Origin of the sequence: Pseudogulbenkiania subflava DSM 22618, assembly GCF_900177275.1 — a bacterium.
Classification (GTDB): Bacteria; Pseudomonadota; Gammaproteobacteria; order Burkholderiales; family Chromobacteriaceae; genus Pseudogulbenkiania; species Pseudogulbenkiania subflava.
This window is the reverse complement of record NZ_FXAG01000019.1, coordinates 1-56,073: the sequence shown is the minus strand read 5'-3', so window position 1 is coordinate 56,073 and position 56,073 is coordinate 1. Positions and strand designations below refer to the sequence as shown.

At 62.8% G+C, this 56,073-nt stretch carries 50 protein-coding genes, 2 tRNA genes and 1 riboswitch; of the genes, 24 read left to right on the top strand and 28 right to left on the bottom strand.

Features of this window, described 5'->3' with window-relative positions:
* The first annotated feature begins 43 nt into the window (after nucleotides 1-43).
* The gene (locus B9N72_RS15675) at nucleotides 44-1,849 is read left to right on the top strand and encodes a methyl-accepting chemotaxis protein (RefSeq protein ID WP_085277239.1); all 1,806 of its coding nucleotides are present in this window, start codon (nucleotides 44-46) and stop codon (nucleotides 1,847-1,849) included.
* A gap of 47 nt (nucleotides 1,850-1,896) precedes the next feature.
* On the opposite strand, the gene B9N72_RS15670 is transcribed toward B9N72_RS15675, so the two are convergent.
* The 3 genes from B9N72_RS15670 to B9N72_RS15660 form a co-directional block, all read right to left on the bottom strand.
* A complete protein-coding gene (locus B9N72_RS15670; protein WP_085277238.1) occupies nucleotides 1,897-2,460 on the bottom strand; it encodes a TMEM165/GDT1 family protein in 564 nt (187 codons plus the stop codon).
* Between the two features lie 12 nt (nucleotides 2,461-2,472).
* Nucleotides 2,473-2,645: riboswitch (yybP-ykoY riboswitch) on the bottom strand.
* A gap of 83 nt (nucleotides 2,646-2,728) precedes the next feature.
* Complete coding sequence (mscL, locus tag B9N72_RS15665; protein WP_085277237.1) at nucleotides 2,729-3,193, bottom strand: large-conductance mechanosensitive channel protein MscL; 465 nt, start codon at nucleotides 3,191-3,193, stop codon at nucleotides 2,729-2,731.
* 291 nt (nucleotides 3,194-3,484) lie between these two features.
* Nucleotides 3,485-3,560 (bottom strand) — tRNA-Asn (locus B9N72_RS15660).
* 195 nt (nucleotides 3,561-3,755) lie between these two features.
* Between B9N72_RS15660 and ygfZ the strand changes: the two genes are divergently transcribed.
* The 3 genes from ygfZ to B9N72_RS15645 all read left to right on the top strand — a co-directional run bounded on the left by ygfZ (nucleotide 3,756) and on the right by B9N72_RS15645 (nucleotide 7,027).
* The gene (gene ygfZ / locus B9N72_RS15655) at nucleotides 3,756-4,733 is read left to right on the top strand and encodes a CAF17-like 4Fe-4S cluster assembly/insertion protein YgfZ (protein WP_085277236.1); all 978 of its coding nucleotides are present in this window, start codon (nucleotides 3,756-3,758) and stop codon (nucleotides 4,731-4,733) included.
* Nucleotides 4,734-4,831: 98 nt separating this feature from the next.
* Nucleotides 4,832-5,137 (top strand): H-NS histone family protein, encoded by a 306-nt coding sequence (locus B9N72_RS15650; protein WP_085277235.1) that lies wholly within the window; start codon nucleotides 4,832-4,834, stop codon nucleotides 5,135-5,137.
* A gap of 183 nt (nucleotides 5,138-5,320) precedes the next feature.
* Nucleotides 5,321-7,027: a hypothetical protein gene (locus tag B9N72_RS15645; RefSeq protein WP_085277234.1), complete on the top strand. Its 1,707-nt coding sequence runs from the start codon at nucleotides 5,321-5,323 to the stop codon at nucleotides 7,025-7,027.
* 63 nt (nucleotides 7,028-7,090) lie between these two features.
* On the opposite strand, the gene B9N72_RS15640 is transcribed toward B9N72_RS15645, so the two are convergent.
* Together B9N72_RS15640 and B9N72_RS15635 are read right to left on the bottom strand one after the other, a co-directional pair.
* A complete protein-coding gene (locus B9N72_RS15640; protein WP_085277233.1) occupies nucleotides 7,091-8,221 on the bottom strand; it encodes a M14 family metallopeptidase in 1,131 nt (376 codons plus the stop codon).
* Between the two features lie 166 nt (nucleotides 8,222-8,387).
* Nucleotides 8,388-8,951, bottom strand: coding sequence for a phasin family protein (locus B9N72_RS15635; RefSeq protein ID WP_085277232.1), 564 nt, complete (start codon nucleotides 8,949-8,951; stop codon nucleotides 8,388-8,390).
* Nucleotides 8,952-9,128: 177 nt separating this feature from the next.
* Here B9N72_RS15635 and phaR point away from each other — a divergent pair, with 177 nt between their 5' ends.
* From phaR to B9N72_RS15615, 5 genes are all read left to right on the top strand, one after another.
* Nucleotides 9,129-9,695, top strand: coding sequence for a polyhydroxyalkanoate synthesis repressor PhaR (gene phaR / locus B9N72_RS15630; RefSeq protein WP_008955118.1), 567 nt, complete (start codon nucleotides 9,129-9,131; stop codon nucleotides 9,693-9,695).
* Between the two features lie 64 nt (nucleotides 9,696-9,759).
* Nucleotides 9,760-10,218 (top strand): hypothetical protein, encoded by a 459-nt coding sequence (locus B9N72_RS21785; protein ID WP_234986007.1) that lies wholly within the window; start codon nucleotides 9,760-9,762, stop codon nucleotides 10,216-10,218.
* Entirely contained in the window at nucleotides 10,158-10,394 is a 237-nt protein-coding gene (locus B9N72_RS21780; protein ID WP_234986006.1) for a TRAM domain-containing protein, read from the top strand. Before B9N72_RS21785 ends, B9N72_RS21780 begins: the two co-directional genes overlap by 61 nt.
* A 177-nt stretch (nucleotides 10,395-10,571) precedes the next feature.
* Nucleotides 10,572-13,082 carry an EAL domain-containing protein gene (locus B9N72_RS15620; RefSeq protein ID WP_085277231.1) on the top strand — a complete coding sequence of 837 codons (2,511 nt, stop codon included), beginning with the start codon at nucleotides 10,572-10,574 and terminating at the stop codon, nucleotides 13,080-13,082.
* A 232-nt stretch (nucleotides 13,083-13,314) separates the two neighbouring features.
* Nucleotides 13,315-14,139 (top strand): AraC family transcriptional regulator, encoded by an 825-nt coding sequence (locus tag B9N72_RS15615; protein WP_085277230.1) that lies wholly within the window; start codon nucleotides 13,315-13,317, stop codon nucleotides 14,137-14,139.
* 209 nt (nucleotides 14,140-14,348) lie between these two features.
* On the opposite strand, the gene B9N72_RS15610 is transcribed toward B9N72_RS15615, so the two are convergent.
* From B9N72_RS15610 to B9N72_RS15585, 6 genes are all read right to left on the bottom strand, one after another.
* A complete protein-coding gene (locus B9N72_RS15610) occupies nucleotides 14,349-14,924 on the bottom strand; it encodes a LysE family translocator (protein ID WP_085277229.1) in 576 nt (191 codons plus the stop codon).
* A 151-nt stretch (nucleotides 14,925-15,075) separates the two neighbouring features.
* On the bottom strand, nucleotides 15,076-16,362 hold the full coding sequence (gene serS / locus B9N72_RS15605) for a serine--tRNA ligase (protein ID WP_085277228.1): 1,287 nt from the start codon (nucleotides 16,360-16,362) through the stop codon (nucleotides 15,076-15,078).
* 9 nt (nucleotides 16,363-16,371) lie between these two features.
* Nucleotides 16,372-16,893: a hypothetical protein gene (locus B9N72_RS15600; protein WP_085277227.1), complete on the bottom strand. Its 522-nt coding sequence runs from the start codon at nucleotides 16,891-16,893 to the stop codon at nucleotides 16,372-16,374.
* A complete protein-coding gene (locus B9N72_RS15595) occupies nucleotides 16,862-18,181 on the bottom strand; it encodes a replication-associated recombination protein A (protein WP_085277226.1) in 1,320 nt (439 codons plus the stop codon). The genes B9N72_RS15600 and B9N72_RS15595 overlap by 32 nt, the downstream gene beginning before the upstream one ends.
* 4 nt (nucleotides 18,182-18,185) lie before the next feature.
* The gene (lolA, locus tag B9N72_RS15590; protein WP_085277225.1) at nucleotides 18,186-18,791 is read right to left on the bottom strand and encodes an outer membrane lipoprotein periplasmic chaperone LolA; all 606 of its coding nucleotides are present in this window, start codon (nucleotides 18,789-18,791) and stop codon (nucleotides 18,186-18,188) included.
* A 175-nt stretch (nucleotides 18,792-18,966) separates the two neighbouring features.
* A complete protein-coding gene (locus B9N72_RS15585) occupies nucleotides 18,967-20,559 on the bottom strand; it encodes an NAD+ synthase (protein ID WP_085277224.1) in 1,593 nt (530 codons plus the stop codon).
* Between the two features lie 78 nt (nucleotides 20,560-20,637).
* On the opposite strand from B9N72_RS15585, the gene B9N72_RS15580 reads away from it, so the two are divergent.
* Nucleotides 20,638-21,765 (top strand): GNAT family N-acetyltransferase, encoded by a 1,128-nt coding sequence (locus tag B9N72_RS15580; protein WP_085277223.1) that lies wholly within the window; start codon nucleotides 20,638-20,640, stop codon nucleotides 21,763-21,765.
* Between the two features lie 67 nt (nucleotides 21,766-21,832).
* Nucleotides 21,833-21,923, top strand: a tRNA-Ser gene (locus B9N72_RS15575).
* A 331-nt stretch (nucleotides 21,924-22,254) separates the two neighbouring features.
* Here B9N72_RS15575 and B9N72_RS21110 read toward each other — a convergent pair.
* Complete coding sequence (locus B9N72_RS21110) at nucleotides 22,255-22,452, bottom strand: hypothetical protein (RefSeq protein WP_085277222.1); 198 nt, start codon at nucleotides 22,450-22,452, stop codon at nucleotides 22,255-22,257.
* Nucleotides 22,453-22,617: 165 nt separating this feature from the next.
* On the opposite strand from B9N72_RS21110, the gene B9N72_RS15565 reads away from it, so the two are divergent.
* The 5 genes from B9N72_RS15565 to B9N72_RS15545 all read left to right on the top strand — a co-directional run bounded on the left by B9N72_RS15565 (nucleotide 22,618) and on the right by B9N72_RS15545 (nucleotide 28,276).
* The gene (locus tag B9N72_RS15565; RefSeq protein ID WP_085277221.1) at nucleotides 22,618-23,541 is read left to right on the top strand and encodes a LysR family transcriptional regulator; all 924 of its coding nucleotides are present in this window, start codon (nucleotides 22,618-22,620) and stop codon (nucleotides 23,539-23,541) included.
* Nucleotides 23,542-23,651: 110 nt separating this feature from the next.
* Nucleotides 23,652-24,845: a CaiB/BaiF CoA transferase family protein gene (locus B9N72_RS15560; RefSeq protein WP_085277220.1), complete on the top strand. Its 1,194-nt coding sequence runs from the start codon at nucleotides 23,652-23,654 to the stop codon at nucleotides 24,843-24,845.
* Nucleotides 24,842-25,786, top strand: a complete 945-nt coding sequence (locus B9N72_RS15555) for a hydroxymethylglutaryl-CoA lyase (protein ID WP_085277219.1) — start codon at nucleotides 24,842-24,844, stop codon at nucleotides 25,784-25,786. The genes B9N72_RS15560 and B9N72_RS15555 overlap by 4 nt, the downstream gene beginning before the upstream one ends.
* A 98-nt stretch (nucleotides 25,787-25,884) precedes the next feature.
* Nucleotides 25,885-27,210 carry an MFS transporter gene (locus B9N72_RS15550; protein ID WP_085277218.1) on the top strand — a complete coding sequence of 442 codons (1,326 nt, stop codon included), beginning with the start codon at nucleotides 25,885-25,887 and terminating at the stop codon, nucleotides 27,208-27,210.
* A gap of 343 nt (nucleotides 27,211-27,553) precedes the next feature.
* Nucleotides 27,554-28,276: a FadR/GntR family transcriptional regulator gene (locus tag B9N72_RS15545; RefSeq protein ID WP_234986005.1), complete on the top strand. Its 723-nt coding sequence runs from the start codon at nucleotides 27,554-27,556 to the stop codon at nucleotides 28,274-28,276.
* A gap of 85 nt (nucleotides 28,277-28,361) precedes the next feature.
* Here the strand turns inward: B9N72_RS15545 and B9N72_RS15540 are convergent, their stop codons facing one another.
* From B9N72_RS15540 to B9N72_RS15505, 8 genes are all read right to left on the bottom strand, one after another.
* Nucleotides 28,362-28,616 (bottom strand): triose-phosphate isomerase, encoded by a 255-nt coding sequence (locus tag B9N72_RS15540; RefSeq protein ID WP_200811019.1) that lies wholly within the window; start codon nucleotides 28,614-28,616, stop codon nucleotides 28,362-28,364.
* Between the two features lie 179 nt (nucleotides 28,617-28,795).
* Nucleotides 28,796-29,779, bottom strand: a complete 984-nt coding sequence (gene denD / locus B9N72_RS15535; protein WP_085277215.1) for a D-erythronate dehydrogenase — start codon at nucleotides 29,777-29,779, stop codon at nucleotides 28,796-28,798.
* Nucleotides 29,776-30,564 carry a 2-oxo-tetronate isomerase gene (otnI, locus tag B9N72_RS15530; protein WP_085277214.1) on the bottom strand — a complete coding sequence of 263 codons (789 nt, stop codon included), beginning with the start codon at nucleotides 30,562-30,564 and terminating at the stop codon, nucleotides 29,776-29,778. The genes denD and otnI overlap by 4 nt, the downstream gene beginning before the upstream one ends.
* Nucleotides 30,565-30,710: 146 nt before the next feature.
* On the bottom strand, nucleotides 30,711-32,021 hold the full coding sequence (locus B9N72_RS15525) for an MFS transporter (protein ID WP_085277213.1): 1,311 nt from the start codon (nucleotides 32,019-32,021) through the stop codon (nucleotides 30,711-30,713).
* A 114-nt stretch (nucleotides 32,022-32,135) separates the two neighbouring features.
* Nucleotides 32,136-32,810, bottom strand: coding sequence for a class II aldolase/adducin family protein (locus B9N72_RS15520; protein WP_085277212.1), 675 nt, complete (start codon nucleotides 32,808-32,810; stop codon nucleotides 32,136-32,138).
* 2 nt (nucleotides 32,811-32,812) lie between these two features.
* Entirely contained in the window at nucleotides 32,813-34,063 is a 1,251-nt protein-coding gene (gene otnK, locus B9N72_RS15515; protein WP_085277211.1) for a 3-oxo-tetronate kinase, read from the bottom strand.
* The gene (ltnD, locus tag B9N72_RS15510; RefSeq protein WP_268808250.1) at nucleotides 34,060-35,001 is read right to left on the bottom strand and encodes an L-threonate dehydrogenase; all 942 of its coding nucleotides are present in this window, start codon (nucleotides 34,999-35,001) and stop codon (nucleotides 34,060-34,062) included. Before ltnD ends, otnK begins: the two co-directional genes overlap by 4 nt.
* A 532-nt stretch (nucleotides 35,002-35,533) precedes the next feature.
* Nucleotides 35,534-36,169: an NADPH-dependent FMN reductase gene (locus B9N72_RS15505; protein WP_085277209.1), complete on the bottom strand. Its 636-nt coding sequence runs from the start codon at nucleotides 36,167-36,169 to the stop codon at nucleotides 35,534-35,536.
* A 388-nt stretch (nucleotides 36,170-36,557) separates the two neighbouring features.
* Between B9N72_RS15505 and B9N72_RS15500 the strand changes: the two genes are divergently transcribed.
* From B9N72_RS15500 to B9N72_RS15490, 3 genes are all read left to right on the top strand, one after another.
* Nucleotides 36,558-37,220 (top strand): dienelactone hydrolase family protein, encoded by a 663-nt coding sequence (locus B9N72_RS15500; protein ID WP_085277208.1) that lies wholly within the window; start codon nucleotides 36,558-36,560, stop codon nucleotides 37,218-37,220.
* Between the two features lie 160 nt (nucleotides 37,221-37,380).
* Complete coding sequence (locus B9N72_RS15495) at nucleotides 37,381-37,974, top strand: isochorismatase family protein (RefSeq protein ID WP_085277274.1); 594 nt, start codon at nucleotides 37,381-37,383, stop codon at nucleotides 37,972-37,974.
* Nucleotides 37,971-39,293: a nicotinate phosphoribosyltransferase gene (locus tag B9N72_RS15490; RefSeq protein ID WP_085277207.1), complete on the top strand. Its 1,323-nt coding sequence runs from the start codon at nucleotides 37,971-37,973 to the stop codon at nucleotides 39,291-39,293. Before B9N72_RS15495 ends, B9N72_RS15490 begins: the two co-directional genes overlap by 4 nt.
* Nucleotides 39,294-39,321: 28 nt before the next feature.
* Here B9N72_RS15490 and B9N72_RS15485 read toward each other — a convergent pair whose 3' ends face one another.
* Nucleotides 39,322-40,317: a CapA family protein gene (locus tag B9N72_RS15485; RefSeq protein ID WP_085277206.1), complete on the bottom strand. Its 996-nt coding sequence runs from the start codon at nucleotides 40,315-40,317 to the stop codon at nucleotides 39,322-39,324.
* Nucleotides 40,318-40,505: 188 nt separating this feature from the next.
* On the opposite strand from B9N72_RS15485, the gene B9N72_RS15480 reads away from it, so the two are divergent.
* Nucleotides 40,506-40,946, top strand: a complete 441-nt coding sequence (locus tag B9N72_RS15480; RefSeq protein WP_085277205.1) for an archease — start codon at nucleotides 40,506-40,508, stop codon at nucleotides 40,944-40,946.
* Nucleotides 40,947-41,133: 187 nt separating this feature from the next.
* A complete protein-coding gene (locus tag B9N72_RS15475; RefSeq protein WP_234986004.1) occupies nucleotides 41,134-42,570 on the top strand; it encodes an RtcB family protein in 1,437 nt (478 codons plus the stop codon).
* A gap of 563 nt (nucleotides 42,571-43,133) precedes the next feature.
* On the opposite strand, the gene B9N72_RS15470 is transcribed toward B9N72_RS15475, so the two are convergent.
* From B9N72_RS15470 to B9N72_RS15460, 3 genes are all read right to left on the bottom strand, one after another.
* The gene (locus tag B9N72_RS15470) at nucleotides 43,134-44,732 is read right to left on the bottom strand and encodes a DUF3369 domain-containing protein (protein WP_085277204.1); all 1,599 of its coding nucleotides are present in this window, start codon (nucleotides 44,730-44,732) and stop codon (nucleotides 43,134-43,136) included.
* On the bottom strand, nucleotides 44,729-46,228 hold the full coding sequence (locus B9N72_RS15465) for a sensor histidine kinase (RefSeq protein WP_085277203.1): 1,500 nt from the start codon (nucleotides 46,226-46,228) through the stop codon (nucleotides 44,729-44,731). Before B9N72_RS15465 ends, B9N72_RS15470 begins: the two co-directional genes overlap by 4 nt.
* 190 nt (nucleotides 46,229-46,418) lie before the next feature.
* Nucleotides 46,419-47,306 carry a LysR substrate-binding domain-containing protein gene (locus B9N72_RS15460; RefSeq protein ID WP_085277202.1) on the bottom strand — a complete coding sequence of 296 codons (888 nt, stop codon included), beginning with the start codon at nucleotides 47,304-47,306 and terminating at the stop codon, nucleotides 46,419-46,421.
* 123 nt (nucleotides 47,307-47,429) lie between these two features.
* Between B9N72_RS15460 and B9N72_RS15455 the strand changes: the two genes are divergently transcribed.
* Nucleotides 47,430-48,548 (top strand): S-(hydroxymethyl)glutathione dehydrogenase/class III alcohol dehydrogenase, encoded by a 1,119-nt coding sequence (locus B9N72_RS15455; RefSeq protein WP_085277201.1) that lies wholly within the window; start codon nucleotides 47,430-47,432, stop codon nucleotides 48,546-48,548.
* 216 nt (nucleotides 48,549-48,764) lie between these two features.
* A complete protein-coding gene (fghA, locus tag B9N72_RS15450; protein WP_200811021.1) occupies nucleotides 48,765-49,604 on the top strand; it encodes an S-formylglutathione hydrolase in 840 nt (279 codons plus the stop codon).
* Between the two features lie 415 nt (nucleotides 49,605-50,019).
* Here fghA and betA read toward each other — a convergent pair whose 3' ends face one another.
* The 3 genes from betA to B9N72_RS20895 all read right to left on the bottom strand — a co-directional run bounded on the left by betA (nucleotide 50,020) and on the right by B9N72_RS20895 (nucleotide 54,778).
* Entirely contained in the window at nucleotides 50,020-51,765 is a 1,746-nt protein-coding gene (betA, locus tag B9N72_RS15445) for a choline dehydrogenase (RefSeq protein WP_085277200.1), read from the bottom strand.
* Between the two features lie 135 nt (nucleotides 51,766-51,900).
* A complete protein-coding gene (gene betB, locus B9N72_RS15440; RefSeq protein WP_085277199.1) occupies nucleotides 51,901-53,364 on the bottom strand; it encodes a betaine-aldehyde dehydrogenase in 1,464 nt (487 codons plus the stop codon).
* Between the two features lie 595 nt (nucleotides 53,365-53,959).
* The gene (locus B9N72_RS20895) at nucleotides 53,960-54,778 is read right to left on the bottom strand and encodes a hypothetical protein (protein WP_143477845.1); all 819 of its coding nucleotides are present in this window, start codon (nucleotides 54,776-54,778) and stop codon (nucleotides 53,960-53,962) included.
* Nucleotides 54,779-55,242: 464 nt separating this feature from the next.
* Here B9N72_RS20895 and B9N72_RS15435 point away from each other — a divergent pair, with 464 nt between their 5' ends.
* Entirely contained in the window at nucleotides 55,243-55,422 is a 180-nt protein-coding gene (locus B9N72_RS15435) for a hypothetical protein (RefSeq protein WP_200811018.1), read from the top strand.
* Nucleotides 55,423-55,485: 63 nt separating this feature from the next.
* On the opposite strand, the gene B9N72_RS15430 is transcribed toward B9N72_RS15435, so the two are convergent.
* Nucleotides 55,486-55,944, bottom strand: a complete 459-nt coding sequence (locus B9N72_RS15430; protein ID WP_085277198.1) for an Lrp/AsnC family transcriptional regulator — start codon at nucleotides 55,942-55,944, stop codon at nucleotides 55,486-55,488.
* Between the last annotated feature and the right edge of the window lie 129 nt (nucleotides 55,945-56,073).

Here is a 56,073-nt window from a genome sequence, read left to right as displayed (position 1 = left end):
AGAAAAAATAAAGGTCAGTGGCAAATTACTTGGGAGACAGCAGATGGAGTGGTTCTGGAGTATGTACTCTTGGACGGAAAAAACGTTCTGGAACAGCCTGACCAAGAAGCTGTGCAGCTTCTTCTTTATCAGTGCCTTTCAGTTGGGGATGGTGGTCTATATCTACTCTGCTCTGGAGGATATCAGGGCCATTCACAAGAACCATACGGTTTCCGCCGAGATTCTGACTCTGGTGGAGGCGCGTATCGACAGTGCCATTTTGTGGACCCTCATCCTGTGGGGCATCTGCCTGGTCTTTATTGCTTTCATGGTCTGGTACCTGCGCTACTTGATCGTCCGGCCACTGAAAATGACCATTTCCATTTTCAACGAGATCGGCGCCGGAGAGGGGGATTTGTCGCGTGAGATTCCGACTATCACCCACGATGAAATCCGCGAGCTTTCCGTGTCCTACAATCGATTTCTGACCAAGATGAGAGAAATCATCAGCAATGTCAGGCTGATGACGGTCAGGATCGCCATGGATTCTGCCCGCACCCGCAAGAATATCCACGAATCGCTGGAAAGCGCCCGCCAGCAAGACGATTTTGCCACCAAGGTCTGCGACGCCAGTAATCAGACAACCTCCGGCATCAATCAAGTCACCGAGCAGACCCAGGCCATTTCCTCTACGACACTAAGCAATCTTGACGTTGCCCGGGTTTCCTTTGATGAACTGAAATCGGTGGCTGATCGTATCTACGACATCAGCACCAAGGTTGGACATTTCAACCAGACCGTTGACTATCTAAGCCAGCGCTCGGCCAGCATCAAGACCATCGTTGAGCTTATCAAGGAAATCTCCGACCAGACCAATCTGCTGGCGCTCAATGCTGCGATCGAGGCTGCCCGTGCAGGTGAATCCGGGCGTGGATTCGCCGTGGTGGCCGATGAAGTGCGTAAGTTGGCCGAAAGAGTCAAAACGGCAACCGACGAGATTTCCGGCAATATCGACGGCATGCTCAGCTTGGTGGCGGAAACGCAGGCTGAAACCAACGAAATCAGCAGCGATACCCAATTGGCCAGGGAAGTGGTGTCCAAAGCCTCTCAGCAGTTCGGCAGGATGATGGGTGATTTCGAGCAGACTGCAGGTAGCCTGCGCGGTATTGCCGACACCATGGAAACATTTGCTGAAACCAATCGCGAAGTGAATCTGCACGTGGCCCAGATTCACGAGCTAAGTCAGAACGTATCAGAGCGCCTGCTGCACACCGAGGAGGTCGCTGACGTACTCTCAGGTGCCGCCGAGCAGGTGCAGGATCTGGTTTCGCGCTTCATCATCGGGGAGGGAGTATTTGATAAAGCCCTGAACAGTGCGAGACAGACTCGGGATGAATTGCAGACGGTGTTGGGTCGTCTTGCTGGGGAGGGGGTTAATCTGTTCGATCAGCAGTACCGCCCCATTCCTGGGGTGACGCCGCCGAAATACCATACGAGTTACGACAGCAAGGTGGAGTCTGTGCTGCAGCCTATCTATGACCGGGCGGTGCAGGATGCCAAGGGGGGGAGGTACTGTGTGATGGTCGATAGCAATGGTTATGCCCCGACGCACAATAGTTTTTATTCGCGCCCTGTGACGGGTGACCTGCAAAAGGATTTGGCCTCCAGTCGCGACAAGCGCATTTATAACGATAAAGCCGGTTTGCGTTCAGCCAGGAATACCCAGCCGATGCTGTTGCAAACGTATGTGCGTGATACTGGTGAGGTGCTGTCTGAAATGGCCCTGCCGGTGATGGTGCAGGGGCGTCATTGGGGGGCGCTGCGCTTGGGCTTCGACCCGAACGACATGCTGTCGGCAGCGAATAGCTGAAAATAATCAAAACTATAAACAAAGGGAGGTTAAGCCTCCCTTTGCTGTTATTGCAGTGGTATCAGCAGTGTTATGACGCCAAGGCCGGCAAACAGCATGGCCGCCGCCCCGTGTACTGCACGCGTTGGGATTTTGCGCGAAACCATGTCCCCGAATAAGACAGCTGGTACGTTGGCAAGCAACATCCCTATCGTGGTCCCGGCTACCACGCTGGCTAGCGAGTCGAAACGGGCGGCCAGCGCGACGGTGGCAATTTGGGTCTTGTCCCCCATTTCGGCGAGGAAGAAGGCAATGAGGGTGGCGCCAAAGATCCCGACCCGTTCAAAAAAGCGGGTGTCTCCATCGATTTTATCCGGGATCATGATCCAGACTGCCATGCCGATGAAGCAAGCGCTCAGTATCCAGCGCATTACATCCGCGCCGACATGGTTGGTGACCCACTGGCCGACCATGGCAGCTGCGGCATGGTTAAAAAGCGTTGCAATCAAGATGCCCAGGATGATGGGTATGGGTTTGCGGTAACGGGCCGCAAGAAGCAGGGCGAGAAGTTGGGTTTTATCGCCAATTTCGGCAAGGGCGACGACACCCGTAGAGAGAAGCAGGGCTTCCATAAAGGCTCCAAGGGGCTGCGAAGAACGCCATGACGGATCTGCACTGCAGCCCCAGCTGAAAGTGCAAGCCTGTCATGGGTCTTGCCAAGCCTTCACGGCCGCGCGTGCCATGGTGTTAAAACCAAGTATGTTGACACGTGCCAATGCATTAGCGCATTGAGGCTACTCCCCCAGAACGGTACCGATTTTACGTGAACCGCACCTGACCAGCAAATGAAGGAAGTTTGGTGCTGTGCCCCGCACACTTGGCGGGGCGAGTTGGGTATCCCTAGGAGCTTAGTTCGGACGTGCAGTGCGGGCAGCGCGAGGCTTTGCTGGGAATGCTGGAGAGGCAATAAGGGCAGTCTTTGACGGGGGCTGGCTCGGCTGCGGCGGGAACTTCCTCCTTTTTCAGGCGGTTGATCGATTTGACTAGCATGAAAATGGCGAAGGCGACGATGCCGAAGCTGACCAGTGCATTGATAAACAAGCCGATGTTGAGAGTAATGGCCCCTGCCGACTTGGCTGCAGCAACCGAAACGTAGGGTCCGGCTTGTTTGCTGCCTTCTTTGAGGACGAAAAAGAAATTGGAGAAATCGACGTTACCGAGAATCAGCCCGATGGGAGGCATGATCACATCGTCAACAAGGGATTTTACGATGGCTCCGAATGCGCCGCCGATCACCACGCCAATGGCAAGGTCAATGACGTTGCCTCTCATTGCAAATTCTTTAAATTCTTGGATAAGACGCATAGTTGGCTCCAGGTGGTGGGTTTATGGTTCGGTATTAAGTGCCAAGCGGTGGCTGTAATCAACTATAGTGGATATCCCCTGCGGGTGGGCAGGAAGGTGGCCGGGGGGGTATTGGCATGCCATTCAGGTGCGTTGGCGTGGGAGAATATAGCGCTACTGCAACAACATTGGTAGGGGCTGCGGCGTATAACTTATATCGCTTGCTTGGCAAGGGAAACGCAGGTGGCGTGCCTTGGTGTTGACTGCACGGGAAGCAAAAAGCCGCACAGGTAGTGTGCGGCTTTTTTGAATTGGCTCCCCGAGCAGGGCTCGAACCTGCGACCTGCGGATTAACAGTCCGTCGCTCTACCAACTGAGCTATCAGGGAATTGATGGAGGCGTATAATATATGCTTCATCGCCACTTGTCAAGGCCGAATTGCTTTGTGGGCAATGGCGATGTCGATGCTTGATTAAGTGGCGCTAGGGCCCAATCTATCATGCTACAGAATTCAAGGATTTGAGACGTCGACGTTTGATGAGTCGCTCTGTCTCTGCGGCAATCAGAAACGGAAGGGAATGTGATGAATGGATTAAGTGCAGATGTGGCCGATGATTTCAAGCAGCAGCTTGACGCCGTGTGTAATGGCAACGCCCTGTGTTCTATGGCACATTTTTCCGTTATTCGAGCTAGTGGCAGTGATGCACAAGGCTTTCTTCAGGGGCAGTTGTCGAGCGACCTGCGCGAGGTCTCGGAGTCGCGTAGCCAGTACAGCAGTTATTCCAATGCCAAAGGTAGGGTTTTAGGGAGCTTCCTGATTTGGCAATTCCGTGGTGATTATTTCTTGCTGGTCCCGGCCGATATTGCCGCTGCGTTGTGTCGCCGCCTGAGCATGTTTGTGCTGCGCTCCCAAGTGAAGCTTGAAGTGCTGACCGAACCTTGGCAGCTGGCAGGGGTAAAGGGGACGGGGGCTGAGGCGGTTTTGAGGGATGTTTTTACTGATGTGCCAGCGCAGGCGCACGATGTGATGGCCAACGAATCTGGTGTAATGATCCGATTGCCGGCGGGTAATTTGCTGTTGTCTTATGATGCATCTGCTTCTGGGGTAGTTAAAAGCCGGCTTGAGCAAGTATGCCGACAAGTGGGGGGTGAGGCGTGGTCGCTTCTGGATATTGCGGCAGGAGTTCCATGGGTCACCGGACCTACTCAGGAACAGTTTGTTCCCCAAATGATCAATATGGATGTGCTGGGTGGGATAAGCTTTAAGAAAGGCTGCTACCCCGGCCAGGAAATTGTCGCCAGAACCCAGTATCTGGGAAAGGTGAAAAGGCGTCTGTTCCGCGTCGAATTGCCGGTGGCAGCAAACCCAGGCGATTCCTTGTATAGCCCTGCAACGGGTGATCAAGCTATAGGCATGATCGTAAACACTGGTTGTGACCAGAGTGGTTCGCGGGTTGCTCTTGCTGTGGCGCAGCTTGCAGGTTGGGAAACCGGCCTCTTTCTTGAAAAGGAATATAAAAATGCCCTTATGGATCTCGGCCTGCCTTATGTCATCGACTAAGCCGGAATCGCCGAGTTGGCAATTTTCAAAATAGACTTGACCGCATCCTTGGGTTGTGACTAAATTGAAATATATTTTCAAACTAGTGAGATGACTAAATGGAACTTTCCAATCTGAGCTTTGCTGATCTACTTTCCCTCAAAAGCGATCTGGAAAACGAGATTAAACGGCGTGAGCACGAGGAAAAAGCTAAAGCTAAAAAACAGATTGTGGAACTTGCTCGTGCGTACGGGCTGAGCGTGGAAGAGGTGCTGGGCAAAGTAGGTCCGGCCCGCAAGCCGGTAGAAGCCAAGTATTGCCACCCGCAAAATCCCGAGCTGACTTGGACTGGCCGTGGCCGCAAGCCACTGTGGGTTCAGGAGCTACTCGCCACCGGCAAAACTCTTGAGGATCTGGCGATTTGACGATCGCAGTTCTTTGGTCAAGATCAAAAAAGCATCCCTATGAGGATGCTTTTTTTGTTTTACTTGTCAGTGCATCTTGCATGTTGGGAGCGATCCTGCGGATACTGTGAAGATACTGGGGTGGCGTGATTTATGTGTAAATTGTTGTGTTATCTATAAAAAGCTATTAAGACAGGCGGCATCATGTTGGATTTTTTCTTGCGCGGCTCAAAGAAGAAGATCGATCCGCTCAGCAACGCGGCCTCTGCCAAGGAATGGGTCGAGTCGCTGAAGCAGGAGTACGGTTCTGCATCCCACGACAAGGTGTCGGAAGCTGTCGCCGAGCTTAATCGTAATGGCGCGGTGTTGTCTGCGGATACGCTAGAGGCCGTTTTGACACTTAACCGGGAAACGGCCCAGTTTCATTACCAACTGGGTATCCAGTACCTGATGAATATCAGAATGCCCAAGGTTCTGGAAGCACAGTTACGGAGACAGATTTTGGGATATGGCAGCGAATTTCTCGATGCCTACCGACAGGCCCTAAGTCAGTCCTTTTCCGGCGAGGATGAACGCCGTGTCTATGCCATGCTGCCTTTGGTGCTGGCACGCATGATGCATTATTTCTGTGAGGCAGCCCGATGGTCGTTCTTTCAAGGCGTCTCGCCTGGGGAGGTGTTCTGGCTGAACGTCAATCACGTCTACCGATTTGCTGAAGAACGAGGCCTGGAGTCGGCGCCGGTATTCCTTTTCGGCGAGCACGATGAAGGTACGACCGTACAGGATCAGTTTCTCATCCTGCAGATGCTGGCCTTGCTTTCCAGTGGTAACTTGACCCCTAGGCAGCTAAATTTTTCCTACGAGTTACTGCGCCTGGTCTCGAACCGGATGGCCCTAGTTCGCGAGTTTTCTCCCGACCTTAGTTTTGCCGTGGTGCTGGATGAAGGGCATCCTGCCTCGCGTTGCATGGGAACGTTCGGCTCTGGGTTTTACCGTTATTGGAGCACGGCCGAGGTTAACGAAATACTGCATGGTTGGCTGGCGGTTCTTGAAACAGGGCATATGCCGACAGAACTGGCTCGTCTTGCCGAGCCAGGTGTGGATGCGGTTCTCTTCCGTGTATTGTGCCGAGAGTGGGCCGCCAAGCCTGTTCGCATTCAACGTGCAGAGCGGGTTGCGGTCAGCAACCGTAAAATCGAAGTGGTGCATCGACTTGGGACCTTGCATCGCCTGATTCGCCAGCCCGATGAACAGAAACTGAAGACGGCGGCTGCGCTGCCTAAAGACAATTTCAGTTCGGCTTCCGACCTGCGGGTCTATGGTTTTGTCACCAGTCGGCGTAAAGATAAGGCACTCCCGACGGTTCCTGTGCGACCTGAGGAAACCCCGTTGGCCAAGGAAGTTTTCAACCAGTGGGAAATTGAAAATATCAGTCAGACCGGGCTGGGGGTCTCACTGGATGCGGTCGGGAACGAATGGGTCAGTCTGGGGGAGTTGCTGGGGTACAAGGAAGGCGAGGGGGCCACGTGGAGTGTGGGTATTGTGCGGCGCATCCGACGTCTGCACCGGGAGAAAATTTTTCTCGGGATCGAAACCCTGACCGATCGGCCGGTAGCAGCTGCGCTGAGGGCGATGGATGTCAAGGCGGTGGACCCGCGGACCATGCCGGAGCATGTTTGGCAGGGAGGGGTAATCGCCCTGTTTGTGCCCTTGACCAGGAACGAGCGGAGCATCAATACACTCATTGTACCGGTTGCCTCGTACATGCTGGGTAAACAGTACTATATGAGCGCCAGAGGCAAATTCTTCCAGGTTGCCTTAGGAAAGGTGCTCGAAAAGGGGCGCGACTGGTATTTGGTCGAAATCGAGCTGGTAAAGGCGTTAGAGGGGATGCCGTCGGCTGCGCCGTGAATGATGTCCTGCACCCAAGCAAAACGGCCGCTGAGCGGCCGTTTTGCTTGGGTGCCAAATCGTTCAGGCACGCAGTTTGTTGATGACTGCATATATGGGCGTGAGCATGGCCTCGCCCAGCCGTTGGCTGCGTTGTCCATTCCAGCCGTAATCGTCGTCCGGTAGGTTGGCATTGTCCTTGAACGGCATCTCAAGCGTGTAGGCGAGGCACTGGAACTGGTTGCCGACCCAGGTGGTGGCCCAGGAAAGATCGGCGCTGCCAGGGGCGCTTTTTTCGTAGCCGTGTTCGTCCTGGAAGTCGGGAGAGGCAAGTTTCAGGTGATGCTTGAAGGCTTCTTCCAAGGCGCGGATGCGGTCGTTGTAGCTGGGCACGCCTTCGGTTCCGGCGACGAAGACGAAGGGAATGTTCTCGTCGCCATGGATGTCGAGGAATAGATCGACGCCGGTCTCGAGCATTTTCTGACGTACGACGAAGACTTCCGGGCTGGCTTCCAGCGAGGGATTCAGCCATTCGCGGTTCAGGTTGGCTCCTGCTGCGTTGGTGCGCAGATTTCCCAGGACGGAGCCATCAGGGTTCATGTTCGGTACCACGTAGAAGGTAGCATGGTCGAGCAGCATGCGGGATGTCGGGTCGATCGGGTCGAGCAGGCGGTTGAGGAAACCTTCGACGAACCATTCCGCCATGGTCTCGCCGGGGTGCTGGCGTGCCGTGATCCAAATCTTGAGATCGGATTCGACTTCATGACCGATGGTCAGCAGATTGATGTCCCGCCCCTGCAGGGTCGAGCCCAAGTCGGAGACTTGGCAGAGGCCGGAACCCTGTGCTTGTCCGATGAGGTTCAGATGCTGGTCGTAAGAGTAAGGTTCGAAGTAGGCGTAGTACACGCTATTGGCCAGCGGCACGTGTTCGATGGTCACTACGCTGCCATCATAGCTGGTTGGCACCCGAAACCAGTTGATGCGATCGTACGATGCCATGGCGTGATAGTCGGCCCAGCCTTCGGGGTAGGCGCACTCGGACGCATTCAGGAAGCGCAGGTTGCAGGTTTGGTACGCGGCTCCTTGCAGGCGGAAGTAGAACCACTGGGCAAAGTGCGAGGCATTATCGTTCGGAATGCGAAGCTGAATGTCTTCAAAGCCGTTCATCGAGACAACTTCGATACTGCCGGCGTCAAAATTGCTACTGATCTTCATGCGCTACCCTGTTTCTATGTGGGCTCGTAAAACCCGAATTGTAAACCCGCGTGGGAAATTGGGCACCTGATGTGTGGTGGGGAACGTGAGCAGGGTGTCTGAAAGTGGAAGAATGAAAAAGGCCATACCCGTGCAGGGTATGGCCTTTTGTCGCAAGGGGCAGCGATCAGGACGCGCTGGTGTTGCTGGCACGTTTGGTCGTGGCTTTGACGGCGTCAGCGGTGGCGCTGCTGGCAGCCTTCACGCTGGTTTCGGCAAATTCGTTTACTTGCTGTGCTGCCTTGGTGAAGCTGTTGATGGCAGCGGCGGCGGCGGCAACCGAGGTTTTGACGGCGTTGACCGTGACTTCGGAACCGGCCGGAGCGTTCTTGGCGATGTCTTCGATGACGTTGATCAGCGACTTGTTCAGGGTGCCCAGGTTTTCTTCAGCCAGCTTGGCCAGTTCGCCTTGAGCCTGGGTGACGATTTCGTAGACATTGCGGGAGTTGGTGACCGCTTGCTCTACCGACTCGGTAGCCAGCTTGTTGATGCGGGCGACGGCTTCTTGCGGGTCTTTGGCGCCAGCGAGGTCCTGGGCGACCTTGATGTTGTCTTCGAGAGACTGTTTGGAAACTTCGAGGTTGAATTTCACCAGCTTTTCGGTGCTATCCAGCGAAATCTGGGCGAAGCGCAGCGCGGTTTCGACGCCGCCCAGCGAAAACTTACTGAACTGCTCGTTGGTAGTGAACATGGTTTATGACCCTCTCCGTGGTGTGTTGTACGGTGTGAATTGCATTGTGCAATGCACAATATACTCGCAAAATTTAGCATGCTGCTCAATGCAGTGGCTAGAAGATTTGCTCTATGTTGTTGCATTTATGATAAATTGTTCGCACACAACACCACGACAATGAACTGGGAGTGTTACATGAGTGTTGAGAAGCGGGTCATTAAAAAGTATCCGAATCGCCGGCTATACGACACGGCGACGAGTTCTTACATTACCTTGGGGGACGTTAAGCAGCTGGTTCATGACAATATCGACATCCAGGTGGTTGACGCCAAGACCCAGGATGACATTACCCGCAGCGTACTGCTTCAGATCATTTTTGAAGAGGAAAACGGTGGTGCGCCGATGTTCAGCTATGAGGTGCTGACGCAGTTCATCCGTTTCTACGGGCAGGCCATGCAGGGCATGATGGGGCCGTTCCTGGAGAAAAACCTCCAGCTCTTTACACAGCTGCAGCAAAAGATGCAGGAACAGACTCGGGCGATGTACGGCGATAACGCCATGTTCAACGCCAACCTGTGGGGCGAGTTCATGAAGATGCAGGGCCCGGCCATGCAGAACATGATGTCGAGCTACCTGGAGCAGAGCACCGGTATGTATCTGGAAATGCAGAACCGCATGCAGGAACAGACCAAGCAACTGTTCACCGGCTTTGGCTTCCCCGCCTATCCGCCTGCCGACAAGGACAAAGAAGGCAAGTCCTGATCGGTCCGCCGATATCACCATTTTTCTTATATAATCAGCACGTTGTCAGCCGGGTGTCGTTCACGTGACCCCGGCTTTCTCTATTCTTTCAATAAGATTCGGGACTTTACTAACGTATGGCCCATTCCGCCCCCAAAGTCGGCTTCGTATCGCTCGGCGTCTCAAGGCCTTGGTTGATCCCGAGCAGATTCTTACCCGCCTTCGCGCCGAAGGTTACGATATTTCCCCCTCCTACGATGGAGCCGACCTGGTCGTGGTCAATGCCTGTGACTTCATCGATTCGGCTGTTGCCGAATCGATGGATGCGATTGGTGAGGCCTTGACGGAAAACGGCAAGGTCATCGTGACGGGTTGTCTGGGAGCGAAAGGGGTGGTGGTACGCGATGTGCATCCTTCTGTGCTGGCGGTGACCGGCCCGCATGCTACCCGGAGGAGGTCAAGGCGGTACGCAAGGAGCGCTTCATGGAGGTGCCGGCCGAGATCAGCGCCGTCCGTCTGGCGCGCCGGGTGGGCAAGCGCATGACGGTGCTGGTCGACGAGATTGACGAGCAAGGTGCGGTTTGTCGCAGCTATGCCGATGCCCCGGAGATCGACGGCATGGTGTTCGTGGCCGATGCCGAGGGCCTGCAGGTGGGCGATTTCGTCGAGGTGGAGATCACGGCGTCCGATGAGCACGACCTGTGGGGGGAGCGGGTGTAATACTCGCCACCGGCAAGGAACGAAGGCGCCATCGCATCAGCGGTGGCGCTTTTTTCGTGTTGGGACTGATTTATATCAGGGAATGCGAAGAAAGCATTTGGCATCAAGTCGCGCTGTCATTGAATGCCTGTATATTCGACGGGGTATTCGTCAACGATTGTTTAGGATCAGCCAGACATGTCGCCGTTGCTGCAACCCGTTGATCACATTCTGCTCCCCGAGATATTGAGTTGCCCACCCTCCACCTCGGTGCACGAGGCGGCCCGCCTGATGATGGTATCTCACTGTGGTTCCATTATCGTGATGGACGAGGCGGGAACAGCCCTCGGGATCTGGACCGAGACCGACGCGCTGAATCTGGATTTTTCGGCGACGGCCGGGGAGGATGACACGCTGGTGGAGCAGGTGATGAGTTCCCCGGTGCGTACGCTCCAGAGTGGTACGTCGGTTCATGATGCGACCGGATTTTTCCGCCGCCATGGCATCCGCCACGCCTTGGTGGAACGGGACGGTGTCTATCTTGGCCTGGTGTCCCTGACCGATATTGTGCTCAACCAAGGGACCGAGTCGTTTCTCGGACTGAAGCGGCTGGAGGATCTGGGGTGCAGGCCGGCCTGTGTGCTGGGGGCCGAGCTGGGGTTGAAGGATGCTGTCAAGGTGATGCGGCAGGGGGCGGTGGATGCCGTCGGGGTGTGCTTCAGCGACGGTGAACTGGGCATCCTGACCCGGCGCGACGTGGTGCGCCTGCTGGCGCAAGGCGAGTGCGATCAGGCGTTGGGGGCGGTGTGCTCGCGGCCGATGTTGACCATGGCCGAGAACGCCAGCCTGCTGCATGCCAGGCGTCTGATGTTGCAGCATAAGATCCGCCACTTGGGTGTGTGCGGAGCGGACGGTGGGCTCAAGTTCATCCTGGGCTTCGGCGATATTCTCCACAACATCGAGCACGAGTGCCTGCTGGAGTTGCAGGGGGCGCTCAACGAGCGCGACCAGGCTTTGCTGCTGTCGCGTCAGAGTCTGCTCCTGGCGGACAAGGTGTTCGAGTCCACGCTCGAGGGGATTGCCATCACCGATGGTTACGGCATCATTCAGTCGGTCAACCCGGCATTCGAGCGCATCACCGGTTACTCGGCCCGAGAGAGCATCGGCAAGACACCTGCCTTGCTGAAGTCGGGCAAGCAGCCGCCGGAGTTTTACGAGCATTTGTGGCACAGCCTGAAGCGTGACGGTGTATGGCAGGGTGAAGTGATCAACCGGCGCAAGAATGGCCTGCTCTATACCGAGCATCTGAGCATTACTGGTATTCGCGGCGACAACGGCGAGTACGCCCATTACGTTGCGGTGTTTTCCGACATTACCCAGCGCAAGCAGGCCGAGGAGCGTCTGCATTTTCTCGCCAACCATGATGCGCTGACCGGGTTGCCCAACCGCACCCTGTTCCTGGAGCGGCTGGAGGCGGGGGTGGAGCAGGCGCGCGAGTTCGGACAGCGCATGGCGTTGTTGTTCATCGACCTGGATCGTTTCAAGCTGGTCAACGATACCTTGGGGCACCATGCCGGTGACGAGCTGCTGGTGTGGATCGCCGAGGAAATGAAGAAGGTGGCGCCGCCGCTGGCGATGGTGGCGCGTCTCTCCGGCGACGAGTTCACCTTGCTGATGCCGGCCGTGGACAGCGTGCAGCAGGTGGCGAGCCGTGCTCAGAGCGTGCTGGACGCGATTGCCGGCGAAACCGTGGTGGCCGGGCAGGAGGTATTCGTGTCAGCCAGCATCGGCATCAGCATGTTCCCCGAGGATGGGGCCAGCGCGGATGTCTTGCTGGTCAACGCCGATACGGCGATGTACCGTGCCAAGGAGCGCGGCAAGAGCAATTTCCAGTTCTATACCCCGGACATGAATGCCAGTGCGCTGGAGCGCTTGCGGCTGGAGTACAGTCTGCACAAGGCGCTGGCCCAGGATGAGCTGGAGGTCTGGTACCAGCCCAAGGTCGAATTGGCGACCGGTCGGCTCGTCGGTGCCGAGGCCCTGATCCGCTGGCGCCACCCCGAACTGGGGCTGGTGTCGCCGGCACGTTTCATTCCGATTGCCGAGGACAGTTCGCTGATCGTGCCGATCGGTGAATGGGTGATGAAGACGGCCTGCAGGCAGGTGCGGGAGTGGCGTGAGCGCCAGCTGTTTGGCGGGCGCGTGGCGGTCAACGTTTCCGGACGCCAGCTTAAGTTCGCCGGTGTAGTCGAACTGGTGGAGCGCACGCTGGAAGAGTGTGGCCTGCCCAGCGCCGCGCTGGAGCTGGAGATTACCGAGAGTGTGGCGATGGATGAGGATAGCGGCATGGTCGAGGTGCTGCACCGGCTGCATGAGCTGGGCGTGTACCTGTCCATCGACGATTTCGGTACAGGGTATTCCTCGCTGTCCTACCTCAAGCGTCTGCCTGTGCAGGGGCTGAAGATTGACCAGTCGTTCGTTGCCGACCTGCATCAGAACCGGGATGATGCGGCGATCACCCAGGCGATCATTTCCATCGCGCGCAGTCTCGGGCTGGGGCTGGTGGCGGAGGGGGTGGAACTGGACGAGCAGCGGCGTTACTTGGTTGAGCAGGGCTGCGATACCGGACAGGGTTATCTATTCAGCCGGCCGTTGCCGGCAGCGGAGTTCGAGGCATTGCTGGAGCGGCAGTATCTGGCGTGGGACTAAGAGCCGTTAACAAAACCCTCTTGGCGTTGTTGCGCTCGCGTGCGAATCTTTGATTCGCCCAGCAAGCACTTGCCGTACTGCTTGTATGTAGCTTCGCAGAAACTTCGGCTTCGCCTCGTCTTCTGCGGCCGCGCGCCTAGCCAAGACCGCTGCGCTGGGTTCTGTTTGTGGCTCTAAAGCCTGACGCTGTCTGCTTGGTTTTGGGTGGGAAGCGGCGTGTTATCATATTGGCATGAGTTCCGATGCCAAGCCCTTGTTCTGGCGTGACCCTGCGCTGCCTTTTCTGGAGCTGCGCACCATCCAGGATGGCCGCCAGGTGTGCTATGCCCGCCATTCGCACGAGCATTTTTCCATTGGCGCCATCACCGGCGGATGCAGCACGTACCTGAATGAACGGACAAGTCATGCCGTGGGCCGTGGAGACGTGGTGTTGATGAACCCGGGCGAGGTGCATGCCTGCAATCCCATTGCTGACCAGCCATGGTCCTATCACATGCTGTATGTGGATACCGCTTGGCTGGCGGGCTTGCAAAGGGAATTCGGGCTGAGTGCCAATCAGGATTTTCATCCCTTCCAGTCGCGGCTAAGCCAAGATGCCCGACTGTATCGGCAGCTGGACCGGCTGGTGGCGCTCTGTCGTGATGGCGAGTCCTCGGTGTTGCAGAAGCAGGGTGAGGCGGTGGGTTTCTTCAGTGCGGTGCAGTCCATCCTGCAGCCGGCGGGCCGGAATGAGAACGAGCCCCATGACAGGCTGCTGCAGGCTGCTGACTATATCAATGACCATTATGCGGCGGAACTGAGTTTGCAGGACATCTGTTCCGCGGCCGCCTTGTCTTCTTCCTACCTGATCCGTGCTTTTCGCCAGCGTTATCACATGACGCCACACGAGTATCTGCTGAACTGCCGCATTCAGCGTGGCAAGGTGCTGCTGCGACGAGGCCGCAGGATTGCCGACGTGGCTCTGGCCTTGGGTTTTGCCGATCAGGCGCATTTCCAGCGAGTTTTCAAGCGGCTGGTGGCCGCCACGCCCGGACAGTATTGCCAGACGCGGCGCTAGGTGTGCCTTGGAACCTGTTCAGGATCTGTCGCGAGCTGGCCTCAGCGGGGTGAAGTACAGCGCAGGAACCCTCATGTACTGGAGTACATGAGGGTTCCTGATCGCTGAGCGAGTCCCTGCGTGCCAATCTTCGATTGGCTCAGCGACAGATTCGCACGCAGTGCACATGAGCCCCGACAGGGCGACGCAGCAAGATCGTGAACAGGTTCTTACAGCAGATACAGGGTGCTGCCAGCCAGCAGCAAGGCCAGCATGCGATTGAACAGGCGCATGCGGGCGGGGTGGCGCAGCAGGTGTTGCAGCCGGGCTCCGGCATAGGCCCAGCAGGCGATCGACAGATAGCAGATGACGAAATAGATGGCAGCAAACTGCCAGATCAGTGAGCTGTCGCCGTCACTGGCGTAGGCCCCCATCCCCGCCAGGGCCGCCAGCCAGGCTTTGGGGTTGAGCCACTGCATGATGGCGCCGTGATGGAAGGAGGGGCGTTGCTGGCTATGGCTCAGTTCTCCGTTGTCGCTGGCCAGCTTCCATGCCAGGTACAGCAGGAAGCCGATCCCGCCCCATTGCAGGAGGCGGCTTGCGGCGGGCCAGCCGGCCAGCAATTCGTTCAGTCCCAGTCCGGTTAGCAACAGGAGGAGGGTAAAACCGATGGTCGCGCCGCTGACATGGCTCAGGCTGGCGGCAAAGCCGTGATTGGCGCCGCTGCTGAGGGCCACGATATTGACCGGTCCGGGCGAGATGGAGGCGGCCAGTGCGAAGGCGGACATGGAGAGTAGAACTTGCATGATGACCTCGTAGGTGGGGAACACCCGGTCGAGGATAGGGGAGCCCGCATCGGGCGGTATTGAAGAAAATTACCCTGCTTGCCGTCGCCTATGGCGCAGAAAAAAACCGGGATCGCATCCCGGTTTTGCGTTCTTCCTGCTGTGGCGGGGATCAGCTGCCGATCTTTTCCTTGCCGCCGAGATAGGGGCGCAGCACGGTCGGAATGGTCACGGAGCCATCGGCGTTCTGGTAGTTTTCCAGCACTGCCACCAGCGTGCGGCCGACGGCGAGGCCAGAGCCGTTCAGAGTGTGCACCAGCTGGTTCTTGCCGTTTTCGTCCTTGAAGCGGGCCTGCATGCGGCGCGCCTGGAAGGCTTCGCAGTTGGAGCAGCTGGAGATTTCGCGGTAGGTGTTCTGTGCCGGCAGCCAGACTTCCAGGTCGTAGGTCTTGGCGGCGCCAAAGCCCATGTCGCCGGTGCACAGCGTGATCACGCGGTAGGGCAGTTCCAGCGCCTTGAGGATGGCTTCGGCGTGGCCGACCATTTCTTCCAGCGCGTCGTACGATTTTTCCGGATGCACCACCTGCACCATTTCGACCTTGTCGAACTGGTGCTGACGGATCATGCCGCGCGTGTCGCGGCCGTAGGAGCCGGCTTCGGAGCGGAAGCAGGGCGAGTGCGCGGTCATCTTGATCGGCAGCTCGTCGAGCTTGAGGATGCTTTCGCGCACGGTGTTGGTCAGGGTGATTTCCGAGGTGGAGATCAGGTACTGGTCGACCGCGCCTTCCTCGCCGCCACGCGTCACCTTGAACATGTCCTCGGCGAACTTGGGCAGCTGGCCGGTGCCGAACAGCACGCTGTCGTTGACGATGTACGGGGTGTACATCTCGGTGTAGCCGTGCTGGTTGGTGTGGGTGTTGAGCATGAACTGCGCCAGGGCGCGGTGCAGCTGGGCGATCTCGCCGCGCAGCACGGTGAAGCGGGCGCCGGAGAGCTTGGCGCCGGTTTCGAAGTCGAGCCCAAGCGGGCTGCCGACGTCGACGTGGTCCTTGACCTCGAAGTCGAACGAGCGCGGCACGCCGACGCGGCGCACTTCGACGTTGGCGTTTTCGTCCTTGCCCTGCGGCACCGATTCGTGCGGCAGGTTGGGGATGGTCATCAGCCAGTGCTCCAGCTTCTGCTGTACGGCTTCGAAGGCGGCTTCAGCGGCTTTCAGCTCGTCTCCCAGGGTAGCCACTTCGGCCATGATGGCGGAGACGTCTTCCCCTTTGCGCTTGGCTTCGCCGATCTGCTTGGAGGTGGCGTTGCGGCGTGCCTGCAGTTCCTGCATGCGGGTCTGCAGTGCCTTGCGCTCGTTCTCGAGTTGGCCGAAGGCGTCGGTGTCCAGCTGGTAGCCGCGGGCGGCCAGGCGCTCGGCAACGGTTTCCGGCTGACTGCGAAGGAGTTGAATGTCTAGCATGGTGTTGGTCTATTTGATGTTGATGATCTGAAGCTGGCGGTCGGTGATGAGCCAGATCTTTTCAAAAGGACTGTCCTGAAAGTCCTTGTTGTGTAAATAGTTTTGCCAGTCGCGGTGCATGACGCGCGCGTTGGCGTTACGGATCAAGAGCCAGCAGGGTTTGATGGTGTAGGCCGCGAACTTGTCGTTCTTGTCCTCGATGGCCCGGTCCAGTTGCAGGAAGATGTCTTTCATCAGTGCCGGCTGCTGCGTGGCGAGCAACTTGTCGGTCTTGTCCTTGTGCCAGCCGTTGATTATGGCAGCATCGTGGGTGCTGCCATAGATGTGTGTCACTTCCAGGCCGATTTTTTGCGAGGGCTCGCCGTTCTGGCGGCGCAGGATGGAGAAGTCGGGCGATTCGCGATGCGGGCCCAGCAGGTAATGGCCGGGCCGGGACAGGCGGTTGAGCACGGCGATGAGCCGCTTGGCCGCGAACTGTTCCAGCCTGACCTTGTGCCAGTCATGATCGTGGTGGTGCTTTCGTCTCTTCATCCAGTTGCCTGAGAAACCGCAGTTTTTCTTGAATTTTGCCTTCCAGCCCGCGCTCCACCGGTTCGTACCAGCGATGGTCTTCGATGCCCTCCGGCAAATAGGTTTCGCCGGCGGCGTAGGCGTGCGGTTCGTCGTGGGCGTAGCGGTAGGCGTGGCCGTATCCCAGCTCCTTCATCAGCTTGGTCGGCGCGTTGCGCAGGTGCACCGGCACCGGGCGCGAGACGTCCTGGCGGATGAAGGCGCGCGCCTCATTATACGCCTTGTAGCCGGCGTTGCTCTTGGGGGCCACGGCAAGGTAGATCGCAGCCTGGGCCAGCGCCAATTCGCCTTCCGGGCTGCCGAGGCGCTCGTAGGTGTCGGCGGCGTCGAGCGCGATGCGCGCGGCGCGCGGGTCGGCCAGCCCGATGTCCTCCCAGGCCATGCGCACCAGGCGGCGTGCCAGGTAGCGCGGGTCGGCGCCGCCGTCGAGCATGCGCGTCAGCCAGTACAGCGCGCCGTCCGGATTGGAGCCGCGCACCGATTTGTGCAGCGCCGAGATCTGGTCGTAGAAGGCGTCGCCGCCCTTGTCGAAGCGGCGTGCGTTGACGGTGAGCACTTCAGACAGGAAGTCGGTGTCGATGCGTTCGACGTGGCGGGCGCCGGCGGCGGTGCGGGTCTGCTCCAGCAGGTTGAGGAAACGGCGGGCGTCGCCGTCGGCGTAGCCGCTCAGCGTCGCCAGGGCGCTGTCGTCGAAGGTCAGGCCGGGCAGGACGCCGCTGGCGACGGCGCGCGCGAACAGCGCCTTGAAGTCGTCGTCGGTCAGCGCGTTGAGCACGTACACCTGGGCGCGCGACAACAGCGCCGAGTTGACCTCGAACGATGGGTTCTCGGTGGTGGCGCCGATGAAGGTCAGGAGGCCGGATTCGACGTAGGGCAGGAAGGCGTCCTGCTGGCTCTTGTTGAAGCGGTGCACTTCGTCGACGAACAGGATGGTGTGGCGACCGTCGCGCTGCAGCACCGCCTGCGCCCGGTCGACTGCCTCGCGGATGTCTTTGACGCCGGAGAACACCGCCGACAGCGGGATGAATTCGGCGTCGAAGCTGTGGGCGAGGATGCGTGCCAACGTGGTCTTGCCGACGCCGGGCGGACCCCACAGGATCATCGAGTGCGGGGTTTTCGATTCCACCGCCAGGCGCAGCGGCTTGCCCGGGCCGATCAGGTGCGGCTGGCCGATGACCTCGTCGAGCGAGGTGGGGCGCAGCGCTTCGGCCAACGGTTTTTTCGGTTCGCGGGCAAACAGGTCGGTCACGGTATCAGTCCGAAATCACGTCCACGCCCTTGGGCGGGGTGAAGGTGAAGCGCGACGGCGCCAGCACCGGGTTCTTTTTCATGTCGGCGAAGCGGATCAGCGTGGTGTTGCCGAAGCTGTCGTGCAGTTCCATGGTGACCAGCGTGTTGGCGCGAAAGCCCATGCGGATCGACTGGAAGGTGTTCTCGCTCTTCTTCGGCGCGGCGCTGAGCCATTCGATGCCGTCCTGTGTGCCGGCTTCCTTCAGGCGATAGTCGCGCTCGATGGCGTTGCTGCCGGCCAGGAGCGCGGCCGGGCTGGAGCCCAGCGCGGCGTCCAGCGACTTGCTGGTGACCTGGGCCAGCTCCTTGTCGTAGATCCACAGCCGCTTGCTGTCGCCGACGATGAGCTGTTCGTAGGGTTTGGCGTATTCCCAGCGGAACTTGCCGGGACGGGAGATTTCCAGCTGGCCGCTGGCCTCTTCGCGCTTGCCCTTGGCGCTGACCACCTGCGAGAAGCTGGCGGACAGGGTCTTGCTGCCGGCGACGAAGGCCTTGAGCTGGGCGAGGGCGGCGGCATGGGCGGGCAGGGCGAACGTGGCGGCGAGGATGATCGGTAAGAGCTTCTTCATGGAGTCCTTTCCAGCAATCCAGCTACTTGGAGCTTGTGAAAGAAATCGTCCCACAGGGATTCCCTGCGGTCATCGCCGCGTCCACAGGCTGGTTCGAGAAGCACAGCCGTACAAGTGGTACGGCGAGCATCGCAGGGCCGGGATGGGGAGGCGTAACAGATTTATTCACAAGCTATCAGCTGAAGCGGTTGGTGATCGGGTAGCGCCAGTCCTTGCCGAAACCGCGGTGGGTGACGCGCGGACCGACCGGGGCCTGGCGGCGCTTGTACTCGTTGATCTTGAGAAGGCGAACCACGCGCCGCACATCGGCCTCGGCAAAGCCCTCGGCGATGATTTCGGCAGCGGACAGATTCTCTTCCACGTAGCGCGCCATGATGGCGTCGAGCACATCGTAGGGCGGCAGACTGTCTTGGTCTTTTTGGTCCGGGCGCAGTTCCGCGGAAGGCGGCCGGGTAATAATTCTTAACGGAATGATCTCTTTCTGGGCGTTACGCCAGTGGCAGAGCTGGAAGACCAGGGTCTTGGCGACGTCCTTGAGCACGGCGAAGCCGCCGGCCATGTCGCCGTACAACGTGCAGTAGCCGGTGGTCATCTCGGACTTGTTGCCGGTGGTCAGTACCAGCTTGCCGGTCTTGTTGGACAGCGCCATCAGCAACGTGCCGCGGATGCGCGCCTGCAGGTTCTCTTCGGTGGTGTCTTCGGCCAACCCTTCGAACGACGGCGCCAGTGCCGAGACGAAGCTTTCATACATCGGCCAGATGGCGATTTCTTCGTACTTCACGCCGAGCCGTTCGATCATGTCGCGCGAGTCAGTCACGGAAATGTCGGCGGTGTAGCGGCTCGGCATCATTACCGCGTGTACCTTGTCGGCGCCCAGCGCGTCGTAGGCGATGGCCAGCGTCAGCGCCGAGTCGATGCCGCCGGAGAGACCGAGCAGCACGCCGGGGAAGCCGTTCTTGCCGATGTAGTCGCGCACGCCGACCACCAGCGTCTTGTACACGCTCTCCAGCGGACAGGGCAGGGCGGCTTTGCTGGCTGGTTGCAGGTCGCCATCGGCCATCTCGACGATCAAGAGTTCGTCGTCGTAGGCGGCGGCCTGTGCCACGACTTCGCCGGCCTTGTTGAGCGCGAACGAGGCGCCGTCGAATACCAGTTCGTCCTGGCCACCGGTGAGGTTGACGTAGGCGAACGGCAGGCCGGTTTCCTCGACGCGGTAGCGCACCGTCTCGTGGCGGGTCTCGATCTTGTTGCGGTGGAACGGAGAGGCGTTCAGTACCAGCACCATGTCGGCGCCGGCATCGGCGGTTTCGGCGGCGGGGTCGAGCGACCAGACGTCCTCGCAGATCAGCACGCCGACGTTGACCCCGTCCTGCTGGAATACCAGCGGCGCACCGCCGGGAGTAAAGTAGCGGCACTCGTCGAACACTTCATCGTTGGGCAGCAGCATCTTGTGGTACTGGCCCAGGCGATTGCCGTCACGCATTACCGTGGCGGCGTTGAAGCGTTCGTGGCCGAGCTTGACCGGATGGCCGACCACCAGCGTGATACCGTCCAGTTCGAGCAACTCGTCCAGCGCCTTGTTGCATTCGCGGTAGAAGTGGTCGCGCAGCAGCAGGTCTTCCGGGCTGTAGCCGGTCAGCGCCAGCTCCGGCGTGACCAGCACATCGGCGCCCTGGGCCATGGCCTGGTGGGCGAGGTCGAGAATCTTGCGGGTATTGCCGGCAATGTCGCCGACAACGGGATTGAACTGGGCGAGCGCGATACGCATCTTGGTGGCTAGGTCGGTTAATCAACAATAAGGCCGATTCTACCTGAAGAGCGGCATGATTTCCTGAAAGGAGCGGGAGTGACGATAGCGTCGCTGAATGGTTTGAGCGGGCTACCGGCCAGCCAATGGGATGCGCTGTGCGCCGACGACCAGCCCTTTCTCGCCCATGGCTGGCTTGCCGCCCTGGAGCAGAGCGGGGCGGTGAGTCGGGAGACCGGCTGGCAGCCCCACCATCTGGTGTACCGTGACGGCGAGCAGCTGATGGCCGCCGCACCCGCCTATCTTAAAACCCATTCTTATGGCGAATACGTATTCGACTGGGCCTGGGCCGAAGCCTATCAGCGCGCCGGGCTGGCCTACTATCCCAAGCTGCTGCTGGCGATACCGTTCACCCCGGTCGGCGGGCAGCGCTTTCTCGGCGTGCCGGAGGCCCGTGCCTCCCTGGTTGCCGAGCTGCCGCACCAGGTGCGCGAGCTCGGGCTCTCGTCCGCGCACGTGTTGTACCCGGCGCCCGACGACATGGCTTTGTTGGCCGAGGCCGGCTGGCTGGAGCGTCATGGCGTGCAGTTTCACTGGCGCAATCGTGGCTATCGCGACTTCGACGATTTTCTCGACGCGCTGAGCCGCGACAAGCGCAAGAAGATCCGGCAGGAGAGGCGGCGTGTTGCCGAGCAGGGCGTCGAGATCGCGGTCAAGGAAGGGGGCGAGATTTCGGATGACGATTGGGCGTTTTTTCACGCTTGCTACTGTCAGACCTACCGCGAACACCGTTCCACGCCCTACCTCAACCTGGCGTTTTTCCGCGTGATCGGCGAGCGGTTGGCCGAACATCTGGTGCTGTTCCTGGCGTGTCTGGATGGGGAGCCAGTGGCCGCCAGCCTGTGCCTGAAGGACGGGCGCCAGCTGTACGGCCGCTATTGGGGTGCGTTGGAGGAGGTTTCCTGCCTGCATTTCGAGCTGTGCTACTACCAAGGCATCGCTTATTGCATCCGTCACGGGCTCGCCATGTTTGAAGGTGGGGCGCAGGGTGAACACAAGCTCGCCCGTGGTTTCGAGCCCGTGCGGACGTGTTCGGCGCACTGGCTGGCCGATTCTCCTTTTCGATCAGCTATTTGGCGCTGGCTCGAGCAGGAAAAGCGGGCCATCTCGGCATATCTTGGCGAACTGGAGCTGCATATTGCGTATAAAAAAGCTTGCCAGTCGTAAAAAGGGCTTATATACTGCGCAGCCTCTGACGACGAAACGCAAACGACGACGGCATCAGATCAGTTCTGGAGAGGTGGATGAGTGGTTTAAGTCGCACGCCTGGAAAGCGTGTTTAGGGTAATACCCTAACGGGGGTTCGAATCCCCCCCTCTCCGCCAGAATACATTGAAAAAGCCCTGACACATTCAGGGCTTTTTTTATTGTTCAAAGCGCTCGGGTGAGCCATTTGTTATGCCATTTGATGTTGCTCGAGTTTTGGTACAGTTCAACGCCACTCCTTAAGTTCTGGTTCTGCAAACATCTCCGCTAGCCAAAGCCGGCCCTCTTCATTGTGGTAATCCGTTCTCGCTATCTCGGATTCGCTCCTTCTCCATCATCGGCATCATCCATCCATGCGCACGATGGCTATTGGTGTGTGAAGAGCGGGTAGAGCGTGTCTTGCAAAATGCTCAGGCCAGTTGCTTCAGATTGGCGGCTTGGCAGCCTATCTTAGACGCGGTAATGCGAAACGGTAGCCAGGATGCGCTTGGATTGCCGCTGCAAATCCAGGACAACCGACGCGGAGCTGCTGGCGGCAGCTGAGTTTCCTTCGGCCATCTGGGCTATTTGCTTCACTTTTTGGGCGATGGTTTGACTTGCAGAGCTTTGCTCGACGATGCTGTCCGAAATATTTTGCACCAGCGACATGGCTTGCCGGGTATTGTCACGAATGCGATTGATGGCATCGCTTGCGCCGCGTGCACTTGCTGTCGACTCGCTCCACCACCTCTCTTGCCGGTTTTTAAAATTATGTATTCCCCCTTGTTACAGAACGAATAGCATAGCTTTCTTGCCTACCCTTGCTAGCCTGCCATGACATTGAAACATCTCTTGAGGCGTTTGGACCTGACCACGCTGCAACTCTTCATGGCCGTCTACGAGGAGGGCACGCTCACGCGTGCAGCTCGGCGCGAAGCTTTAGCCATTTCTGCCGCCAGCAAGCGTTTGCTGGATTTGGAGGAAGCCGTTGGGGCGACATTGTTCGTACGCCAAGCCAAGGGGATGAGTTTGACGCCGGCCGGCGAGACCATGCTGCACCACGTGCGCCGCGTGCTGAACGATATCGAGAAAATCGGCATCGAGTTGGCTGAGCATGCGAAGGGGGTGCGCGGCTTTGTGCGCATGGCGGCCAATATGTCGGCCATCGTCGAATTCCTGCCGGAAGATCTGCGTGCCTTTCAGGCCTTGCACCCGCAAATCAAGCTGGAGCTGGAAGAAAGACCCAGCGGTGGTGTGGTGAAGATGGTGGCGGATGGATTGGCCGATATCGGCATCTGCTCCGGCGATAGCGACACGCGCGAGCTGGAAACGGCGCATTACCGCTACGACAAGCTGGTGATGGTGATGTGCCCGGACAACCCCTTGGCCGGACGCGAGCGGGTAGCGTTCACCGACACGCTGGACTTCGATCATGTCGGGCTGCATTCGGCCAGCTCCATTAATATGCGCACTCATTTGGCCGCACGCCAGGCCGGCAAGTCATTGCGCCTGCGTATCCATGTGCCGGGGTTTGACGCAGTGTGCCGGATGGTGCAAGCCGGCATGGGCGTGGGGGTGGTGCCACTCAAGGTGTATACCGCTTTGGGCAAGCCGCTCGGGCTGGTGGCCGTGCCACTGGAGGATGACTGGAGCGATCGCGAGTTGACGGTCGTGGTGCGTGACAGCAAGACCTTACCCCCCGTCAGTCAGCTGTTGCTGGAGCATCTGCGTACCGTGGAACGGAACGATCCCGCTTGATGCCAGCTTTCGCGGTTTGCGAACGATCCTTGGCGGAATACGGTTGGACCTGCGTGGATTGGAAAGGCTAATTTTCTCCTACACACCGCACCACGTAGGAGAAACGAACAATGAGTGGACCGTTAAACGGTATTCGTGTCATCGAGATCGGCACGTTGATCGCCGCGCCGTTTGCCGCCCGGCTGCTGGCGGAATTCGGCGCCGAAGTGATCAAGATCGAGGCGCCCGACGACGGCGATCCGATTCGCAAATGGCGCAAGCTGCATCAGGGTACCTCGCTCTGGTGGTATCTGCAGTCACGCAACAAGAAATCCGTCTGCGTCAATCTGAAGTCCCCTGACGGCATCGCCGTCATCAAGCGGCTGGTCGCCGAGGCCGATGTCCTGATCGAGAACCTGCGTCCCGGCGCGCTGGAAAAGCTTGGCCTGGGTTGGGACGTACTGCATGAACTCAATCCCAAGCTGACCATGGTGCGCATCTCCGGCTACGGTCAGACTGGCCCCTACCGTGACCGTCCCGGCTTTGGCGCCATCGGCGAGGCGATGGGCGGCATTCGTTATACCACCGGAGAGATGAACGGGGTGCCGGCACGCACCGGCATCAGTCTGGGGGACTCGCTTGCCTCGCTGCATGCGGTGATCGGCACGCTGATGTCGCTACTGCGCGTCAAGACCGGGCAGGGTGAAGGGCAGGTGGTGGACGTTTCGCTGGTCGAGAGCGTGTTTAACCTGATGGAAAGCCTGGTGCCCGAGTACGACCTGCTGGGCCATGTGCGTGAGCGCAGCGGCGGCGCGCTGCCTGGTATCGCCCCCTCCAATACCTATCCCACCGAAGATGGTGGCTTTGTGGTGATCGCCGGCAACAGCAACCCGATCTTCAAGCGCCTGATGCAGGTGATCGGCCGGCCCGATCTGGCCGAGCATCCGGATTTTCAGCACAACGACGGCCGTGCCGCTCAGTGCGAGCTATTGGATGCCGCCATTGCCGCGTGGTCGTCCCGCCACAGCATGGAGGAGGTATTGGTTGCGCTGGAAGCGGCCGAGGTACCGGCCGGGCGCATCTACTCGGTAGCTGACATTGTGGCAGACCCGCACTACCAGGCGCGCGGCATGATCGTTCCCGCCGAGCTGCCTGACGGCACGGCAGTGAAGATGCCCGGCATCGTGCCCAAGCTGTCGGATACGCCGGGGGAGGTACGCTGGCAGGGGCCAACGCTGGGCGAACACACTCAGGCCGTACTGGCCGGGCTCGGCCTGAGCGAGGCGGAGATCGCGCGACTGCGTGCGGAAGGAGCGGTGCAATGATCATCGACTATTCCGAGCAATTGATTGTGCAGGAAGTGGCGCCGCGCGACGGCCTGCAGATCGAGCCGACCTGGGTGGAGACGGCAGACAAGATCGCGCTGATTGATCAGTTGTCGCATGCCGGCTTCAGCCGTATCGAGGCGGGTTCATTCGTGTCGCCCAAGGCCATTCCGGCGCTGCGCGATGGTGAGCAGGTGTTTGCCGGCATCCGGCGCAGAACAGGCGTGATCTATGTCGCGCTGGTGCCCAACCGCAAGGGGGCTGAGCGCGCGCTGGCGGCCAAGGCGGATGAACTCAACCTGGTGATGTCGGCCAGCCAGACACACAACCGCGCCAATATGCGCATGAGTTGCGAGGCCTCGCTGGCGGCGTTCGGGGATATCGTGGCGCTGGCACGTGATGTGGGTGGCGTCACGCTGAACGGTACGGTGGCGACTGCCTTCGGCTGTCCGTTCGAGGGCCGTATCGAGGAGGATCGCGTCATGCGGCTGATCGACCAGTATCTGGACTTGGGCCTGGATGGCATCACGCTGGCGGATACCACCGGCATGGCCAATCCGAGGCAGGTGGATCGCATGATCATGCGTGCGCTACATCGGCTGACGCCTGCCAGCCTGACTCTGCACTTCCACAACACGCGCGGTCTTGGCCTCGCCAACGTGCTGGCTGCCTATGAGGCAGGAGCGCGCCGCTTCGATGCGGCGCTGGGCGGGCTGGGCGGCTGCCCGTTCGCACCCGGTGCCTCCGGCAATATTTGCACCGAGGACCTGGTCAACCTGTGCGACGAGATGGGCATTCCCACCGGCATCGATCTGCCTCTGCTCATCGAACTGTCGCGCACCTTGCCTGCACTGCTCGGCCACGATGTGCCTGGGCAGGTGATGAAGGCCGGGCGTAACTGCGATGTCCACCCGGTACCTGAATACGTGCGAGGTCTGTAGGGCTCCGCACCTTGGTCTGGCTTCACCGAGCTGGGCCGAAATCACGCATCATCCACAACACAGAACCGGGCCACACGATGGCCTGGCGAGGAGAAACCATGTCTCAACTCAATGCTCTGAGCGCGGCCAGCGTGCCGAGCGAACAACAGGCTTCGGCCATCATCCACAAAGTGACTTGGCGCATCATGCCACTGATCATGGTGTGTTACCTGTTCGCCTTTTTCGACCGCATCAACATCAGCTTTGCCAAGTTCCAGCTGCAGAGCGATCTCGGATTGAGTAACACCGCCTACGGCCTGGGAGCCAGCCTGTTCGTTGTCGGCTATGTGCTGTTTGAAGTACCGAGCAACATGATGCTGTACAAGGTGGGAGCGCGGCGCTGGATTGCGCGCATCATGATCTCGTGGGGGATCGCCACCGCCTTGATGGTATTCGTGCGCACCGATTGGCAGTTCTATACGCTGCGCTTCATCATTGGCGCCATGGAGGCCGGCTTTGCCCCTGGCGTGCTGTATTACCTGACGCTGTGGTTCCCGGCCGGGCACCGTGGTCGCGTGACTTCGCTGCTATTCCTTGCCTCGGCCTTCTCCGGCCTGGTGGGGGCGCCGGCGGCCGGGCTGGTGCTCGGGCACATGAACGGTGTGTTGGGTATTGCCGGCTGGCACTGGCTGTTCCTGCTTGGCGGGCTGCCCTGTGTGTTGCTCGGCCTGGCGGTGCTCGTGGCGCTGAAGGACCGCATCGCCGATGCCGGCTGGTTGAACGAGGACGAGAAAACCTATCTGGCCGATCAGATCGCCGAGCAGCACAAGCGTATCGGCGGTGGTGGCCATTCCTTGCTCGGCGCCATCAAGACCCCTGGATTCCTGCTGCTCGGGCTGATTTACTTCCTGATCCAGATCGCCTCATACGGGCTCAACTTCTGGGCGCCGCAATTGATCAAGAGCGCTGGTCTGCAAGACCCGACCACCATCGGCCTGCTCACTGCCGTGCCTTATTTGTGTGGCGCCGTGGCCATGGTCGTGGTGGGCCGCTTGTCGGATGCCAGCGGCGAGCGCCGCAAGTTCGTTGCGATCCTGTTGGCTCTGGCGGCCGCCGGCTTCTTTGCCGCCGGCGTGTTCGACAAGCAGGCCGGACTGCTGATGCTTGCTCTCGGCGTACTGGGGGCCGGCGTAATCGCCTCGATTCCGGCGTTCTGGGCCCTCCCGCCCAAGCTGGTAGTGGGGGCCGGAGCCGCCGCCGGCATCGCGCTGATCAACACACTCGGCCAACTCGGCGGGATCGTCAGCCCGGTGATGGTCGGCTACATCAAGGACATGACCGGCAGCACTACCCCGGCGCTCTATGTGATCGGCGTGCTGTGCACGGTGTGCGCCTTGATCTTGCTGTTCGCTCTGCCGGAAGCACTGCGTCGCAAAGATTTTTAAGTCATCTCTAGCGATCACCCCGTCAGGCCACCAGGGCCTGACGGCTTTCGTGCGGAACAGGCGCTATTGCTCCATGACGCTCTCTTCCGACTCTTCCTGATTGTTTTAACAAGCGTGCTTGGCCTGGCCTCAATGGCGACGCTTGCTCTGCCGTATCTTCCTGCCCGCGATGTTGGATGGGCGCATGCCACCCATGGCCGAGGCAAGCCCGGGCACGCCTCGGAGAACAGCCAAATTAGCGCCACGCACCACCGCGGACAGTGCTATCTTCTTATCATCTCTTCATACAACTGAAAGGCATGTTGTGGCCCTTGAGTTTCAACCCGTCCACGCCGGCGCGCGTTTGTCCGAGCAAGTGGCTGAGGCACTGGCCGAGCGCATCCATTCGGGCGCTTTGCAGCCGGGCGACAAGCTGCCGTCCGAAGCCCAGCTGGTCGATCAATTCAAGGTGAGTCGCACCGTGATTCGCGAAGCGGTGTCCCAGTTGAAGTCGCTGGGCCTGGTCATTTCGCGCCAAGGCTATGGGGTGCTGGTACAGGAACCCGGGATTCGTCCGCTCTCGTTCGATGCGGCGTATACCGCTTCGCTGGAGGCCGTGGTGCAGATGGCCGAGGTGCGGCGCGTGCTGGAGGCCGAGGCGGCCGGCCTGGCGGCGGGGCGTCGCAGCGAGCAGGATCTGGCGGCGATCCGCGCGGCCGTGGCGGCGCTGGCCGAGGCGGCGCAAAGCGGCCGCGACGGGGTTGAAGAGGATGTGAACTTTCACCGCAGCATCGCTGCGGCCGCCGGCAACCCGTTCCTGATTTCGACGTTGGATTACCTGTCGCAGTACCTGCGCGGCGCCACCCAGGTGACGCGGGCCAACGAAGCGCGCCGCGAGGATTTCTTCAAGGAAGTGCAGGACGAGCACAACGCCATCGTCACCGCCATCGAACGCGGCGACCCGGCGCGCGCGCGCAAGGCCGCCGCCTCCCATATGGACAACGCGATCCGCCGCATCCGTGCGGCCGACCCGGCGTTCTGGGACCAGGAAGGCGAGAAGCTGGCGCAAACGCTGCGCCTGCCCTGAGGCCCAGATAGATGCGGCGGGCCGCCTCACCCTACCGCATCGTCCCTCCTTTCGTGTACCGCCAAGACAGCCGTAGCGAGCCTGCTCAAGGCACGGCGTGGTAAATCGACAGCAACGACCCCGCCTCGAGCGCGGCGCTCCCGATCAATCCCCCATCGATATCCAGCATGGCGAACAGCGCCGCGGCATTGTCCGGTTTGACGCTGCCGCCGTGCAGCAGCGGCACGGCTTCGGCCAACGTTGAGTCGGCTCGGGCCAGGGTTTGGCGCAGGAACGCGTGCACCGGCTGGCCGTAGTCCGAGCTGATCACGTAGCCCTGCGCGTCCTCGAACGGTGCCACCGGGATCACCGGGCCGAACTGCGCCTAGCGGTACAGCTTCATACCTTCCTTTGGGGCCGCCGGCGCGTTCTTCGATCTGGCGGATGGGAGAGGGCTTGCCTGTCAAACCGGCAGGCAAGCCTTTCCCCTGCCGGGCCAGGCCCGGCATGCGGAAAAGAAAGTGGATGATCGGGAGAGGGTCAGGCGGGCTGGACGGCAGCGGGGAAATCGCTGCGGTACTGCTCGACGATGCTGAGGAAGTCGGTGTCGGCCCGCAGACCCAGGCGTTCCCCGCGTGGCGATTCGAAGCGCGCCGGCCAGCTGCCGACGATGCGGGCGATCGCCGCGTCGGGTTCGAAGCGCACCCGAGCCCGCGCCGCGCTGCCGCCGACGCTTTCCAGCGCATCGAGCATGTCCTGCACGCGCACCGTCAGCGCCGGCAGGTTGAGCGCGGTGCGGCCGCCGAAGGCGTCGCGGCTGGCTTCGAATACTGCGATCAGTCCGGCGATGGTGTTGGCCGGGGAGGCCAGCGCTACCTCGGTGTCGGGCGACACCGGGCAGATCGTTTCCTGGCCGGCCAGGGGCTCGCGGATGATACCGGAGAGGAAGCTCGACGCCGCGCCGTTGGGGCGGCCCGGTCGTACCGAGACCGTCATCAGCCGCGCCACGCGGCCGTCGATGAAGCCCTTGCGCGTGTAGTCAGCCACCAGTTGTTCGCAGATGAACTTCTGCACACCGTAGGACGATTGCGGCGTGGGCAGCGTGTCGTCGCGCACCACCGCCGGCAGCGGTAGCGCCGGGTCGCTGCCGAACACCGCCACCGAGCTGGAAAACACCAGGCGCGGGGCGTTGCCGGCGGCGCGCAAGGCGTCGAGCAGGGAGCGCGTGCTGTCGAGGTTGGAGCGCAGGCCGAGCTCGAAATCCGCCTCGCATTCGGACGACACCGCCGAGGCGAGGTGGAACACGCCGTCGAAACGCTCCGTGTTAAGCGATGCGGCCAGATCGAGCACGGTACCGACGTGTACTTCCACGCGCGGGTCGGCGCGCAGGTCGTCGGGGGCGGGTACCAGGTCGGCCAGCACCAGCCGTTCGATGGTACGCCCTGTGAGTTCGCCACGGGCGAGCAGGGTGCGCGCCAGGCGTGCGCCGAGGAAACCGGCGCCGCCAGTGATCAAGAGCTTCATCGTTGTGCCTCCTTGTAGGGCTGGAACCAGCCCAGTCCGGCCGAGGTGCCGGCGCGCGGCCGGTATTCGCAGCCGATGTAACCGTCGTAACCCAGTTCGTCGAGCAGCGCGAACAGGTAGGGGTAGTTCAGCTCCCCGCTGTCCGGCTCGTGACGCTCCGGCACGCCGGCGATCTGCACGTGGCCGACGCCGGCCAGGTGGCGGCGCAGGCGCATGGCGATGTCGCCCTCCATGATCTGGCAGTGGTACCAGTCCATCTGCACTTTCAGGTTGGGCTCGTCCACCTCGGCCACGATGTCGTGCGCCTGCTGCTGATAGCTGAGGAAGTAGCCCGGCATGTCGCGCTGGTTGATCGGCTCGATCAAGAGCGTGATGCCGTGTTCCGCGCAGCGGCGTGCGGCCAGACGCAGGTTGGTGACGAAGGTGGTGCGCATGGCGGCGAGGTCGGCGCCTTGCGGCACCAGCCCGGCCATGGCGTGCAGGCGGCGGCAGCCGGTGGCGTGTGCATAGTCCAGCGCACGCTCCAGCGAGGCGGCAAACTCGGCCTCGCGTCCCGGCAGGGCGGCAATGCCGCGCTCGCCCGCGGCCCAGTCGCCCGGCGGCAGGTTGAACAGCGCCTGGGTCAGGCCGTGGGCGTCGAGGCGGGTGGCGATGTCGGCCGCCGGGTAGTCGTAGGGAAACAGGTACTCGATGGCGCGGAACCCGTCTCGAGCGGCCGCGGCGAAGCGGTCGAGAAAGTCGTGTTCCGTGTACATCATGGTCAGGTTGGCGGCAAATTGCGGCATGGTGATCTCTTTGCTTCAGCTAATAATGGTCAAGCAGTGGGTAACCCGGGTGTCAACATCGGCACAGAGACCAAAGACGCGGTGCCAGGAGCACAGAGTAGCGTGCAACGCTGGATTTGGTCTCTGTCGCCATGCTGCAAACAGGTTTAACGGTTAACCAGCTTGGCCGGGGTGCGCAATACGGCGATGGCGCCCACCACCAGGCTGCCGGCGAGCACGTACATGCCGGCGGAGGTGCTGCCCGTCATGTCCTTGAGCGTGCCGATCAGGTAGGGGCTGACGAAACCGGCGAGGTTGCCGACCGAGTTGATCACCGCGATACCGGCGGCGGCGGCCGTGCCACCGAGGAAGGCGGTCGGCAAGGACCAGAACAGCGGGGCGCAGGTCAGCACCCCGGCCGCGGCCAGCGACAGGAACACCAGGGACACGGCGGTGCTCTGGGTAAACGATGCCGCGACGATGAAGCCGACGCTGCCCATCAGGGCGGGGATCACCAGATGCCAGCGGCGCTCGCGGCGGGCATCCGCGCTGCGGCCGAAGCCGTTCATGGCAATGATGGCGGAGAGGAAGGGGATGGCGCTCAGCACGCCGATGTACAGGTTGCTGGTGACCCCGGTCGACTTGATGAAGGTGGGCATCCAGAAGGTCAGGCCGTATTGGCCCATCACGAAGCAGAAGTAGATCAGGCTCATGAACCACACTCGGGCGTCTTTGAACGCGCTCAGGGCATGGGCGCTGTGCTCCTTGTGCTTGGTGTCTTCGGCGATGGCCTGGGCCACTACGCTCTTCTCTTCCTCGCTCAGCCATTTGGCCTTGGCCACGGAATCGTCGAGGTAGCACAGCACCACCAGACCGACCAGCACCGCCGGCACCGCCTCGATCACGAACATCCACTGCCAGCCGGCCCAGCCGCCCACGCCGCCGAAGGCATCCATGATGAAACCGGAGAGCGGGTTGCCGAAAATGCCGGACACCGGAATCGCCGACATGAACATCGCCACGATCTTGGCGCGTCGGTGCGACGGGTACCAGTAGGTGAGGTAGAGGATGATGCCGGGGTAGAAGCCGGCTTCGGCCAACCCCAGCAGGAAGCGCATCACGTAAAACGCGGTGGGGGTTTTGACAAAGGCAAAACCGGCCGAGACCAGGCCCCAGGTGATCATGATGCGGGCGATCCAGACCTTGGCGCCGAAGCGGCTCAGGGCGAGGTTGCTCGGTACTTCGAACAGGAAATAGCCGAGGAAGAAGATGCCGGCGCCGAGGCCGAACATGGTTTCGCTGAAGCCGAGCTGTTGCGACATCTGCAGCTTGGCAAAACCGACGTTGACGCGGTCGAGATAGGAAACCACGTAACAGAGAATGATCAGTGGCACGATGCGCCACGATACCTTGCTGAACACGCTGTCTTCACGACTCATGATGGCCGTGCCGATTTGCTGCTGGGCAATACTGCTCATGGTAATGTCTCCTCTACTTTAGTTAATGTGCGTCACCGAGTTGTTTTTATTGGGTGGCGCACGGTCATTACCTGGAACGGGCCAGGGTGCAGCTTGACTGGTTTCCCAGCCGGATTACCAGCGCGCCGCGAAGGTGCGCCGTAATGCTTCGATCTGTTGTTCGTTCAGGGGCGCCGGGCGGGGGCTGACCGTCAGCCACAGCCGGGCGGTTTCTTCCAGTTCCTCCAGGGTGGCCATGGCGTTGGCCGGGCTGTCGTGCCAGACGTTGGGGCCGAGCCGCTCCAGCATCACCGCGCGGATCGGCACACCGCGCCGGCGCGCCGTGGCGATGGCTTCCGCCACCCGTTCGGCCGCCTCGGGGTCGCCGGGGCGGTGGTACGGAATCAGCGGCACGTGGCCCACCTTCATCACGAAGTAGGGCGTGATCGGCGGCACGATGTCGGCCTCGCTCCACACGCCTTGCAGCGTCAGCGCCACCAGGTGGGTGGAGTGGGTATGGATCACGCAGCGCGCCTCGGGCTCGGCCTGGTAGATGCGCCGGTGCAGCGCCAGCGTCTTGCTGGCACGGTCGCCGCTCTGCTGCTCGCCGTCGGCGTCGACCCAGGCAATGCGCTCGGGCTCGAGAAAGCCCAGGCAGGCGTCGGTGGGGGTGATCAGGAAGCCACCGCCTTGTTCGTCGTTCAGCCGCACGCTGATGTTGCCGGCGCTGGCGTGGACGTAGCCGCGCTCGAACAGCGAGCGGCCGACGCGGCACATCTCCTGGCGCAGGAAGTCTTGATGACGGTTCATGGTCAGTGCACCTGCTGCAAGGCTTTGCCGAAGAAATCGACAGTGCCGAAGTTGCCGGACTTGAGCGCCAACAGCAGCGGCCGGCCCTCCACCTGGGTCCACGGCACGCCGGGGTCGATGGCGGCGCCGATGCGCAGCTGGCTGACGCCCAGCGCCTGCACCACCGCGCCGGAGGTCTCGCCGCCCGCCACCACCAGGCGGCGCACGCCGTTTTCGGTCAGGCCGTGCGCGATCTGCGCCAGGCACTGTTCCACCAGTTGACCGGCCCGTTCGACGCCGAGCTCGGCCTGCACCGCCCGGACGTCATCCGGGTTCGAGGTGGCGTACACCAGCGCCGGCTCGGACTGCGCCAGCACCCAGGCCAGCGCCTCGGCGGCGAGCGGACGGCCGGCGGCCAGTTCGCGCGGGTCGATACGCCGTGCCGGTCGGCCGGCGTCTATCCAGTGCTGCACCTGGCCGTTGGTGGCCTGCGAGCAGGAGCCGGACAGCACCGCGGCGGCACCGCCCACGGCGGGCAGCTCGGCGGCGCGCGCATCCGGTGTCACCCAGCCGCGGGCTGCATAGACCTCGGGCAGACCGAGCGCCACGCCGGAGCCGGCGGTGATGAGCGGCAGCTCGACGCAGGCGGCGGCGATGGTGCGCAGGTCGTCGTTGGAAATCGCATCGACCACCGCGCACTTCACCCCCTCGGCGCGCAGCTCAGCAAAGCGCGCCTGCAGCGCCGCCGTACCCTGCGCCACGGTGTCGTAGCGCACCAGCCCGACAGCGCCCGGCATTTGCGACTGCAGCACATTGACCAGGTTGGCGTCGGTCATCGGCGTGAGCGGGTGGTGGCGCATGCCGGAGTCGGACAGCAGCTGGTCGCCGACGAACAGGTGGCCGCGGAACACGGTGCGACTGTTCTCGGGAAAGGCCGGGCAGGCGATGGTGAAATCGCTGCCGAGCGCCTGCAGCAGCGCCTCGGTCACCGGGCCGATATTGCCCTCGGCGGTGGAGTCGAAGGTCGAGCAGTACTTGAAGTAGAACTGGCGTGCGCCGCCGGTCTTGAGCCAGTCGAGCGCGGTGAGCGAATCTCGCACCGCCTCGCCAGCCGGGTTGGTGCGCGACTTGAGCGCCACCACCACGGCGTCGGCTTCGGGCGCCGGGCCGTCCGGCACGCCGATCACCTGCACCGTTTTCAAACCCGCGCGCACCAGCATGCTGGCGACGTCGGTGGCGCCGGTGAAATCGTCTGCGATCACGCCGAGGATCATGCGGCCTCCTTGCCTTGCGGCAGCTCGATGCCGGTGAGCGCGGCGTAGAGCTTGATCACGGCGCTGTCGTCTTCCTGGCCGTGGCCGGCGGCGGCGGTGCCGAGGTAGAGCTGGTGCGCGGCGGAGGCGAGCGGCAGCGGGAAGGCGAGCTTGCGTGCCGCATCGAGCACGATGCCCAGGTCCTTGACGAAGATGTTGACCGCCGACAGCGGGGTGTAGTCGCCGGCCAGGATGTGCGGCACGCGGTTCTGGAACATCCAGCTCATGCCGGCGGAGTTGCAGATCACCTCGTACAGCTCGTCGGGATGGGCGCCGGCGCGGATGCCCAGCGCCATCGCCTCGCAGGCGGCGGCGATGTGCACGCCGGCCAGGTGCTGGTTGACCATCTTTACGGTGGAGCCGACTCCGGCCTTGTCGCCCAGACGGTAGATCTTGCCGGCGTAGGCTTGCAGCAGGTCGCCGGCGGCGGCGAACGCCTCCGGTGTGCCCGACGCCATCACCGTCATCTCGCCGGCGGCGGCCTTGGCCGCGCCGCCGGACACCGGCCCGTCGATCAGGAAGATTTTGCGTTCCGCCAGGCGTGCTTCCCACTGCGGCGGCAGGGTGGGGTCGACCGTGGCGGCGGTCACCACCACCGAGCCGGGCTTCAGGTGGGCCGCGATGCCGTTGTCGCCGAACAGCACGCTCTCGGTCTGGGCAGCGTTGACCACCAGCACCAGCACCACGTCGCTGTGCCGGGCCAGATCGGCCAGGCTGCCCGCCACCTTGCCGCCCTCGGCCGCAAAGCGTTCGCAGGTGTGCGGATTGAGGTCGAACCCCCAGGTGCTGACGTCGCGGCGCAGGGCGCTCAGCGCGGCACCGAATCCCATCGAGCCGAGGCCGATGACTCCAAGCGTTTTACTCATGTTGTGTCTCCGTCTGTCTCGAGTGGGGCGGATGGCGGCCCGGCACTCGATGTTCTGAACTCTGAGGTGACGCGGCGCTTTGGCGTGACCGTCGCGAGCGGTCAGCCACGCGGGGCTTTTACGTCTTGTAATCTTGTCATCAGGTTATCATACAAGTTTGGTGGGAAAGCAAGAAAAGTTTCGGGCGGTTGCGTGGCTGTTGCATAAATACCGGAGGGGTGGGAGGCGGCGGACTGGGTGCGGCGGAGATGCCATCAGAGAGCGTGCGCGGCGGCGCGCGCTGCCCGAGGGCGGCACGACTTCTGCGTCCTGGCATCGGCCAGAGCTGAGCCGGGCTTGCCGGCGTGGCCCACGCCATGACGCTGCGCCGCCGCCAGGGCCGAGAGCCGCGTCGGCGAGCATGTTGGTCCTGGCGTGTCCGGGACCCCCGCCTCCCGAGGCGACAAAGCCCGCGTGCAGCGGGCCTTGGTTCGTTGTTACCTTGGCGCCTGTTCAAGGTCTCTTCGCCGCTGCGGCCGGGCACGGCGGGACGCAGCGCTGGAACAGGCTCTTGCGGCGGGACGTGTCAGCGCAGCCGGGTCAGGTCGTGTCGGCGTTCGGTGGACTCCGGCGCCAGCGACAGGTTGTGCAGCTTGGCGAGCAGCCTGGCCAGGTTGGCGCCCAGTTCTTCCACGGCATGTTGTTGCTTGGGGTTGGCCATGGCGCCGTCGGCGCCGAACGCCTCGTGGGCGACCCCGACCGCCAGTTGCTCCGGCATCACGATCACCCCGATGTTGCCCAGGATGGCGCGCACGTGCACCAGGCCGCGCAGGCCGCCGAAGCCGCCCGGCGAGGTGGCGAGCAGGGCCGCCACCTTGCCGGTGTAGGGGGCGAGGCCGGGACTGCTGTCGACCTGGCGCGTGGTCCAGTCGATGGTGTTCTTCAGCAGCGGGGAAATCGAACCGTTGTATTCCGGCGAGGCGAGCAGCAGACCCTGGTGGTTGAGCATCAGTTCGCGCAGCCGCAGGGCGTTGTCCGGTATGCCGTTCTCGCTCTCCTCGTCGCCATCGTAGAGCGGCATGGGAAAGTCGCGCAGGTCGATCAGGGTGACGTCGGCGCCGGCGGCGCGGGCGCCGTTGGCGGCGATGTGCACCAGTTTCTTGTTCCAGGAATCTTTGCGGGCGCTGCCGGCAAACGCCAGGATTTTGGGAGCATCGTTCACGCTGTTCTCCTCGGGGTGGGTCTTCGCGGCGATGTGCCGGAATCGACCGTTCCAGTGTAGGCAAGGAGGGGCGCCGGTTCCCGGTCATTTTTGCCGGCCTCCGCGACATCACCGGGAAAGACGGCGCCGCGCGCCGCTCAGAGCATGCCCTGGCAGCACTTGCGGTCGCGGATCGGGGAGATCTCGAACTGCGCCTTGTACTTGGTGGCGAAGTGGGTGGTGGAGACAAAGCCAGTGTTGGCGCACACCTCCTCGAGTGGCTTGGCGGTGCGGTCATCGCCGCGTGCCCGGCTCCCGGCCCCGGATCATCGCCCGGCACGCAGCGCCATGGGCTACAGTGAAGGGACGATACACCGGCTGACCGGCGTGCTGGCGGCGAGGGGGCAAGATGCAAAGCGGCAAACGTGAAGTGGCCATTCCGGTGCAGGAGGCCTGGCTCGAGGGGCACCTCGAGATTCCCCTGGGGGCGGTCGGCGTCGTGCTGTTTGCCCACGGCAGCGGCAGCGGCCGCTTCAGTCCGCGCAACAACTACGTTGCCGAGGTGCTGCAGGAGGCCGGCATCGCCACGCTGTTGTTCGATCTGCTGACGCGCGAGGAAGACCAGGTCTACCAGACGCGCTTCGATATCGCCCTGCTCACCGAGCGGCTGGAGACCGCGACCGCCTGGCTCAAGCGCCAGCCCGACACCGCCGCGCTGCCAGTGGGTTATTTCGGCGCCAGCACCGGCGCCGCCGCGGCGCTGCGCGCGGCGGCGCACCAGGGCGCGGACATCGCCGCCGTGGTGTCGCGTGGCGGCCGCCCCGATCTGGCCGGCGCGGCGGCGCTGGCGCAGGTGCACAGTCCGACCCTGCTGCTGGTGGGTGAGCTCGACATCGAGGTCATCCGTCTGAATCAGGAGGCGCAGGCGCACATGCACTGCCCGACCTCGCTCGTCATCGTTCCCGGCGCCACCCATCTGTTCGAGGAGCCGGGCACGCTCACCGAGGTCGCCAACCACGCCGCGCAGTGGCTGCGCGCCCACCTGTCCCCTCATGGCGCCCCCTCGCCCTGAACACGCTGCGGGCATCCCCTTTCTCTCACCCTGATCCTGGATCCTGGATCCTGGCCCGTCCGTCCGGCTGCAAATGGCCGGCGTGGGCCTTGTCGTTCCTGCCGCAGCCAGACAGCGGGTCTACAATAAAGTGAGGAATTATTGCTTCGGGATGATTGCCATGTCCCCATCTGTCATAACGCTGTCGCACGGAGATGCCCTTCTCGTGGTCGACGTGCAGAACGACTTCCTGCCTGGCGGGCGGTTGGCGGTGGGTAGCGGCGACGAGGTGGTGCCGGTGCTCAATCGTTATATCGATGTTTTCGTGGCTCAGCGCTTGCCGGTATATGCCACCCGGGATTGGCACCCTCCCGATCACTGTTCGTTCGCCCAGCAGGGGGGGCCTTGGCCGGCGCATTGCATTGCCGGCAGCGAGGGGGCCCAGTTCGCGCCGAGGCTGCACCTGCCGCGCTCGACCGTTGTCGTCTCGAAGGCCATGCATATCAGGCGGGACGCCTATTCCGGCTTCGACGGCACGCGGCTGGAACATGCGCTGCAGCGTAACGGGGTGGGGCGTCTGTTCGTCGGTGGGCTCGCCACCGACTATTGCGTGCTCAACACCGTGCGCGATGCCCTCAAGCAGGGGTTCACGGTGTGCCTGTTGGTGGATGCGATCCGTGCCGTCAACGTCGATCCCGACGACGGCATGCGCGCCGAGGGCGAGATGTGCCGGCTCGGCGCGCATCCGGTGGTGTTTCAGGATCTGGCGGCATGAGCGACTCGCCCGGCAGCGTGCTCCTGACCGACTGGTACCAGCTCACCATGCTGCAGGCCTATTTCGACGAAGGCATGGCGGAGACCGCGGTCTTCGAATGTTTCGTGCGCAGCCTGCCGCCGGGGCGCGATTTCCTGATCGCGGCGGGCCTGGAACAGCTCTTGGCGTATGTCGAGACCCTGCGCTTTGCCCCGGAGGAGCTTGACTGGCTTGCCAGCCAGCACCGTTTCAAGCCGGCCTTTCTCGATTACCTGCGCGACTTCCGCTTCCGCGGCGACATCGACGCCATGCCCGAGGGCACGCTGTTCTACCCCAACGAACCGATCCTGCGCGTCACGGCGCCGATCGCCCAGGCCCAGCTGATCGAGAGCCGGCTCATCAACCTGGTGCATTTCCAGACCGTGGTGGCGTCCAAGGCGGTACGCTGCACCCTGGCCGCGCCGGGCAAGCGCCTGGTGGACTTCGGCTTTCGCCGCACCCACGGCGGCGAGGCCGGCCTGATGGCGGCGCGCGCCTGCTACCTGGCCGGGTACGACGGTACGGCGACGGTGCAGGCCGGGATGCGGTTCGGCATCCCGGTGTTCGGCACCATGGCGCATTCTTACGTCGAGGCGCACGCCACCGAGGTCGAGGCCTTTGAGCGCTTTGCCCGCTCGCAGCCGGACAACGTGGTGTTCCTGATCGATACCTACGACACCGAAGCGGCGGCGCACAAGGTGGCGGCGCTGGCGCCCCGGCTGGCACAGCAGGGCATCCGCATCGGCTCGGTGCGGCTCGATAGCGGCGACCTCGCCGCGCATGCGCGCGCGGTGCGGGCCATTCTCGACGAGGCCGGCCAGCACGGCATCGGCATCTTCTGCAGCGGCAACCTCGACGAGGACGAACTGCGCGGCCTGCTCGCCGCGGGGGCGCCGATCGACGGCTTCGGTGTCGGCACGCGCGTCGACACCTCCTGCGACAGCCCCTACCTCGACTGCGTCTACAAGCTGCAGGAATACGCCGGCACGGCGCGGCGCAAGCGCTCCGCCGGCAAGGCGACCTGGCCCGGCCGCAAGCAGGTGTATCGCTGCTACGCCGTGGACGGCCGCTTCGAGCACGACGTGGTGGCCTTGCTGGACGAACCGCCGCCGGCCGGCGTGCCCTTACTGCAAAGCTCCATGCGGCAGGGGCAGCGCGTGAGCGAGGCAGTGCCCCTGGCGCAAAGCCGCGACCACGTCGCCGCGCAGTTATCGCGGTTACCGGCAACGCGGCCGTATCGCGTCGAAATCAGCCCGGCGCTGCAGGCGCTGGCGCAGCAGCTCGACCGGGAGGAGCACTAGTTTTCTTCATGTACGGGCGGCAGCGTGCCTACGCCCCCGCATCCCCGCCATCTCCCGCCTCCCAGCGCAGTCGTTCACCAACCTCGATCAAGTCGGTGCCGAATTCGGCCGAGAGCGCCCGCATGCGCCGGCACAGCGCGGAACGCTCGGGCTCGGGCGCGCGCTGGACCCGCGCCAGCGTGAGCAGCACCGGCACCAGCTCGAGCCGGCTCAAGCGGCCGGCGTCGAAGCTTGCCAGGAACAGGAAGCTCCAGTCGTTGCGCCACCACGGGTCGACCGCGTAGTCGTCGAGGAAGTCGCCGGTGTCGTACAGGATGGGCTTGCCGTGGTGAATCTCGACGCCCTGGCACAGGTGGGCGCTGTGGCCGTGGAACAGGTCCACGCCCAGGTCGATGGCGGCGCGGGCGAAAGCGCGGAAGTGCGCCGGTGGGCGTTCGACCATGTTCGGCCCCCAGTGGCAGGACAGCACCACCAGCGCCGCACCGGCAGCGCGCGCGGCCCGCACCTGGCGTTCCACCTCCGGCAGGCTGGCCGGGTCGATCGGCAGGTAGCGCGTGCCGGCGTGCTCGCTCGTGGCGGCGAACGGCGGCTCGTTGTCGGTGATGGCGATCAGCGCCACGCGGCAGCCGCGGGCGTCGATCAGCGCCGGCCGGCAGGCTTCGGCCAGGTCGTGGCCGGCGCCGGCGTGGGCGATGTCGGCGCGGTCGAGATGCTGCAGGGTGTCGAGCAGGCCGGCTTCGTTGTAATCGAGCACGTGGTTGTTGGCGAGCGCGACGGCGTCGATGCGTGCCGCGCGCAGCACCTCGACCACCCGTGGGTCGGCGCGGAAGTGGAACACCTTGTCGGTGCGCGTCCAGCGCTGGTGGTGCCGGGTGATGGCGCATTCCAGGTTGACGAGGCGGGCGTCGGCACCGCCCATGACCGGCAGCAGGTCACCCCAGGGCTGGGCCGCCGGGTTCTTGATCACGATGTCGCTCACCAGCCGTCCCAGCATCACGTCGCCCGCCAGCGCCAGCGTGGTCATCGCGCTCTCCTTGCCGTTCGCTCCCATTTCATAGGCTAGTCCGCCGTAGCGCTGGCAGGGTGGAAAGCGGCGGTTTTTTCGACTGCGGCGGGCGGAGGAGGCGAGTCCGCCGTCGCCCGGGCGGCTTCATATAATGAAGGATTCACGATGCCCACTCCCGGGCGGGAGCGGGGCGCGGAGGCGACGCCATGGTCTTACCTGACGTGCCGGCGACGGCAACGCAGCGCTACGGCTATTTCGATCACGACGCCGACCTCGGCATCGAGGCCTGCGGGGCGACCCCCGAGGCGGCGATGGAGGCGGCAGCCGAGGCGATGTTCGCGGTGATGACCGATCTCGCCGCGTTGCGCCCGGAGCAGCAGCTGGAGCTGGACTTCGACGAGGCCGACCCGGAGCTGGCGCTGGTGACCTGGCTCAACCTGCTGCTGGCGGAGGCGCAGAGCCGGCGCCTGGTGTGGTGCCGTTTCCGGCTCCGGCGCGAGGGCAGCCGCTGGCACGGCGAGGCGGCGGGACAGCCGTGGACGGCGGAACTGGAGCGCGGCGTCGAGGTGAAGGGTGCCACCCTGACGCAGCTCTCGCTGACGCCGCAGGAGGGCGGATGGCGGGCGCGCTGCGTGGTGGATGTGTGAAAACCTGTCCATGAGCCTGCTGTGCGTCCCTGATCGGTGCCCATGTGCGGCTCTCTCATGGAGATTCGCTCAGCCATGATCCTCATGGACGCCATGTCCATTCCGGTTCCTGTGCTGCTCTTCTCCCCCTGAGGGCCGCTCGTGACGGCTTCGGAACAGGTTTTAGCCATGGTGGCTAGGAGGTGACATGATGGATATCGCGCGCTTGCGGCAGGCCGGGCCGTACGAGTGGACGCTGCCGCCGTCGGCCGGCGAGGGGGGCGGCGAGGTGCGGCTGTTCGCCGACGCCGAACTGTTGCGCGGCATGGACGACAAGGTGCTGGAGCAGATCCGCAACGTGGCGCGACTGCCGGGGCTGGTGGGCGCGGCGATGACCATGCCCGACGCGCACTGGGGCTATGGCTTTCCGATCGGCGGCGTGGCCGCCTTCGACGCCGATGCCGGCGGGGTGGTGTCGGCGGGTGGCGTGGGGTTCGACATCTCCTGCGGCATCCGCTGCCTGCGCACCGACCTGAGCTGGGAGCAACTGGCGCCGCAACGGCACCACCTGGCCGACAGCCTGTTCCGCGAGATTCCGGCCGGGGTCGGCGAGGAGGGGCGGCTGCGGCTGTCCGTCAGGGAGCTCGAACAGGTGATGCGGCAGGGCGCGCACTGGGCGGTGGCTCAGGGTTTCGGCCCGGCCGACGATCTGCCCTACATCGAGGAGCGGGGCTGTGTCGGCGGTGCCGAGCCGGACTGGGTATCGGACCTGGCCAAGAAGCGCCAGCTGGGCGAAATGGGCACGCTGGGCTCCGGCAACCATTACCTGGAGGTGCAGGTGGTGGACCGCATCCACGACGAGGCCGCGGCGGCGGCCTTCGGCCTCCGGGTGGGGCAGGTGCTGGTGTCGATCCACTGCGGCTCGCGCGGGCTGGGGCACCAGATCGGCACCGATTACCTGTTGCTGTTGGCCAAGTCGGCGGCCAGTCTCGGCCTGACGCTGCCGGACCGCGAACTCGCCTGCGCGCCGATCCGCTCCGACGTCGGGCAGCACTACCTGGGCGCGATGAACAGCGCCATCAATTGCGCGCTGGCCAACCGCCAGATCCTTGCCGCGCTGACACGGGGCGTGCTGGCGCGCTATTGGCCGAGCGCCCGTCTCGACACGCTGTTCGACGTGTCACACAACACCTGCAAGGTGGAACGGCACCGTGTGGAGGGCCGTGAACGCACGCTGTACGTGCACCGCAAGGGCGCGACGCGCGCCTTCGGCCCCGGCCACGCCGGGCTGCCCGATGCCTACCAGGCGGTCGGCCAGCCGGTGATCATCGGCGGCAGCATGGGCACCGGCTCCTACATCCTGGCCGGCAATCCGCCGGAGCAGAACCGTGCCTTCGCCTCGGCCAGCCACGGCGCCGGCCGCGCCATGAGCCGCCACCAGGCGCTGAAGTTCTGGCACGGCCGGCAACTGGTGGACGAGCTGGCGGCGCGCGGCATCCTGATCCGCTCCGGCTCGCTGCGCGGCGTGGCGGAGGAGGCGCCGGGAGCGTACAAGGACGTTGACCGCGTGGCGGAAGTGACCGAGGCCGCCGGGCTGGCGCGGCGTGTGGCGTTTCTCAGGCCGAAGATTTGTATCAAAGGTTGAGGGCCGGCTTACAATTTTGCATAACTTGATGGACTAGCAGGATTTTTCAGTATCACAGCAGGGTTCGAAGCCAAGATGGAGACGACTCGTCCCCCTCCCCGTTGACCCGTGCCGCTTGGGCAGGGTGGGCAGGGTGGGGCAAGGTTTTAAGCCGCCGCTTGTTTGAGTGATTTGACGTTAGCAAATACGTCCGCTGAGCAAATCTCCGCGTGCCAATCCATCGCTGAGCAAATCAAAGATTTGCACGCAGAGATTGGCTCAGTGATGGATTTGCACGCATGGAGTTCGGTGGCGCCTTGCCCCATCTTCCCAAGCGGGAGCTCACGGGGCGTCGGGGTCGCCTCGGGTTGCAAGGGGGCTGGCGGGACAATCCCCTTGCCTGCTGGCGGTCAGCACCGCTTGTCAAAATTGTCCGCGGAGCGGACACAACGCCAGTTCGTGTAGGCAGCATACGTGAATTGGTCCACGCCCCCCTCACGCCGACTTCGCCGGTGGCAGCACCAGGTCGGGGTGTTCCTCGCCAGTTCGTGTAGGCAGCATACGTGAATTGGTCCACGCCCCCCTCACGCCGACTTCGCCGGTGGCAGCACCAGGTCGGGGTGTTCCTCCCGGATCAGCTCGAGAAAAATCTCCACCACCTCGGGGTCGAAGTGTTCGCCGGCGTGGTCGCGGATGTAGGCGACCGAGTCCGGCAGGGGCCAGGGTTCCTTGTAGGGGCGGCGGTAGAGCAGTGCATCGAACACGTCCACCACCGCGACGATGCGCGCCGCCAGCGGAATCGCAGTACCGGCCACCCCGTTGGGATAGCCCTTGCCGTTGTAGTACTCGTGATGGCCGGCGGCGATTTGCGCGCCGATCGACAGATAGCTCTCGCCCTCCACCATGCTGGCGGACTTCTCGAGGATCTTGGCGCCGATGCTGGCGTGCTGCTTCATCACCTCCCATTCTTCCGGGTTGTGCTTGCTTGGGTTGTGCAGGATCAGGTCGGGGGTGCCGACCTTGCCGACGTCGTGCAGGATGCTCGCCATGCCCACCATCTCGAGAAAACTCGGCGCCAGGATGTCCGGATGCAGCCCCTTGGCCGCCATGCGGTGGGCGATGGCGTCGGTCAGCCGCTGCACCCGCCGCACGTGGTCGCCGGTGGTGCTGTCGCGGTATTCGGCGAGGTCGGCCAGCGCCACCACGGTGGCCTCCTGGGCGTTCTTCATCTGGGTGTGATAGTAGAGGTTGTCGAAGGCGGCGGCGATGCGGTTGCAGTACACCTTGAGCAGCTCCTGATCCACCTCGGACAGCGGGCGCGGCGGGGTGAAGTAGATCACGAAGGTGCGCCGCGAGTGGGTATCGAAATACAGCACCGAGCCGGGGTGGTTGAAAATGCAGCTGTGCTTCTCGGTGGCTTGGCGCATGGCCTGGAAGATGGCGCTGCTGCTGTCGAGCTGCCCGCTCTGCTGCAGCTCGGCGAACAGGCCGGTGGCGGCGATCACCTGCAGCGTGCCGCCCGCGATGGCGGCGTCCTCGCAGACGCACAGCACGCCGTCGGTGCCGACGTCGAGAATGGCGCTGATCTGGCGCAGTACGCCCGAGGCGAACTCGCGCAGCGACTGGATCTGGTACAGGTTGGAGGTGGCGGCCAGGATGGCGTCCAGCCCCTGGCGGCTGCGTTCGATGATGAACAGGCTCTCGTAGGCGCGCAGCGAGGCGATCACGGTGGTGAACAGCTTCTGCGCGGTGAGTTCGGTCTTGGCCTTGTAGTCGTTGATGTCGTAGGAGACGATCACTTCCTGTTCCGGTGCCTGGCCCGGCTGGCCGGTGCGCAGCACGATGCGCACCAGGCGGTTGCCCAGCCCCTCGCGCACTTCGCGCACCATCTCCAGCCCGGCGTGGTCGCTCTCCATCACCACGTCGAGCAGCACCAGCGCGATGTCCTTTTCGTCGCGCAGGATGGCCATGCCTTCCTTGGCGCTGTAGGCGCTCAGGAGCTCGACGGCGCGGTCCTTGTAGCTGATGCCCTGCAGCGTCAGGCGGGTTACCGCATGGACGTCCGGCTCGTCGTCCACCACCAGCACGCGCCAGGGGCGCAGCAGGGGAGGCGGCGGCGTGGTGCCCGCTTCGTCCTCGATCAGCCAGTCTTCCTGGCTCGTTACCGTTTCGGCGCTGTTCATCCCTTGCCCTCGCTGACCGCCGGCGCCACCGCCGGAAACTGCAGGGTGAAGCGCGTGCCCGCGTTGGGCCGGCTCTCCACCTGCAACCGTCCACCTAATTTCCCCGTGACGATGTTATAGACAATGTGCAGCCCCAATCCGCTCCCGCCGGCGCTGCGCCGCGTGGTGAAAAACGGTGTGAACACGCGCGGCAGGTTCTCCGGCGCGATGCCCTTGCCGTTGTCGGCGAATTCCAGCGCGATCTCGCCGCCCAACTGTTGTGCCCGGATCGCGACCTCGCCCGACTGTCCCTCGTCGAAGGCGTGGGTGAGCGAGTTGACCAGCAGGTTGGTGATGATCTGGGCCAGCGCGCCGGGATAGCTGTCGAGGCGGATGCCCTCGGCGCAGTCGATGCTGACGCGGATGGCGCTGTGCTTGAACTTGGGGCGCAGGCTGGCGATGACTTCGTGCAGGTAGCCGGCGAGGTCGAACTCGCGGCGCTCCTCGCTCATCTGGTCCACCGCCACCTGCTTGAAGCTCTGCACCAGGTGCGCCGCGCGTTCGGCGTTGACCTGGATCAGCCCGACGCTTTCGGTCGCTGTCTGCACGTAGCCCTGCACGTCGGATTTTTTCAGCTGCCCCGCTTCCAGCTGGCCGGCGAGCTGGCGCGTCTTGTCGCCCAGCAGGCTGGCGCAGGTGAGCGTGATGCCGACCGGGGTGTTGATCTCGTGGGCGATGCCGGCGACCAGCCCGCCCAGCGCCGCCAGCTTCTCGCTCTGCATCAGCGTGGCCTGGGCCTGCTTGAGGTTGTCGTAGGCCTGGCGGATTTCGGCCTCGGCCTGGCGTCCCTTTTCCACGTCTTCGGCCAGGCGCTGGGCGATGTGGTTGAAGCTGCGCACCACGTCGCCGAATTCGTCCTGGCGCTCGGTGAGCAGGGTGAGGCTGTCCTCGCCGCCCTGGTGCTCGGCCGCCAGCGCCAGCGCGTCCTTCAGCGTTTCCAGCGGGCTCAGCACCATGAGGCGCAAGGCGATCGAGAGGGCGATCAGCAGCACCGCGTCCAGTGCCAGGATTTCGGCCACGCGGTTCAACACCTGGCTGCTCAACTGCGCCTCGATGCTGGCGCGCGACAGCCACACGCGGGCGTGGCCGAGGGCGTGGGTCTGGTTGAACTGCTTGAGGGTGAGCGGCACGTCGAGCCGCTCGGCGGCGGCGGCCTCGACCGGCTCCGCGCCGCGCGCCAGCAGCAGCTTGCCGTTTTCCTCGTACACCGCGATGCGTTCTACCGGGCTGGTCAGTTCCGCCGTCAGGTTCTGCTGCAGCAACGCCGTGTCGAGGTTCCAGATCGGCAAGGGCAAGTTGGTGCGCAGACGCTGCTGCACGGCGCTGCGTGCTTCGTTGTACTGCTGCTCCAGCTGCTGGCGGGTGTTGAGGTAGGTCAGCCAGCCGGACACGCTCAGCACCGCCGTGATCAGCAGCACGAACAACAGGTTGAGGCGAAAGCCGATGCTGTGTTTCATCGAGAAGAAGGGTCTCGGTGGATAGGGAGGGCGGGGCCGGCGCGGGCTCACAGTTTCAAGATAGAACAAGGACGCGGCCGCCAAGAGCCTGTTCGCACCCTGGCGGCGCTTTCCTGGGGCGAGCCGCCGTCGGCTGGCGAGTGAGGCGGCACCCCGGTCTTCGGCCAACCTGCGCGGTGCCGCCGCCGGGTCAGCGGTACTCCGGCAGCTTGGCCAGCCCCTCGCGCAGGTGGTCGACCATCAGCCTGAGCTTGGCCGACAGGTGGCGCTGCTGCGGGTAGACCGCCCACACTGCGGTGTTGGGCGGGGTGTGCGTCGGCAGCAGTTCCACCAGCCGCCCCTGGCGCAGCGGCTCGCGCACGTAGTAGTCCGGCAGCTGGCACAGGCCGAAGCCGCGCAGCGCGGCGTCCAGTACCGCCTGCCCGCTGTTGCAGCGCCAGCGCCCCTGCGGCTTGAAGTGCCAGGGGCGGCCGTCGAGGCGGAAGCTCCAGACCAGCGAGGTGCCGATCAGACACTGGTGGCGCGCCAGTTCGCCCAGCGTGTGGGGCGTGCCATGGTGCGCCAGATAGGCGGGGGAGGCGCACAGGTGCATGGTGCGGGGTGCAATGCGCGTGGCAACCAGGCTGGAATCGGCCAGCTGGCCCAGGCGGATGGCGAGGTCGAAGCCCTCGTGCAGCAGGTCGGCGGTGCGGTTGGTGAGCTCGATCTCCACCGCGAGCTGCGGGTGCTCGGCCATGAAGTCGTTCACCAGCGGCACCACGAAGCGCTCGCCGTAGGTGACGGCGCAGGTCATGCGCAGCAGGCCCTTGGGGCTGCTGTGCAGTGCGTTGACGGCGAGGAAGGCCTCGTCGCGCGCCTCCTGCAGCTGCTGGCAGTGGCTGAAGAAGGTCTGCCCGGCCTCGGTCAGGCTGACCTTGCGCGTGCTGCGGTAAAACAGCCGCGCCTGCAGCCGCTCTTCCAGCCGCATCACCTGGCGGCTGACGTGCGACGACGACACCCTGAGCCGTTCGGCCGCGCGCGAGAAGCTGCCGCACTCGGCCACCGCGACGAATTCCGCTATGCCTTCCCAGCTGTCCATGGCCATCCTTTCCTCGAGTTTTCCATTATCCCTCAGTGGCAATAATGTTTCCCGCAATTCGCCTTTTAAACCCGGGGAGGGCAACCGATACTGTCGAGATAACTTCTTACCGTGGAGAACATCATGATCAAATCGCGTGCCGCCGTGGCCTGGGGCGCCAAGCGTCCGCTGGAAATCGAACTGGTGGATGTGGAGGGCCCGAAAGAGGGCGAGGTGCTGCTGCGCATGGTGGCGACCGGCGTTTGCCACACCGACGCCTACACCCTGTCCGGCGCCGATCCGGAAGGCATCTTCCCGGCCATTCTCGGCCACGAGGGCGGCGCCATCGTCGAGGAAGTCGGCCCCGGCGTGACCTCGGTGAAGCCGGGCGACCACGTCATCCCGCTCTACACCCCGGAATGCGGCAAGTGCAAGTTCTGCCTGTCGGGCAAGACCAACCTGTGCCAGGCGATCCGCGCTACCCAGGGCAAGGGCCTGATGCCGGACGGCACCAGCCGCTTCTCCAAGGACGGCAAGCCGATCTTCCACTACATGGGCACCTCGACCTTCTCCGAGTACACCGTGCTGCCGGAGATCGCCGTCGCCAAGATCAGCAAGGAAGCGCCGCTGGAGAAGGTGTGCCTGCTGGGCTGCGGCGTCACCACCGGCATGGGCGCGGTGATGAACACCGCCAAGGTCGAGCCGGGCTCCACCGTGGCCATCTTCGGCCTGGGCGGCATCGGCCTGTCGGCGATCATCGGCGCGGTGATGGCCAAGGCCAGCCGTATCATCGCCATCGACGTCAACCCGGCCAAGTTCGAGATCGCCAAGCAGCTGGGTGCTACCGACGTGATCAACCCGCTCGACTACGACCGTCCGATCCAGGAAGTGATCGTCGATCTGACCGACGGCGGCGTGGACTACTCGTTCGAGTGCATCGGCAACGTCAAGGTGATGCGCTCGGCGCTCGAGTGCTGCCACAAGGGCTGGGGCGAGTCGGTGATCATCGGCGTGGCCGGTGCCGGCGAAGAGATCAGCACCCGTCCGTTCCAGTTGGTGACCGGTCGCGTGTGGCGCGGTTCGGCCTTCGGCGGCGTGCGCGGCCGCTCCGAGCTGCCGAGCTATGTCGACCGCTACATGAAGGGCGAATTCGAGCTCGACACCTTCATCACCCACACCATGGGGCTGGACGACATCAACACCGCCTTTGACCTGATGCACGAGGGGAAGAGCATCAGATCCGTCATCTTGTTCGATCGTTGATGCCTGCTCCATCAGGCGGCTGCGCCTTTGCAGCTTGAGCGCCGGCAGTACTGCGTGCGAATTTTAATTCGCTCAGCGATCAGGAATCCTCATGGACTACATGTCCATTCCGGTTCCTGTGCGCTGGCGGCACTCAACCTGCTTTGGCTCGCTCGCCTGCTGAAACAGGCACACCATCCATCACCGAAACACAAGGCCATGACGATGACCGATACCCTGAAGCTGGTGTCGTGCAACAAGAGCTTCGGCGGCTGGCTCAAGCGCTATGCGCATCATTCGAGCACGCTCAACTGCACGATGAATTTTTCCATCTACCTGCCGCCTTCGGCCAGCGCCGAGGCACGGGTGCCGGTGCTGTACTGGCTGTCTGGGCTGACCTGCACTGACGAGAACTTCATGCAGAAAGCCGGCGCGCAGCGTGTGGCGGCCGAGCTGGGCATTGCGCTGGTGGCACCCGATACCAGCCCGCGCGGCGAGGGCGTGCCGGGCGACCCGGCCGACGGCTGGGACTTCGGCCTCGGCGCCGGCTTTTACCTCAACGCCACCCAGGCGCCGTGGTCGACCCACTACCGCATGCACGACTATGTGGTGCACGAACTGCCGGCGCTGATCGAGGCAGTGTTCCCAGTGGACGGCCGGCGCGCGGTGTCCGGTCACTCGATGGGCGGCCACGGCGCGCTGGTGTGCGCGCTGCGCAATCCGGGGCGCTACCGCTCGGTGTCGGCCTTCGCGCCGATCGCCAACCCGGTCAACTGCCCGTGGGGCGAAAAGGCGTTCAGCGGCTACCTCGGCCCCGAGCGCAGCCGCTGGCGCGAGTGGGACGCCTCGCTGCTGCTGGCGAGCGCCGAGGAGCGCCTGCCGCTGTTGGTCGACCAGGGCGACGCCGACGACTTCCTCGCCACCCAGCTGCACCCCGAAGCGCTGCGCCAGGCCGCCGACAAGGCCGGCTACCCGCTGACGCTGCGCCTGCAGCCGGGTTACGACCACAGCTACTACTTCATCGCCAGCTTCATCGAAGAGCACCTGCGCTTCCACGCCGCGGCGCTGCAGGGCTAAGAACCTGTGCACGATCAGTCGCGAGCAGCCCTCAGCGGGGTAAAGAGCAGCGCAGGAACCGGAATGGACTGGAGTACATGAGGATTCCTGATCGCTGGGCGACTCCCCGCGTGCCAATCTATCGCTGGGCAAATCTAAAGATTTGCACGCGGAGATTGGCTCAGCGATAGATTGGCACGCAGTGCACATGAGCTCCGAGTTGGGATGCGCGGCATGATCGGGAACGGGTTCTAAGGGCGCGGGAGAGGGCCAACGTTGGCCGAAGCCCGGCAAGACAAAGCCGGAGCACCGATCACCTGGTGCTCCGGCTTTTTTGTGGCACAACACGCAGGATGGGTGAAGCGCAGCGCAGCCCATCGCGTGATGGGATGGGTTACGGCACCGCAAGTGCCTTCACCCATTCTGCCGGTGCCCGTCAGCCTTTGGCCGTCGCCACCTTGGGCGGGTAGAGCAGCAGCCCGCTGCCGCCTTTCTTCTTGCCGCCGGCCTGGCCCAGCTTGGGCGGGGCGCCGTCGGCGACGAAGTAGGGGGCCTGCGAGCGCGGCAGCGCGGCGCGGCCGCGGATCTTGTCGGCGATCTTCTCGGCCATCATGATGGTCGGCGCGTTCAGGTTGCCGGTGATCACGCGCGGCATGATCGAGGCATCCACCACGCGCAGCCCGGCGAGGCCGTGCACCAGCCCCTCGTTGTTCACCACCGCCATCGGATCGGACGCGTCGCCCATCTTGCAGGTACAGGACGGGTGCAGGGCCGTCTCGGCATGGCTTTTCACGAAGGCGTCGATCTCGGCGTCGCTCTTGGCGCCGATGCCGGGCTGAATCTCCTTGCCACGGAACGGGTCCATCGCCTTCTGGTTGATGATCTCGCGCGTCAGGCGCACCCCGGCACGGAATTCCTTCCAGTCCACCGGGTCGGCCATGTAGTTGAACAGCAGGCGAGGCTTGTCACGCGGGTCGCGGCTCTTGAGCTTGACGTAGCCGGTGCTGGTCGAACGCATTGAGCCGACGTGGCACTGGAAACCGTGTGCCTTCACCGCATTGCTGCCGTCGTAGTTGGCCGCCAGCGGCAGGAAGTGGTATTGCAGGTTGGGCCAGGCGAACGAGGCGTCGCTGCGGATGAAACCGCCCGCTTCGAAGTGGTTGCTGGCGCCGGGGCCGGTGCCCTTCAGGTACCACTCGAGGCCGATGCCCGGCTTGTTCCACCACTGCAACGCCGGGTAGAGCGACACCGGCTGCTTGCACTCGAACTGGACGTACATCTCGAGGTGGTCCTGCAGGTTCTCGCCGACGCCGGGCAGATGGATCACCGCCTGGATGCCCATCGCCTTCAGCTCATCCGCGTTGCCGACGCCGGAGCGCAGCAAGAGCTGGGGGCTGGCGATGGCGCCGTTGCTGACGATCACCTCGCGCCGAGCGCGCGCTTCCCTGGGCTGGTCGCCCTGGATATAGCGCACGCCGACCGCGCGCGAGCCCTCGAACAGGATCCGGTCGGCCAGCGCGCGGGTCTGCACGGTCAGGTTGGAGCGCTCCCGTGCCTCGTCGAGGTAGGCGCGAGAGGTGCTGCAGCGCTTGCCGTCCGCCGTGGTGGTGCGGTCCATCGGGCCGAAGCCTTCCTGGCGGTAGCCGTTCAGGTCGTCGGTGCGCGGGTAGCCGGCCTGCTCGCCGGCCTGGACGAAGGCCTCGAAAAGGGGGCTGACGTCCGCCTTCGGCGTGGTGACGTGCAGCGGACCGCTGCCGCCGTGGTAGTCGTTGGCGCCCTTGTCGTAGGTCTCCGCCTTGCGGAAGTAGGGCAGGCAGTCCAGATAGCTCCAGTCCTCCAGTCCCTTGTTCTCGGCCCAGCCGTCGTAGTCCAGCGCGTTGCCGCGGATGTAGACCATGCCGTTGATCAGCGACGAGCCGCCCAGGCCCTTGCCGCGGCCCTGGGTCATGATGCGGTTGTTCATGAACGGCTCGGGCTCGGTCAGGTAGGCCCAGTTGTAGGTCGTGCCCTGCAACGGGTAGGCGAGTGCGGCCGGCATCTGGGTGCGCCAGTCGAGCCGCCAGTCCGGGCCGCCGGCTTCCAGCAGCAGCACGCTGATGTCAGCGTCCTCGGTTAGCCGTGCGGCCAGCACGCAGCCGGCCGAACCGGCGCCGACGATGATGTAGTCGAATTCCTGTTTCATGCCCATTCTCTTTCGGCTTGGAGCCGCTAACAAACACGAACGAAGCGATTCCTGTCAGGCGCGTCGTCCCTCAAGACGGCGCCTGCCCCGAAGGGAATCCCCTCGGGGCAGCACAGGAAGGTTTTTGTTAGTGACTCATTCGTACGGGCAGGCCACGCCGGACAGCTCCACGTACACGCTCTTGAGCTGGGTGTAGTGGTCCAGCGTCACCATGCTGTTCTCGCTGCCGATGCCCGACTCCTTCAGGCCGCCGAACGGCATCTCGATCGGGGTGATGTTGTAGTTGTTGATCCAGCACACGCCGGCCTGCAACTTGCCGACCACGCGGTGCGCGCGCGAGATGTCCTTGGTGAACACCCCGGCGGCGAGGCCCAGACGGGTGTCGTTGGCGCGGCGGATCACCTCGTCTTCATCGCTGAAGCGCAGCACCGACATCACCGGGCCGAAGATCTCCTCGCGCACGATGCTCATGTCGTCGGTGCAGTCGGCGAAGATGGTCGGCGCGATGAAGTTGCCGCCCTCGCAGCCCGGCACCGTTACGCGATTGCCGCCAGCCAGCAGCCTGGCCCCCTCGGCTTTGCCCAGCTCGACGTACTGCATCACGCTGTCGGCGTGGCCCTTCGACACCTGCGCGCCCACCTGGGTGGCCGGGTCCATCGGGTCGCCGATCTTCAGCTTGCGGGTGCGGCTCACCAGTTTCTCGAGGAAGGCGTCGTAGATCGCATCGTGCACGAACACGCGCGTGCCGTTGGTGCAGATCTCGCCCTGGGTGTAGAAGTTGGCCAGCATCGCCGCCGATACCGCCTGGTCGAGGTCGGCGTCGTCGAAAATCACCAGCGGGGACTTGCCGCCCAGCTCCATGGTGATGCGCTTCAGCGTCTTGGCGGCGTCGGCCATGATGGCCTTGCCGGTGTCCACCGAGCCGGTGATTGACACCTTGGCCACCTCGGGGTGGGCGATCAGCTGGCGTGCTGCGGCCGAGGTGCCCTGGATCACGTTGAACACGCCGTCCGGCACGCCGGCTTCGGTATAGATTTCGGCCAACTTGGCCGCCGTCATCGGCGTCAGCGACGCCGGCTTGTAGATCATCGCGTTGCCGCAGGCCAGCGCCGGGCCGGATTTCCAGCAGGCGATCTGCAGCGGGTAGTTCCAGGCGCCGATGCCGAAGCAGATGCCGAGCGGTTCGCGCCGGGTGTAGGCGAAGGCGCCCTTGAGCGCAAACTGCTGGCCGTGGATGCTGGCGGCGAGACCAGCGAAGTATTCGATGCAATCGGCGCCGGACAGCACGTCCACCACCTCGGCTTCCTGAATCGGCTTGCCGTTGTCGCGCACTTCCAGCTCGGCCAGTTCGCGGTTGCGTTCGCGCAGAATCTGCACCGCGCGGTTGAGAATGCGGCCGCGTTCGGCGCCGGTCATGGCCGACCACACTTCGAAGCCTTGGCGGGCGGTCTCGATCGCCAGCGCCACCTCGGCTTCGCCGGCCTGCTGGATGCGGCACAGCACCTCGCCGGTGGCCGGGTTGAGGTTGTCCACCAGCGGCAGGGACGGGTTGTCGATGTAACGCCCACCGATATAGCTGCGCAGAATGTTGTCGCTCACTGTAGCTCCTTTGTCGTTGACCCTTGCGTGGCTGTCTTTGGCTCATGCCGCAACGCGCCTTTATACGACCTAGATTGAGCCACGTCACCCCCACCGGCCTCCTGTCTGTTTCCGACCTCAACCCCTTCGGCGGCGACAATGGAGACGCTCCTGTCGTGCGGCCGCCGTGGCAGGGGGGCAAATGGTGCGTCATCGCTCTTATTGAAAATCTTCACTATGTCGAGCGCGATACGGCAATTGCAAAGGGGAGGGGGCACGGATCTATTTGGCTCTGGCCGAACACCGATACGACAAATCTGTATGGTACCCATGCCCACGCTAGCGGTTTCGGCTGCGCCGCGGCGGTCGGCTGCGTCGGCGCCCTGTTGGGCCCGACCCTGGTCGGGCTGATCCTGTCGCTGTGGGGCAGGGCGGGTGCTCCTGCTCGGTACCGCGTGCTTTGCGCTGGCGGCGGCCACGGTGTATCTGTCCGGGGTGGAGACGAGTGGGATGACGTTGGAGGGGTTGTCAGAGGAGATTAAAAAAGATTGGACCACAACTTTATTTGGTTGGCTGAAAATTGTGGTCCATTTTTTGTCTTGGGTGGCAAGTGTGTTTACTGGTCTTGCCATAGCCCGCCCGCAACCCAATTGTACTGGCTAACAGTTTGGCGAGACGATCCACCACTAACTGTGGATGCATCCCCGGTTGCTTGATTGGCATGCCCGCCGGATACAGTCGAATAACGCGCAATAGCTTTGTTCCCTATGCCACCCGATACAACGGAGTGATTTCCACTGGCTTGATTGAAATAGCCACCGCTAACGGAGGCATTTTCATCGGAGGCATCATTCATCGATCCGCCTGCTACCGTAGTGAAGGGGGCGGTTGTCCTATTTTTATTTCCACCTAGTATGCTCGAGTGGGGAGCCAGCAAGAGATTTCCATGGCCAGTCACAAAACCGCCGACACTTGAGTAAGAATGCTCGGGGCCAATAATCAAATTATGTGAGCCACTTCGATTATTTGTCCCGTCCTGAGGGTTGTATGTAATGTATTCATTGTATCCGATGATCAGGTTTCCATACCCATTTTGGGTGATGGTTGACCCCATGCCGTTTTGAATAACAACATTGCACCCCCTAAATATTAGCGTGTAGGCATTGGATTCGCTTGCCATGCACGCCAAGCTATCTTTAAGGGTAGACACCATATGTGATTGATATGAAATGCTATTGGAAAGTGAGGTAATAGTGACTTGCGCGGCGACAAGTTGCTGTTGAAGATAATTGGTTTGTTGCTGAAGGGCATTGTATTGCTGAGTCAATGTGTCAATCTGTGATTGCACTGAGGTCGCCGAGTCGGCATGGGCAATACTACTGGCTAGAATTAATGCACATGATAACGCAGGTAGAATGTGGCCCTGTTTTTTCATTTTTTTCTCCATGAGAATTGAAATTCAGGATGTTAGTCGTTAATGAGCTTGGCTGTAGGTTTAAGGATGTGTGTAAATTTTGAATCGGCGACTTTGAAGGGTGTGAGATATGCGTGGTCAGGTCATGATAAACTCAGTTGCCGATTCGTTTAATATATATACATCAATTTTTCTTTGCCAAGTAAATCGTCTGGGGGCTCAGAGCCACAATGCCCAGCGCCCCAGCAATACGAATACTGAACAGTGAATCGGGCCGCAGAGCTGTTTCAGATTTGCGAGTCATTTTGCCAACGGCAGTGACTGAGCCATTCGTGAAATACACCAAGTGCGGCGACGATCAGCTGCGCCGCGACGGCGGAGATGAAGCTCGAGCTGCTGGCTATGGCGTCGCGGTGCGTCGATGCGATGCCGCTCGTTCCTGAGGCTAGTACGAACACAGAGCCCATGGCGGTTGCGCCTCGGCCGTGGGCCGTGTCGGCGCCTTGCTCGGGCCGAGCCTGGTCGGGCTGATCCTGCCGCTGTGGGGCCAGGGCGGGGTGTTCCTGCTTGGCACCGCCTGCTTTACCCTGGCGGCGGTCACGGTCTATCTGCTCGGGGTGGAGACGCGCGGCATGACGCTGGAAGGGGTGTCCGAGGCGCACTGAGGCGGGCGCGCCTCGAACCGATCGTCCAACGTTGGCCGAAATGTGCGGGGCGGCCCGGCGCCGTCACACCGGGATTTCCGAGGTCAGCTTGATCTTCTGCATCGGAATCTCGGTTTTGACGCTTTGTACCCCTGCAATGCGGGTCAGGTGCTCGATCTGGAACTGACGGTAATCGTCCAGGTCGGCGGCGACCACGCGCAGCAGAAAATCGCAGTCGCCCGCCATCAAGTGGCACTCCACCACCTGGGGCAGTTGCCTGATGGCTTCGGTGAAGTGGTCGACGGTTTCGGCGTCCTGGCCGGTGAGCCAGATGCGGGCGAAAACGCTCAGGCCCTTACCCACCTTGGCTGCATTCACGACGGCCACATAGCGTTCGATGACGCCCGCCTCTTCCAGCAGCCGCACGCGCCGCAAGCAGGGGGAGGGCGACAGTCCCACCTCTCTGGCCAGCTCGATGTTCTGCAGGCGGCCGTCCCGCTGCAGCGCCCTGAGAATGCGCCGATCGATAGCATCCAGTTTCATTGGCATCCAGTTTCATGATTTGGCTTATTTATTTTAAGTAATCACGCATAACTAAATTTGAGTTCTGTGCCAACCCTATCCAGCAAGTCGGTCACCTTGCTTTTCAATTCGGTGGCACCCCATGTCTTA

Coding starts and splice junctions, on each gene's coding strand:
- B9N72_RS15675 (WP_085277239.1), top strand. CDS start 44: ATGGAGTGGTTCTGGAGTATGTACTCTTGGACGGAAAAAACGTTCTGG.
- B9N72_RS15670 (WP_085277238.1), bottom strand. CDS start 2,460: ATGGAAGCCCTGCTTCTCTCTACGGGTGTCGTCGCCCTTGCCGAAATT.
- mscL (WP_085277237.1), bottom strand. CDS start 3,193: ATGCGTCTTATCCAAGAATTTAAAGAATTTGCAATGAGAGGCAACGTC.
- ygfZ (WP_085277236.1), top strand. CDS start 3,756: ATGAATGGATTAAGTGCAGATGTGGCCGATGATTTCAAGCAGCAGCTT.
- B9N72_RS15650 (WP_085277235.1), top strand. CDS start 4,832: ATGGAACTTTCCAATCTGAGCTTTGCTGATCTACTTTCCCTCAAAAGC.
- B9N72_RS15645 (WP_085277234.1), top strand. CDS start 5,321: ATGTTGGATTTTTTCTTGCGCGGCTCAAAGAAGAAGATCGATCCGCTC.
- B9N72_RS15640 (WP_085277233.1), bottom strand. CDS start 8,221: ATGAAGATCAGTAGCAATTTTGACGCCGGCAGTATCGAAGTTGTCTCG.
- B9N72_RS15635 (WP_085277232.1), bottom strand. CDS start 8,951: ATGTTCACTACCAACGAGCAGTTCAGTAAGTTTTCGCTGGGCGGCGTC.
- phaR (WP_008955118.1), top strand. CDS start 9,129: ATGAGTGTTGAGAAGCGGGTCATTAAAAAGTATCCGAATCGCCGGCTA.
- B9N72_RS21780 (WP_234986006.1), top strand. CDS start 10,158: ATGGAGGTGCCGGCCGAGATCAGCGCCGTCCGTCTGGCGCGCCGGGTG.
- B9N72_RS15620 (WP_085277231.1), top strand. CDS start 10,572: ATGTCGCCGTTGCTGCAACCCGTTGATCACATTCTGCTCCCCGAGATA.
- B9N72_RS15615 (WP_085277230.1), top strand. CDS start 13,315: ATGAGTTCCGATGCCAAGCCCTTGTTCTGGCGTGACCCTGCGCTGCCT.
- B9N72_RS15610 (WP_085277229.1), bottom strand. CDS start 14,924: ATGCAAGTTCTACTCTCCATGTCCGCCTTCGCACTGGCCGCCTCCATC.
- serS (WP_085277228.1), bottom strand. CDS start 16,362: ATGCTAGACATTCAACTCCTTCGCAGTCAGCCGGAAACCGTTGCCGAG.
- B9N72_RS15600 (WP_085277227.1), bottom strand. CDS start 16,893: ATGAAGAGACGAAAGCACCACCACGATCATGACTGGCACAAGGTCAGG.
- lolA (WP_085277225.1), bottom strand. CDS start 18,791: ATGAAGAAGCTCTTACCGATCATCCTCGCCGCCACGTTCGCCCTGCCC.
- B9N72_RS15585 (WP_085277224.1), bottom strand. CDS start 20,559: ATGCGTATCGCGCTCGCCCAGTTCAATCCCGTTGTCGGCGACATTGCC.
- B9N72_RS21110 (WP_085277222.1), bottom strand. CDS start 22,452: ATGTCGCTGGTGCAAAATATTTCGGACAGCATCGTCGAGCAAAGCTCT.
- B9N72_RS15565 (WP_085277221.1), top strand. CDS start 22,618: ATGACATTGAAACATCTCTTGAGGCGTTTGGACCTGACCACGCTGCAA.
- B9N72_RS15560 (WP_085277220.1), top strand. CDS start 23,652: ATGAGTGGACCGTTAAACGGTATTCGTGTCATCGAGATCGGCACGTTG.
- B9N72_RS15555 (WP_085277219.1), top strand. CDS start 24,842: ATGATCATCGACTATTCCGAGCAATTGATTGTGCAGGAAGTGGCGCCG.
- B9N72_RS15550 (WP_085277218.1), top strand. CDS start 25,885: ATGTCTCAACTCAATGCTCTGAGCGCGGCCAGCGTGCCGAGCGAACAA.
- denD (WP_085277215.1), bottom strand. CDS start 29,779: ATGAAGCTCTTGATCACTGGCGGCGCCGGTTTCCTCGGCGCACGCCTG.
- otnI (WP_085277214.1), bottom strand. CDS start 30,564: ATGCCGCAATTTGCCGCCAACCTGACCATGATGTACACGGAACACGAC.
- B9N72_RS15525 (WP_085277213.1), bottom strand. CDS start 32,021: ATGAGCAGTATTGCCCAGCAGCAAATCGGCACGGCCATCATGAGTCGT.
- B9N72_RS15520 (WP_085277212.1), bottom strand. CDS start 32,810: ATGAACCGTCATCAAGACTTCCTGCGCCAGGAGATGTGCCGCGTCGGC.
- otnK (WP_085277211.1), bottom strand. CDS start 34,063: ATGATCCTCGGCGTGATCGCAGACGATTTCACCGGCGCCACCGACGTC.
- B9N72_RS15500 (WP_085277208.1), top strand. CDS start 36,558: ATGCAAAGCGGCAAACGTGAAGTGGCCATTCCGGTGCAGGAGGCCTGG.
- B9N72_RS15495 (WP_085277274.1), top strand. CDS start 37,381: ATGTCCCCATCTGTCATAACGCTGTCGCACGGAGATGCCCTTCTCGTG.
- B9N72_RS15490 (WP_085277207.1), top strand. CDS start 37,971: ATGAGCGACTCGCCCGGCAGCGTGCTCCTGACCGACTGGTACCAGCTC.
- B9N72_RS15485 (WP_085277206.1), bottom strand. CDS start 40,317: ATGACCACGCTGGCGCTGGCGGGCGACGTGATGCTGGGACGGCTGGTG.
- B9N72_RS15480 (WP_085277205.1), top strand. CDS start 40,506: ATGGTCTTACCTGACGTGCCGGCGACGGCAACGCAGCGCTACGGCTAT.
- B9N72_RS15475 (WP_234986004.1), top strand. CDS start 41,134: ATGATGGATATCGCGCGCTTGCGGCAGGCCGGGCCGTACGAGTGGACG.
- B9N72_RS15470 (WP_085277204.1), bottom strand. CDS start 44,732: ATGAACAGCGCCGAAACGGTAACGAGCCAGGAAGACTGGCTGATCGAG.
- B9N72_RS15465 (WP_085277203.1), bottom strand. CDS start 46,228: ATGAAACACAGCATCGGCTTTCGCCTCAACCTGTTGTTCGTGCTGCTG.
- B9N72_RS15460 (WP_085277202.1), bottom strand. CDS start 47,306: ATGGACAGCTGGGAAGGCATAGCGGAATTCGTCGCGGTGGCCGAGTGC.
- B9N72_RS15455 (WP_085277201.1), top strand. CDS start 47,430: ATGATCAAATCGCGTGCCGCCGTGGCCTGGGGCGCCAAGCGTCCGCTG.
- betA (WP_085277200.1), bottom strand. CDS start 51,765: ATGAAACAGGAATTCGACTACATCATCGTCGGCGCCGGTTCGGCCGGC.
- B9N72_RS20895 (WP_143477845.1), bottom strand. CDS start 54,778: ATGAAAAAACAGGGCCACATTCTACCTGCGTTATCATGTGCATTAATT.
- B9N72_RS15430 (WP_085277198.1), bottom strand. CDS start 55,944: ATGAAACTGGATGCTATCGATCGGCGCATTCTCAGGGCGCTGCAGCGG.